The organism is Micromonospora sp. NPDC005087, assembly GCF_042872965.1.
GTDB lineage: Bacteria > Actinomycetota > Actinomycetes > Mycobacteriales > Micromonosporaceae > Micromonospora.
The window spans coordinates 1-46,410 of record NZ_JBIALB010000026.1; the positions used below are offsets into that span (position 1 = coordinate 1).

Genomic DNA, 46,410 nt, shown 5'->3' on the forward strand with positions numbered 1-46,410 from the left:
GCTGCTGGCAAGACGGCGTCGCCTACGACCCCACCCGCCACCGAGCTCTGCAGGCCCTTCTCGCCTCCGCCGCTTGACACAGGGCTACTCATGCCGCCGACCGGGCGCCCTGGGAGGCAGGCTCTCGTCACCCGGCGTAGACATCGGCCCAGGCCCTGTGCACGCCGAAAGTAATGCGGCGGCATGGCTACCTGGAGGGCGAGCCGGAGAGCCACCACGGTTCGCCGACCGGAGTGGCATCCGGCTGCCCCGCCGCGATGAGTGACCGTTGATCGGTCGTTGCCAAGAGCAGCGTGCCGTCGTCCGCGACATGGGCCTCTGCGATCGTGGCGCCGTTGAGGGTGAACCCAGCGGTTAGCCACGTGACCCCGTCGTCAGCGGTGCCCCGAACACGAAAACCTGCCTCGATACACCAGCCGGTGTCCAGGTAAAGGCGGCTTTCGTACGGCGGCGTCGATCGGTTGTCACAGAAGCCGAGGAAAAGCCACGCCTGGCGGAGGCCGATCTCCACGACGAAGCAGCCGGCAAGTTGGTCGGGAGACACGAGTACATGTTGCCTGGCGTCAGACGCTCCGCGCACCCTGATCCGGAGGGCGGCGCCCGGTCGATACCGCCGGGCACCGGCGCCGCCGAGTCGTACGGCTGCCGAGTGAAGACGAAGGTGCCGAGGTCGAGGTGGCTCACCGCGCCTGCTGCGTCGCGCTCGACCCGCAGTCGCTCGCCGGCGAAATTGCCGCAGAGACCCTCCCAACGGCCGTCGTGGTGGGGCTTAGCCGGGTGCCGCGCCCGCCTCCGGACAGCGGGGCCAGCTCCAAGACGCCGTCGGCCAGCGGCCGCAGCACGTAGGAGGCCGGCCCCAACACCGGGGGCCGGCGAGGTTCAGCAGCTCCGGGTCGACCGCGGGCAGCGGCGCCACGGCGCCGGGATCCACGGCTCCCGCTCGGCGACCGTCCGCAGCAGGTCAGCGGCGGTTCGCTGGGCCGCGAACGGCCCGGTCGAAGTCCGCCGTCGTTCGCCACCGCCCGTCGGCGTGCGTCGCGGTTTGTCACTCCGTTGGGCGCGCACCCACGCCCTGTCCCGGCCTGCGGTGGTCTGCGCCACCGTGATGGCCAGCCTCACCGCGTACCAGCCCACCGACGACATCGCCCTGCTGGCGATCCGCGCTGCTGAGGGCAACGCCGCGACCGGGTCCTGATCACGACGCTGACCAGGGCCGTCAGCCGGCCTCGTGGTTCCGCTCCGGCTCAGATCTGTCTCTGCGCGGTGACCCGGACTCGCCGCTCGGTCCCGGTCCGGCCCCGCCGGTCGGGTCCGGCCCACCCTGCTCGCCGGTCAGCTCCGCGTCGGGCTGATAGCGGTACGCCGCCTCCCGTACCGCCGAGTCGGACTCTAGTCCGGCGCCGAGCGCGCCGCCGACCGTCGCCAGCGAGCTGGCCAGCCAGCCTAGCTTGACCTGGTGGGCGACGCCGGCCGGTCGGCCGGTGGATTCAGCGAGCAGGTCCCAGGGGACAAGGGCGATCGCCCCGATGATGGTCAGCGCGGCGAGCGCCACGTACAGCGCGAGGACGCCGATCACCACGGTGAGCACGGTGACCACGTTGAAGAGGACGACCTGCTCCCGGGCGCCCGGGTCGCGTGGAACCCGCTCCCAGAGGCGCGCGCCGAGCACCATGGTCAGCACCACCGCCAGGACGGAGCCGGCCGCGAGCAGGGCGAGCCGCAGGTTGCCCAAGGCCGCCGACAGCTGCCAAATATCGGCGCTCACCAGGGCGAGGACGGCGGTCGCGAAGGCGCCGACCAGCAGCCGGGAGAGCCGGACGGCCAGCCGCCACGGCCGGTTCGCCCGGAGCATGCCGAGCAGCAGCCGCAGGTTGCCGCCGATCACCCCGGCCAGCAGGCCGATGCCGGACGCCTGGTGGTTCACGCGCGCGCCGAGTTCCCGGGCCCGCCGTCCGGTGGCCAGGCGCGGGCGGCGCGGGCCGGCCCGTACCGGGTCGCCGACCGCGTCGGTATCGCCGAGCAGTGCCGCGAGGAGCCGGTCCCCGGCCTCGGCCATCCGCCGGGCCACGGCGACGGGGCCGAGCGCGGGCATGGAAAGGACCGCGACGCCGTGGGTGGTGCTGGCGTGCGCGACGACGGGCCGCCGCGCGGTCTGCAGCGGCAGGTCCGTCACGCAGAGGACCAGACTCCAGCCCTCGGCCAGCATCCGGCGCCGGGCTGCCTCGATGAGCTGGCCGAGGTCGGCCGGCCCTTCGACGAGCCGCGCCACTTGGAGGCGTACCGCCCAGTCGACCTCCGGGACCCGGTTGCGGAGCCGGTCGGCGAGCTCTGTGGCGGCCTCCCGCGCCAGGTCGGCCGCGGCCCCGGGGGCGGCCACGACACCCACGACGACGGACCCGCGCCCGGTCACCACACTCCCGGAGCCGGCTCGGCCCCTCCCCCGGGCGTGGCGCCGGTCCGTGGCGCCGTCGTCAACACTTGAGGTCGTCCTTCAGGATGCTCATCGCCGGCTTCAGCCGCTCGGTGTAGAGCGGCAGCAGGTCCTCCTTGATGAGCGTCCGGGCCGGTTCGTCCACCCGGTTCAGGGCGTACGTCCACTCGATGCTCGTGGTGCCGTCCTCGTGGTCGCTGAAGTACGAGGACCCTTGATGCTGTCGACCATTCCGCGCAGCCGCGGCGAGCTGAAGGTGTCGATCCGGTACGAGAACGAGTTCGGCGGCTCCACCGTGAGCAGTTCTTCCTCGTTGGTCGAGCCGTCGTCCGAGGCGTTCGTCCGGCGCAGGCCTGGGGTGTTCCAGTCGGTGGTGATGCTGCTGGCGCACGATTGCCGGCGAGTGTCCGGTTCTGGGGAAGATGTGGCTCAGGTCGACATCGATGACGTATTCGAAGACCTGACCGGTGGGAGCGTTGACGGTACGGGTGACCCGGACGAAGTCGTCCCCCACCTCGGTGCAGTCCCGGTCGACGCTCATCGCCGCCCCCGTCCCTGTCGCCTGGTCCAGCTAGTCCCCGGTAGGCGCCGACTCATTCATCCGCGCCCGGGCGACCACGCCGGACCCGCTGGTCAGGGCTGGTACTGGCTGCGGGTGCGGGGCAGCCACTGGGGGTGCTGGTCGCGCAGGTAGCGGATCAGTCCCTCGCGCAGGTCGCAGCGCAGGTCCCAGGCGCTGGCGCCGTCCGCGGCCGAGGCCTGCACCTGGATGACCACGGTCTGTGGGGTGGCGTCGACCATCTGGAGCACCCACTGGCCTCGATCCCACAGCGGTGAGGACTCGACCAGTCGGCGTGCCTCCCGGCGCATGTCGTCCAGGTCCGCGGTGTGGTCGACATGGATCTGGATCTTGCCGATCACCCGCGACTCGTCCCGGGTCCAGTTCTGGAACGGCCGCTCGGTGAAGTACGTGGTCGGCAGGATGAGTATCCGCTCGTCCCAGAGCCGGATCACCACGTTGGTCAGCTTCACCTCCTCGACCCGGCCCCATTCGCCGTCCACCACCAGCACGTCGCCGACGTGCAGCCCGTCGGCGAAGGCGACCTGGATGCCGGCGAACGCGTTACCGAGCGCGGTTCGGGCCGAGAGGCCGATCACCGCGCCAACCACCCCGGCTGAGGTCAGAATGGAGATGCCGAAGAGGCGTACCGGCCGGAAGGTGATCAGGATCAGGCCGATCGCGAGGACCGTGACAACGGCCACCGTGAGCCGCCGCACCGGACGGATCTGGGTCCGGGCCCGCCGGACCCGCCGGCTCGTGGCCAAATCACTCGGCAGTCGGCTGAACGCGACCGCTTCGGCGACGTGCAATGCCCTGACCACCAGCCACGCACCGACGGCGATCAGGACCAGCAGGATGGCGTGCCGCAGATAACGCTGCCACCCGGCCAGTCCGGGCGGCAGCGCGTAGTACAGCGCCCCGATCAGCAGGACCGTGGCTGCCGGGCGGCGGCAGGCGAGCCGCAGCGGCTCCAGCAGCCACTTGTAGCGGCCACGGGCAACCCGGCGAACCAGCACGCCGGAGACCAGGTCCACGACCACGGCCGCCGCCAGCGCGGCCAACACGATCAACGCGGTACGCATCAGAAGCCGTTCACCGTGATCCCGATGCCGCCTCTCCCGGGCTCGCGACCGCACCCCCGCGTTCAGGGTGCCATCAGATCCGGTGGCAAGCGGCGGATATCGAGAATGCCAGACGAGACGGTCGGCCTGCCCGCAGGCTTCCTGCGAGCCGACGCAGGATGCGTGATCGGCACCCTATGGCCGGTCGCCGACCTGCCGGGACCGTTCATGCAGCGCTGTCAGCTGCTCTTAGGCGTGCCGGAACGTGCGGCCGGGTGCCGCCCCCCGAGGCGCTGCGCGCCACCCAGCGCTGGCTCGCCGGGAATGCGACGCGGAGCTGGCGGCGTACTTCGCGGGCGAGCCCGCGCCCGCCGAGGCGCCGCCGACGAGGGTTGGCTATTCGCCGACTCGCACTACTGGGGCCCGGTGCTGTCGGGCCGGTGCAGGATGCGGGCAAGGTGAACGCGGTCCACACGCGGGAGGTACATCGGCGCCGGTTGTGTCCGGTCCGCCGGAGCGGTCTCTGCGGCCTCATCCCCGGCCGTGACAGATGCACGGATCTGCCGCGATCCGCTCACCAAGGTCGGCAGTGATGGAGCATCAAGCGGGATCGAGGTGGTATCCGAGGCTGTTACAGCACAACCCGCCTGATGGCGGCGATCTGGCCTAACCAGTTGCTCAGTCGCGAGACCTTGACCACGTCGCCGGTTCTTGGCGCCTCGGTGATCAATCCCTGACCGAGATACATGCCGACGTGGCGGGGGTTGGCCATAGTCCCTTGGCTGCCGGGGATGAAGACGAGGTCGCCGGGTAGCAGGAGCGCCGGGTCGGCCACCGGCTTGCCGGCGTTTACCTGGTCGGTGGTGACGCGCGGGATAAAGATGCCGGCGGCCCGGTACGCGGATTGCATAAGCGAGGAGCAGTCGCATTGGTTGGCGGGGTCACCGGAGTGCGGGTCGGTGCAGGAGCCGCCGAAGTGGTACGGCGTGCCGAGTTGGCTCACGGCCCAGACGATGGCGGTCGCTACGGCGGGTGGGGTGTTGGCGGGTAGCGCGAACCCGGCGGGGAGCGCGTCGAGGGCGTCGGTGGCGCAGTCGACGAGTGTGCTGGTCAGCTGCTCCACGAGGTGCAGGGCGTCGTCGGTCCACCTGGCGTAGGCGTCGGGGAATGCCGACACCTGGACGGCTTGCGCGGCCTGAGTGAGCGGCATCGTCTGCCAGCCAGGCACGGTCTGGAGCCTGTCGAAGAACTTGCCGGCCTGGTAAGCGGGCTCGGACAGTTGCGCGATGGTGCCCCAGCCTTGGCTGGGGCGTTGCTGGAAGACGCCGATGGAGTCGTGGTCGTTGCGGTCGCCGAGGAAGGGCAGGTTGCGCAGGCCGGATTCCTGCATGGCGGTGGCGACGGCGACCGTCCAGCCCCAGCGGGGTACGCCTTTGGTGACCCCGACGTCGACGATCGCGGCGGCGATGTCGAGTTGCTCGGTGTCCCATCGGTCGGGGCCAGGCGGCTGCCCGGAGGGGCGTAGGGCGGACGGGGCGGCGATGGCGCATCCGCCGGGGCCGCCGCCGGTGACGGAGGACAGCAGCAGGAGGGGCAGGCCGAAGCAGGCGATGACGACGACGGTGACGACGCCCATGATGAGCTTTGTCATGGTGATGACCTCTCGGGATAGCCAGAAGGGGTCGGTCTGCGTGCGGGTGTGCGGCTGGAAGCCGCGACGCGCGTTCTAGCGGCGGTAGACAAGGGGGAGTAGATCGGCGTGGGTCTCGCGGAGGAGGTCGGCGATCAGGGTGCTGGCCGGGAACAGCGGGTAGCCCATGTCGACGCGGGTGGGGTAGCGCCAGTCCCAGTGCCCGGGCTGCAAGCTGGGCACGTACCGGAGGGCGTCGGCGAATTCGAGGAACACGGCGCCGTTGATCTGTCCGGCGAGCAGGGGCAGGGGCTGGCTGGCCAGGCGGCCAGGCAGTGGCAGTCGGGGTCGTTGTAGATCGAGCGCGGTTGGCCATGGTGCATCGGGCAGCGGCAGTCGCAGGCGCGCTCGCGGGCATCGCGGTAGGTGCGGTGCATAGATGTCTTCCTTGGTCGTGGAGCACGAAAAGGGTCGTGGGCCGCCCGCTTGGGCGGCCCACGTTGACCGGTCGTTTCAGTCGGTGGACGTGTGGAGGACATTGGCGGCCTGGCGTAGCAGGTGCTCGATGACGAGGCCGGCGTCGTAGACGTCGGCGCGGGTGGCGACCTTTGTGGCGTTGTCCCAGTCCCAGGTGCCGTTGGTCATGGCGGGGACGTGCCAGAGGTCGCCGCCCTGGTCGAGGAAGAGTGCGCGGTCCCGCTGGTTGGGCAGCAGCGTGATGGGTTGGGTGGGCAAGCTGATGGTGCAGGCGCAGCCGGGCTCGTTGTAGGTGGTGCGCGGCAGGCGGTGGTGAATGATGCAGCGGCAGTCGCAGACCCTGCGCCACGGTGGCGTGTACGTCACGGGTTCCTCCGCAAGGGGTGAATGCGCGTACGCCTCGGTCGCCACCGGCGTAGGGGCGGCTTCCGAGGCGTACGCGGTGGGGACGGGTGGTGTCAGGCCGTCATCGGGTCGACGGCGGGGTGCTGGAGATTGCGTCTGGTTCGAGGAGCACGTCGTCCTGAATCTGGCGGGTCTCCTGCACGGTGAGCAGGTGGGCCGGCAGCCGGGGCACGTGTTCGCGCCAGGCGCGGTAGAGACGGTGGGTCCCGTCGATGAGCAGCGGGCCAGGCGGGTGTCCGCTGATGCTGAGCTGACCCACGATCAGCGGGCGGGTCAGGTCGGTGGTCATGGCGTAGGTCCGGTTGAGGGCGGTGCTGGTCGGGCCGATGAGGCCGGTTGCCCACGGGTTGGGGTTGTCGAGATGGGCAAGGCCGTACGCGGCGGCCCACGCCGGCACGTCCACGGGCCGGGTGTCGCGGGGCGACACCGCGATCAGCGCCTGCGCGGCGTCGATCGAGAACACCCACGGCCCGAAGTGGAACCACTGGGGTAGTCGAGAACCGGTCACTGGTGGTCCTTGTTCGCGGTGACGCGGGTGTAGATCGCGATGCAGCGCAGGATCAGCTCGTGTGAGGCCAGGGTCAGCAGCCGTTGCCGCTTGTCGTCGCGGAGCTGGTCCCAGATGAGGACGGTGACGCTGGCCGACCACAGGTCGACGAGGACGCCGTCGATCTTGGCGTGCTGCCGGTGGGCGACGATGCGCCGCAGCGTGTCGATGAGCGTGGCGTCTCCGGGTGGATGGTTGGCGTCGTCGGGTCGTTGCGCTTCGGGCAGCAGGGTGTAGCAGTCCTCGCAGGTGGACTCGACGCGCGGCGGGTCTTCGGTTTCCCACCGCTGAACGTCGGCGGCGGGCAGACCGCACACGGACTGTCGGAGGTCTCGGGGGTGGCGGATGTGGCGGATCATCGGCAGGCCGTTCCGTCTGATCCGCGCCGCCTGGTGCTCGGCGGTGCCATGGGTATGTCCGTTCTCTGCGGGTCGGGGCGGCGGTCGGTGGACCGCCGCCCCGGCGGATTGAGGTGCGGTCAGACCTTCAGCAGGTCGAAGGCGGCCACCTTCAGCTCGCCGACGTTGCCGGTGAGCACCCGGTTCGCGCGGGCGAACTCGTCCTTGGCGGGCTGGTAGTGGTCGAGGTACTCGGTGATGGCCTGGTATCCGGCCCACCGGCTGCCGGTGATGGCCTTCTGGGTGTCGGCCTCGCGGATCAGGTACTTGAGGGTGCCGAGGCGCTGCTTGGCGTTGTTGCGGGTCTGCTCGGAGGCGTTGTCCTTGACCGGCCACACCTGGCCGACGACCTCCTCGAACTCGCGCATGGCCAGCTCGGTCTGAAGCATCCGCTCGGCGGCCTTCTCAAAGGTCTCCATGTACTTCCACATCAGCCCCAGCGCCTCGCGGGCCTGGCTGATCTGAGAGTTGACGTTGGAGGTGTGCCGGAACGTGTAATGACCGACCGAGTGGGCGAAGGCGGCGCGTTGGGTGTTCGCACACACCACTCGGATCGGGCTGGCGTCGACCCGCAGCGCGGCGGTGCCGTCGTGGGAGGTCGTGCCGATCAGGTAGAGGTCGAGGCGGTCCACCCCGGCGATCTCCATCGCTGTAGGCAGCTTCATCGTGACGAACACGCTCTTGCCGCGGCGCAGGCTCCCGGCGGTCTCGAAGTGGGCGCCGCCCACCTGATCGACCAGGCGATCGAGCATCTCGGCGCACTGCTCGTTCTGGACCACGGTGTAGTCAGTGCCGACGATGCCCAGGTACTCGGTATCACCGGTGACCGGGTTGCGGCGCACGGTCATCCGCTTGTCGTCGGCGGGGATCTGCACCTCGACGCCGTTGACGATGTCGATGCCGACGGTGCGGATGGTCCGCACGCCCCAGTCGCCGAGCCGGGCCGCGGCCATGATCTCCTCTGCCTTCATCGTGTCCTGGGTGACGGTGCCCAGCTGGTGCCAGGCCGACAGTCGGGCGCTGGCGAAGGCGGTCATTCCGTCGGCGAACGTCTCAAGTTCGTGCGGCACGGGTTTCTCCTCTTCGATGTGCCACGGGTGCCGAGCACATGCGCTCGGCCCCCGCGACGGGTTCGGGATGGTGCGGGTCAGGACTGTTCGGCGCGACCTTCGCCGGTCGTGATCGCACCGGCGTAGGCGAACGCCATCGGTTCTTCGGTGACCGGGATGAGGTGACCGGTGGCGGCGGCGTGCAGGCAGCACGTGGTGACGGCGCTGGTGCCGATGCGGCGCCCACCGAGGGTGGCGTTGATGAAGCGGGCGATCTCGTGCGGCTTCAACGGATGGCCCGGCCGCTCGGCGAGGTAGTCCAGAACCAGGTCAGACAGTGGCCGGACATCGGGCATGGGGTTTCTCCCGGTGAGCAGGTTCCCGGGGCCGGGCGGTGGCCCGGCTCCCGGGTGACGTCGGCCGTGCCGGGTCAGGACTGCGTGGTGTCGTCGCTTGCCTGCCCGGTGCCGTCCGCGTCGGCTCCGGCGGTGGTGCCGGTGTCGGCCGGCGCGGAGTACGCGAAGGTCAGCGGCGCGTCGGAGACCAGGAGGATCCGGCCGCCGGCGGCGGCCTTGGTGCAGTTGTTGCGCACCGCCCCGGAGCTGACCGCGCGACCGAGCTGTCCGCTGATGGCGGTGGCGATGTCCTGCGGGCTCATCGCCCGGCCCGGGTTCGCGGCCAGGACGGTGAGGGTGAGCCTCTCCAGCTCGCCCCGGCCGAACGGTTGGCTGCCGTCGGCGTTGGCGGTCGCGTCGCTGCGGCGGCCCACGCTCGCGGTGATGCCCGTCGCACGCGACGGCGTGCGACGGGGCAGGGTGACGACGTGGGTCTCGCCGTCCGACGCGACGACGTGCAGCGTGCCGTCCGCCCGGATCAGGGGCAGCACCGCCGCCGTGGCGCTCGGCGCGGTCGCCAGGGCGCGGATGACCTGGTAGCACAGCGGGCAGCGAGGCGGCTCCGGGTTCGGGTCGACCTCGCTGGCCTTGGTCGGGCCGGCGATCCACCGTTGCGGCGGGCCGGGCAGCCGGCGGGCGGCGTCGGCCTGCTCCATCGCGGTGAGCAGCCGGGAGGCGCTCGGGTGACTGATACCGCTCTCGGCGACGATCACGTCGAGGGTCGCGCCGCTGTCGCCGTAGTCGGCCAGGACGCCCTTGATGGCCATGACCTTGCGGTCACCGGGTCGAGTGGGCTGCACGGCGGCGACCGTCGGTGCCTGCTCGTCCTCGCGACCGTCGGCGTCGTCGTCGGGTGTGTCGTCGGGGTCGGTCGCGTCGTCGCTGCCGTCGTCCGGTCGGTCGTTCTCGGCGTCGGCGCCGTGGACCGCATCGGTGGGCTGGTCGGCCATCTCCATGCGCGCCTGGTCGGCCGCGATGTCGGAGTCCGGGCCGCCGATGTCGGCCGCATCGGCGGACAAGAGGGCATCGACGGAGCTCGGCGGGGTGAGGGTCCACCGGGTAAGGGTGCCCTCGGCCGGGTCGGCGCCGGTGTCCACCGCGACGATGACACCGGCGTCGGCCAGGGTCTTGATCGCCTTGTCGGCGGTCGAGCGAGCCTTGCCGGACTTGTCGGCCAACTCGTGGACGTTGCCCTGACCGAGATCGGTCAGAGCATCGAGGACGGCCTGCGTGGCAGGCGTCAGGGACAGGTGTTCCATCAGGGTTTCCCTCCTCGGGAACTGGTGGGGACGCCCGGCACGGTGGTGTGCCGGACGTGGTGCGCCGAGTTGCGGGCAGCGGTCAGCGCGGTAGGCGCGTGACGTAGTGCGCTGGCGAGGGGTGCCGCCTAGGTGCGGCCCGGTAGTCGTGGCGGTGGATGGTGCCGCGCCGGCCGGTCAGTGGCAGGGGAGTGTCTCGCCGGCGGTGGCCTGCAGGATGTAGAGGCGGTCCTCGGTCGGGTCGCGGTAGATCCCGGCGTCGCCGTGGGACAGCCACAGCGGGTTGACGCTGCCGGGCGGGCGGAGCCTGGCGTCGGACGTGCCGACCTTGATGTGGGTGGCGTGTCCGGCGAGGTTCTGTCGGCGGCAGGAGTCGGTGTGTGGCAGGACGACCAGGACCGTGTCACCGGGGTTGACGTAGCGCCGCCGCACCGACCGGCCCGGGTTCGCCTGCGCGTACGCGGCCCGTGCCTCGTCGCCGATGAGGGTGTCGATCCAGTTGCGGGCGTACCGGTACTCGCCGGCCAGCTCCCTGATGGTCTCCACCGGGCCGGCGACCGTGCTGGTGGAACCGTTCAGGTCGTCTTCGTTGATCAGTAGGGTGCGCAGCTGGTCCACCGCGTGCAGCAGTTCGGTGCGCAGGTGCCGCAGGGTGGCGGCGGCTTCGGGCAGGTGCGCGGCGGCGGGGACCGGGTCGGCGGCGTGTTGGTCGAGGGTGCGCTCGGTCGTCGCGGTGATCCAGCGACTGATCGTGTCGAGGTGCGGCATGAGGTTCCCCTCCTTCAGCTGGTCAGGTGGGCGAGTTCGGCGGGGTCGAGTTGGTTCGGGGTGCGGTTGCGCCAGGTGTCGGAGTGGCGCAGGTGCCACCAGCGCAGCAGCGACCGGCAGGCCGAGGCGAGGTCGTCGCACGCGGGCAGCGGGTACGCCATCGTGGGTGGGGTCTGGTGGTGCAGCAGGGTGATGTACGCGGTTGGCGTCCACCCCGGGGCGGTTTCGGTGACCTCGCCGATCACCCGGTCCGGGTAGGGGATGTCGAAGGCGCTGGTGGCCTCGCTGTCGGGCACCACCAGCCAGGTGCGGGCCTCGGTGCGGTGCAGGGTGGCGACGCCGCGCGACGGGTCACCGGGGTACAGCAGGAGGTGCCGCTGGTCGCCGTCGCCGATCGTTCGGTGGTTGCGCCAGGCGCGGTAGGCGCCGACGAGCACGGTGCCGAGCACGATGTGTCGCTCGCGGGCGGCGAGCGCCTCGGTGAGGGCTTGGTGGTAGCCGGCCATGTGCAGGTCGGCGCGGGCGGCCAACCCCTGTCGTGCCCTCTCGGCGAGCGCACCGGTGCGGGCGAGGGCCTCATCGAGCGTGGTGGTGCTGTCGGTGAAGTCGCGGGCGGTCTTGTGCAGGACGCGGGCGAGGTCGCCGAGGGCGTCGAGAGTGGCGGTGTCGTGGCGCCACAGGTGCTCGGGGAGGACGTCGTTGGTGTCGGCGGCGATGCGCCGCAGCGCCGGGTCGGTCAGGAACACGGGGATCTCCTTGGCGAGCGGTCGGGTTGGGGGCATGGCGACGACCGGTCGCAGCGGGGCTGCGACCGGTCCTTTGGTCCGTCAGGCGTTGTGGTTAGGCGATGGCGACGGCGCACAGCCGTGCGGTGGAGCCCAGGCTGCGCAGGTAGCCGCATGCCTCGTTGAGGAAGCGGAACCGGTCGGCCACGGAGTCACTGGCCGGGGTGAGTAGGCGGCCGTCGGTGGTGATCAGCGCGTCGCCGATCAGGGCGATGCGCCAGTGCAGCCCGACGTACGTGGCTTCGCCGGCCTGGTAGACGGACAGCTCGTACGGGTTGAAGGAGAAGGCGAGCATCGCCAGGACTCGGGGTTGCTGCTCGAAGCGGCGGCGGGCCTCGGCCAGGCGGAGCTTGGTCGGGTCGGCCTGGTGCTGGGCGAGGTAGTCCTCCCACGGATGGGCCGCACGGGTTGTCGCGGCGATGTGGGTGTTCCAGGCACGCCAGCGCAGGGCGGCGTCGTTGGCGGCCTTGGCCGCGGTGCCGGTGAGGTCGAGGCGACCCTTGCGGCCTCCGGCGGCCATGGTGAGCGCGCCGAAGCGGCGGGCGGCGTCGAGGAGGTAGTAGCCGAGGAAGCGGGTCAGCCAGCCGATGAGGCGGCGGTGGCGGACGTGGTAGCGGCGGGCCGGGGTGCCGTCGGCGTGCAGGAGGTCGTTGACCTTCTCCGAGGCGGCGAACCAGTCGGCGTCTTCGCCGGGGGCGAAGCAGACGGTGACGACGACCTGGTCGGACGGCGGCATGGGCGTGGGCATGGCAGGGTGCTCCCTTCGGGCAGGGGTGGGCGTGGAGGGTGTGCGTCGTGGTGCCACCGGATCGCGGCGTCTGCGCCGGGAAGCTGCCGTGCAAGGGCGCGGGGCGTGGATCACGAGCCGACCGGGAGGTGGGCTGTGGGTGATCCCGCTGGCGCGGGCAGGTCCAGGGGACAGACGGGCGGCGGTGCGAGCAAAAGAAGAAGCTGCACCGTAGCGTCGCGACCTGACAGCACCAGCTCTGTCAGGATTGCCGAGGACGCCTCTGAGCTGCGCTGACAGGATTTCGTCGCGAGACTGCCAGGGTCTGTCAGAACACGAAGCCGCTCTCGTCGTAGTTCGGGTTGTCCGCGACGGGCTGGCCGTGGTCGCTGGGCAGCTCGGTGAGCCGGACTCGGCCGGTGGCGCCGCCAGCAAGCCAGACCGCGTCGGCGGGGTCGGTGGGTGGGTGGCGGTCGCGAGGGGAACGCTGTCGCGCCGGCCGCGCAGGAGTCGGTGCAGGTGTTCCTCCCGGTGCTCGCTGCCGAGCCAGAACAGCACCGGGTAGCGGGGGCCGCCGCGGCGGATCAGCTGCGCGTACCGGTCGAGCTTGGCCACCACCCGACCGAGGGGTTCGGTGCCGGTGTCGGCCTCCAGGAAGAATCCCACCGTGGTGTGCGCGACGCTGAACAGGCCGTGCCCGTCGGCGGTGATGGTCCGGAACTGCTTGGTGGTCTTCGTCTCGGACCACCACCGGTCCAGCCGCGCCTGCGGGTGCTGGCGGGTGTGCACGGTGAGCCGAACGAAGAACTCGTTGGCGATGCGCAGGTGGGTCAGGTTCGGGTTGGCCGAGAGCCGGTCGACGCCCTGGCGGCTGGCGCGCACGGTGGGCTCGGGCCGGTGGTGAGCGGCGGCCTGGAACCGGTGCCCCTGGTGGCCGAGCGTCCAGTGCCACGGCTGGCTACCACCCCCGGCGCGGGCGAACCGGAAACGGTCCAGCAGGCCCAAAGCGGCGAGCTCGCCGAGGCGGATCTGACAGGTTCGGCGGGCGAGGAACAGCATGCGGTGGATCTGATCGGTGGTGAGGACTTGGTGGTCGTCGAGCAGCTGCAGAAGCCGACGGTCACGGCTGGTGATGTGGGGGTAGATGGCCAGCAGGCTGGCCGAGCGTGATTGCGGCATCGGTGCATACACCCCTGGAGAGAGAGTCCCGGAGGGAGTCTGGATGAGTTGATCTCGATGTCGGTGCTGGCGTCGGGTGAGTTGCGGCAGGTCAGGCACCTGACAGACCAGGTGTAAGGGACGCGTGTGGGGTCTCGTGTCGCGGACACCCCCACACGAGCCCCCGGTGCCGCACCCAGCCGAGCCCCCACACGAGCCGCAGGGCTCAGCGGTCGCGGTCGGTCATGCGCCGCTTCATCGCGGTACGGGCGAGCTGCTGCATCGGCGGCTCACCACCGTTGCGGCTGTGGGCGGCGGCGCACTCCTGCCGGATCGCGGTCGCCTCACCCACCGGCGGCGCCGGCGGGTTGGTCACGAAGGTGAACCCGGGCAGCTCCCGGTTGCCGACCAGCAGCCGGGCGGCGGCGGTGTACACATCGAGATGCGCGAGGTCATGCTCGTCGAGCTCCGGTTTGGTGTGTCGGGACAACTCCCGCGCGTCGGCCGGGTCGACGGTGAAGAACAGCTTCGACCGTGCGTTGGCCGACACCGCCGCGGCGATGTCGTGGGGCAGTTGCGCCAGGTCCTGGTGCGCCAGGACCAGCCCGAGCCGGAACCCGCGCGCCTCGGCCAGCATGTCGCCGACGTTGCCGGGCAGCGTGAGGAAGTTGTGGCACTCATCGATGTAGAGGCTGGCGTCTCTGCGCTGGTCTTCGGCGATGTTGGCGCGGGCGATGGCGGCCTGCCACACCCGGGCGACGATCATCGAGCCGAGGATGCGGCTGGTCTCCTCACCGAGGATGCCCTTGGGTAGCCGGCACAGCAGCACCCCGCCGTCGAGCACCCGGCCCATGTCGAACGACGAGTGGGCGTTACCGATCACCGATTTCACGAAGTCCCGCAGCAGGAAGGCTCGGAGTCGGGCGAGGACGGGTGCGATGACCTGGCCGCGGAACTGCTCGTTGATGCCGTCGTACCAGAGCCAGAACCCGCCGAGGCCGTCCGGGTCGTCCAGGCCGTGGGTGAACCGGGCCCGGAAGTCCCGGTCCTGCAGCAGCGACGGGACCAGGCTCAGGGTTGGTTTCGCGTGGCGCATCAGCGTGAGGCAGGCGACCCGCATGGTGTCGTCCATGCGGGGCCCCCACTGGCCCTGGAAGATTTTGGCGAAGATGCCGACGAGGTTGTCGACGGCCAGGTGCGGGTCGCCGCCGTCATCGAGCGGGTTGAAGCAGCCGGGGTTCTCCTGATCCGGGTCGATGATCACGATCTTCTTGGCCTGCGAGGCGGGCAGTCGGTCGAGGATGTCGGTGATCAGGTCCCCGCGCGGGTCGATGACCACGGTCCCGCGCCCGGACTTGATGTCGCCGAGGATCATGTTCAGCAGCAGCGTGGACTTGCCGACGCCGGTCTTGCCGACGACGTGCACGTGCTGGCGGGCGTCGGCGACAGCGAGGCCGACGCTGTGGTGGCCGATCTGCGAGCGGCCCAGCACCTTCACGCCCCGGCCGCCGGAGGGGACCTGCACGGGCGCCGGCACGGCCTTGGCCCGGGCCCGATCGAGGCCCGGGACGGCGAGGTCCTGCGGCAGGGCGGCGAGGGCCGCGAGTTCCGCGACGGTGGCCAGGAACCCGCGCCGCAGTCGCCGTCCGGCGATCGTGGCCACCGGCTGGGGCATCTTCATCCGCCGCAGCCGATTCGGGCCGGTGTACGCCGCGGCAGCTGAGGCGATGGTGTGCCTGAGCCCGACGAGGCGTGAGCGGACTTGGGCGGCCCGTTGCGGGTCTGGTGGGGACGTGCCGGCGTCGGCCGCGACGGCGAACCGGACTGCGATTTCGTAGTGCGGTACCCGCACGGCCTTGTCCACGATGGTGCGGGCGTCGGCGGCGGCCACCGGGTCCCGCTCGCCCGGACGCACCACGGGGGCATGGGTGTGTGGCCGCGACGAGCCGGGTGTGAACACGTCGAGGAACCACAGCAGGGGCTCGATGGCCACCCGCACCGCCCCGGTGACGGCGCGGGTGGCCAGGTCGGGCCGCCCGTGGCGATGGTTGCTGGTGCTCGCCGCGGCCCGTCGGGCTAGGCGGACGCGGCGGGTGGGTGCCGGGCGGGCGAGGATCTGCACACAGGCGTGTTCGCGGTGGCGTACCTGGGCGCCGGCGGCGAGCAACGCCCGCAGTGGGTCGGTGTCGTGCTCGCTGCGCAGCGGCAGCCCGTCGGTGTGCTGCGGCCAGTGCGCCCCGCCCACCTGCTCGGCGACGGTGGGCGGAATCGGCGGTGCGGCGCCGGAGGTGGTGAGGGTGGCCGCGGGCCAGGCCGCCCGGACGGCGGCCTCGACCGCGCCGTCCGGCACCGTGCCGGGCACCCAGACCCGGATGGTCAGGGACCGGCCGGTCCAGATGTACTCCCAGCCGACGTGCGCGATGCCGAACAGGCGCTGCTGCCACACCGACGGCGTCAGCACGCCGACAAGTGTCATCCAGAACGCCGCGGCTGCCTCGGCGGTGACCTCCGGCGGGGCGGCGATGCTCAGCCACCGTGCGCCGATCGTGAACCGCTTGTGCCGCCAGGCGAGCACCTGATCGTGGCCGAACACTGCGGCGAGGATCGCGGCGGCGGCGATGAAGCCCAGCCACGGCCGGGCGATGATCCAGTGCCCGACGTCGCCGGGCCAGGTCGCAGTGGTCATCATTCGGCTTCCCCGATTCCGGTCACGGCGAGCGTGTGCTCGGCCGCCGATCCGACACTGCGGAACGGGATCCGGCTACGACCAGCAACGAGCAGCCCCTCACCGCGCGGCGCCGACAGCAGCAGCCTCGACTCCCCAGCGGTCAGGCCGAACGCCTCGGACACCGCGTCGATGGACTGCGTGGACTGGCGCATCAGCACCTGCGTGGCGGCGTTGGACACCACCGCCAGGCCGAGGTCACTCGACAGGACGTCGGCCGCGTCCTGGGTGATGACGCACAAACCTGCGGAGCGCTTGCGGGCGGCCTTGGCCATCCGGAACAGGAACCGCGCGCCTTCGCCGTCGCGCATCAGCAGCCACGCCTCGTCCACGACGACGAGCCGTCGACGCCGGCGGGCGCCCGCGGGCGCAGTGTCGATGCCGGCCCAGATCGAGTCGAGGGCGAGCAGAGTTCCCACGGTGCGCAACTCGTCGGGCAGGTGCCGCAGGCTCCACACCACCAGGTGGCCCTCCGGACGGGTGGATGTCGGCCCGTCGAACATGCTGGCGAAGTTGCCGACCGTCCACGGCGCGAGCCGGGCGGCCAGGTGCCCGGCGGCGGGGTCGCCGTCCGCGTCGAGGGTTGCGGCCAGGTCGCGCAGCAGCGGCGCGGGTGTGGTCCAGGTGCCCGGGTCGCCGTTGATCCCGGCCCGGTTGTAGGTGGCGGTGATCGCCCGGTCCAGAGCGGCGCGTTCGGCCGGCGGCGGTGCCGCGCCGAGCATGACCGAGATCAGCGTGTGCAGGTACAGCCCGCGCCGCGTCAGGGTGTCGGGACGGTTGTCGGCGGGCAGGTCGAACGGGTTGACCCTGACGCCGGGCTGACCGAGCTGCACGACGGCGCCGCCGACGTGCTCCGCGAGGGGCGCGTACTCGTCCTCGGGGTCGATGACCGACACCGTCGTGCCCTGGTACAGGTTGCGCAGCACCTCGAGCTTGACGAAGTAGGACTTCCCGGCGCCGCTGCGCGCCAGGACCACACTGTTGTGGTTGTCCTGCGCCCACCGGTTCCAGATCAGCACCCCGTTGGAGGTGGTGTTGACCCCGTACAGCACCCCCTGTGGTGGGGCGACGGTGCCCGGGGCCGGTGCGGCGAGGTCGGCCGAGGCGAGGGGGAACGCCGCCGCGAGGGCGGTGGTGTCGAGGATGCGGCGCATCCGTAGCGGGTCCACGCCGACCGGCAGCGTGGCCACCCAGCCCTGCTGGTGGCGGAACGTCGCCGGCTGCACGTCAAGCAGCACGCTGGCCGCGGCGGACTTCACGCCCGCGGTGACGGTGGCGAGTTCGTCGAGGGTACGGGCGTGGATGGTGACGTAGATGCCGACGTCGAAGAGCTTCGCCGCCCCGCGGGCGACGCGTTCGGCGAGGTCGGCGGCGTCGGCCGCTGCCGCCTCGACCATCGGGTCGCCCAGCCGGCCTTGGCCGGCGTCGAGGCGGCGGGAGGATTCGAGGCGGGCGCGCTGGCGCTTGAGCATCGGCGCGGCCAGTTGCGGCGCCACCGGGTCCAGGTGCACCGCGACGTCGACCCGCCCGGGGTAGGACAGCAGCGCGTCGAGCCAGGCGGGGCCGACCTCGGCCGGGTAGCCGCACACCGCGTAGGTGGCGGCGTACCCGTCGCCGACCTGCACGTGCCACGGCGTGACCGACAACGCGGCCGGGGAGGGCATCCCGTCCCCGGCCGCGACACTCATCTTGCGCTTTTTCAACAGGTTCACGATGTGCTCCGCAGGGTGATCGGGGCGCCGGGTACCGCACGCGGGCCAGGCACCGGTGGGGAGAACGGATCGACCGCGCCGGCCAGCGCGGAGGCGACAGCCGGCCCGTCCAGAGCGGCGGCTTCGACACCGAGCCCGCACAGGGCGCGCACAGCCGTGTCGGCCGCGTACTCGCCGGTGACGACGGCGAGGACCTGGCGGCGCAGCGGATCGCGCTGGCTGTCGAGGTCGAGCAGGAACGAGGCGTAGTCGTCGGCGGCGGCTTGCAACGCCGGGTGCGCCAGGCGTGGCGCGTGGTCGGCAGTTGCCTGCGCGTAGACGCTCAGGTCGTGCCGCTGCGCGGCCACGACGATCTGCGCCGGCCCGGTCAGGCTGTTGAGGAACCGGCCAAACCCCTCCAACAGGGCCCCCTGCTCACCGCCGGTGCGCAGGTGGATGTTTGTCGTGCCGCAGGCGATCAGGACCTTGCCGCTGCCCTCACTGGTTAGGACTCCGGTCGGGCTGACCGCCGTGACCGGAGAGTGCAGCGGCGTCGGAAGGCTCGGCTTGCCGGCCACGTCCGCGACCGAGCTGACCCGAGCCCTACCCGGTGTGAGGGTGCGCGGCCTGCGGCTGAGCGCGAACCCGTGTCGCAGCCACACGTCCAGCGGCAGGCCGTCCCGGCGGCCGAGCGCCACCACGACCGCCACGGCGAACACGACTGCCCCAGCGACGATCCACGCCACCTGCGGCAGCAGATGCCCGAACGTGCGGTAGACACCGAACCCGACCAGGCCGGCACCGCCGACGATGCCCAGCTGCCGGAACGTCAGCCCGAACGCGATGCGGTCGGGCTCGTTGACATTGGCCGGGACAACGGCGCGCGGCACGGTGTCCTCGATCGTCATCGCCCACCTCGCAAGGCCGCACGTCCGAGCCTGCCGAGCGGTAGACGACGGGTGATGCCCTGGATGACCACTGCCCGCAGCAAAACCCCGCCGCTGTTCGGCGACCCCTTGCCCGTCGCGTAGCGACCCATCAGTCCGGGGATCTTGACCGTCATCCACAGAACCACGGCGACCAGCAGCAGATTCAACACGTCCGAGCCCGGCAGACCGATCAGGACCGGAACGCTCGCATCCGGGTCGGTGAGCAGGTGGATGCCGGTGGAGAACGCGATGGCCTGCAGCACGGCCGTGCCGAGGCAGCCCAGCAGGCTGCGCCACCACAGTTCGGCGGTGGGTTGCGTCCAGGGCAGGCAATAGCAGGCCAGCGCGAGCGGGGCGAGCCCGGCCAGGATGACCAGTACCGCAACGCGTACGACCCAACCGGTGACGAGGGTGAACATCAGTCCGACGATCAACAGCCCGATGATCAGTGCGATGAGGGCGTTGGCCGGATCGATGAGGGCGGCGGCCACGTGGGTGCGGGCCAGCGTGACAGCTTGCGTGGTCGGAGCCGTAGTGCCGACCATGGCCACAGTCAACGCGTTGGCGACATCGATGAGCACGGCGCAGAGTGGGACCGCAAAGTTCGACAGGATGAACCCGACGACTAGGCGTGGCACGAGTTCCTTGACGCCGTATCGCATCTCGACCGAACTGCTGGTCATCGTCACGATACCGGCGGTTACCAGCGCGAGGATGTAGCAGGCGTTGACGACCAGCGCGCTCTTCGCGGCGATGGTCTGCACCTGCGGCAACACGGTGACGTCCGGCGACAGGAACATCGACGACGTCAGATAGGCCAGCAGCCCGCCGAGGAGCTCTTGCAGCCGCTCGGCGAGCCATTCCACCAGGCCATTCATCATCCAGTTGACCATGACAGATGTCCTCAGCCGCCGATGATGCCCTGCAGGACCTGCAGGATCACGGGGGAGAGGACCGTCAGCGCGTAGCCGATCAAGGCGGACTTGAGGTTGCCCTTCGCCTGCTCGACCTGGGCCGGGTCACCGCCGGCGGCCATGTAGCGGAGGCCGCCGATGACCAGGAACATTGTCGCGACCAGCGCGATGATGCCCATGATCCACGTGGTGATCGAGGAGATGACCTCGTTGATGGATTTTGGAGCCGCGAGTGGCTGCGGCGCGGCGGCAGCGAGGTCGGACAGGACTGACAGAGTCGTGTGCATTGCGACGCTCCACAGGAGATCGGCGGGCCGCCGCGGTGGGGACCAGGGCGGAGCTTCGACTGGGCCGGTGGGGGCGCTCCTCCCTTGCGCTATGGGATGGGTTGCGGTGTCAGTACGCCGCGCCAGCCGTGCCGGACCAGTGGCCTCGCCGGATGGGAGGTCCCCACCGGGCGGGCATGCCGTGGATGACATGCACTGCCCAGATCTCGGCTGTCAGGCCGATCGAACTCGCCTGGCGCCTGTCACGACCTGACAAGACCGGTCAGCGACTCACGTAGTCCCCCCCGTTACCTTTTTGATCGTCCCCAGCCGGGGACTGCTCGGTCGCCCGGCTCGGTATGACTTACTGCCCCTGTCGTTCGGATGATCCGGGGGGTGTTGTCGCCGGGCCGGGTGGCGCCGATGGACCGCTGATAGGGACACGGCCACCCGCTTTGTTGGGGTAGGTCTCTTCGTAACGTGGCTGCCGGCAGTCGACGCCTGATCGACCGGGTTGACGGGTGACGTCGCGGGGAGGCGATGCGGTGCACGGCGACTACCAGGTGTTTCTCGGTCTCGATGTCGGCAAGGACGGCCACCACGCCGTCGCCTTGACTCGGGACGGCAAACGGCTGCACGACGGGGCGCTGGTCAACACCGAGGCGAAACTGCGGCAGGTGTTCGACAAGCTCGGCCGCCATGGCCGCGTCCTGGTCGTGGTCGACCAGCCCGCGACGATCGGCGCGCTGCCCGTCGCGGTAGCCCGAGCGTGTGGTCATCAAGTGGCCTACCTGCCCGGACTCGCGATGCGACGGATCGCCGACCTGCACCCCGGCAGCGCCAAGACCGACGCCCGCGACGCCTACGTGATCGCCGACGCCGCCCGCACCTTGCCGCACACGCTGCGCCGAGTCGACGTCGGCGACGAGACCCTGGCCGAACTCGAGGTCCTGGTCGGCTTCGACGACGACCTGGCCGGCGAGTCCACCCGGATCGCCAACCGCATCCGCGGGCTGCTCACGCAGATCCACCCTGCTCTGGAACGGGTGCTGGGGCCGAAGGTGCAGCACAAAGCCGTCCTGGAGCTGCTGTCGCGCTGCGGCGGACCGGCCGGGCTGCGCAAGGCCGGCCGCCGCAAACTCACCGCCATCGCCAGCAAGAACGCGCCCCGCATGGGCGAACGCCTCATCGAGCAGGTCATGACCGCGTTGGACGAGCAGACCGTAGTCGTCGCGGGCACGACCGCTGCGGAAACGGTCCTGCCCCGGTTGGCTGACAGCCTGCGCGACGTGCTCAAACAGCGCGACCAGGTCGCCGCCGAGGTGGACAGGATGCTTGATGCGCACCCTCTTACCGAGGTCCTGACCTCGATGCCCGGCATCGGCGTCAGGACCGCAGCCCGGATCCTGCTCGAAGTCGGCGACGGCACCGCGTTCGCCAGCCCAGGCCATCTGGCCGCCTACGCCGGCCTGGCACCTGTCACCCGCCGCTCCGGCAGCAGCATCCGCGGTGAACACCCACCCCGGGGCGGCAACAAGCAGCTGAAACGCGCCTCTTCCTCGCCGCGTTCGCGGCCCTGGCCGACCCGGTCAGCCGCGCCTACTACGACCGGAAACGCGCCGAGGGCAAACGCCACAACGCTGCCCTGATCTGCCTCGCCCGACGCCGCGTCGACGTCCTGTTCGCCATGCTCCGCGACAAGGTCCCCTACCAACAACGCCCGCTGCCCACCGCAACCGTCGCCGCTTGACAAAACCATAGGGACACCCCCCCCGGGACCGCGAACCAGGAAGGTTGGCGCGGACCGGAACGCCAAGAGGCCGTCCCGGGCGTTCGCACGAGACGGCCTTGTGCCGAGACCAGTAAGGGATCGGCGTGCGGCCCAACAACAGAGCCAGGAGAGTGCTCGGAGTGAAACTGGACAGCAGGTAGGCCTTCCTTCAGAGAGCAGCTATCCGACGTCCGCGGGATCTGACGGTCAGCGCGGTCGGTGACCCTGCGTGTCAGATGCCCTGTGCGCGGCTAACCGCTCAACTTCCGGATCTGGCTCCCCTCTGTGTCAAGACACCGCCGCGAGCGGGGTTCTAAGCTGGGTCTCGGCGGGTCCGGGAAGTGACTTCTCCGAAGAACCGGCATGGGGATGCGAGCTGGTCACGCTGGAGTCTGTAGTCGTTTCCCGGTGTCCTCCCGGGCCCGCTGCCGCGGTTGCGGCGTCGTTGAGCATGCGTCGGTAGACGATGTCGGACAGGCGTCGTTTCAGCGCGCGCATGGCTTCCATCGATGTCTTGCCGGATGCCTTTTTCCGGTCGAAGTAGGCGCGTCCTTCGGTGGGATTGCGCAGCTGGACGGTGGCCATGATGTGCAGCACCCGGTTGATCTGTCGGTTGCCGGCGCGGGAAAGTCGGTGTCGGACCTGGTCGCCGGAGGAGGCGTCGATGGGGGCGGTGCCGTTCCAGGAAGCGAAGTGGGCCCGGTTGGGGAAGCGAGCGATGTCGCCGACCTCGACCAGCAGCCGGGCGGCGCCGGAGGGCCCGATGCCATGCAGGTCCATCAGCGTGGTTCCGGTGGAGGCGACCAGCTCCTTTAGTTCTTTGTCGGCGTCCTTGGAACGTTGGTAGATCCGTTCGAGGTCACTGATCAGCTCGGCGGCGACCCGGCGTCGGGCCTTGCCGACCGCGTCACGGGGTCTCACCGTGGCCAGCAGTGCCTTGGCCTGGGCGGCGGACAGACTCTTCTTCGCTCCACCAGGGATCAGCTCCAGCAGCAGTTGGTGCAGTTGAGAGACCATTCGGGTGTGGTCCTCGCCGAGGGAGCGGCGCCGGTCGACCAGGATCCGCGGCAGGGCAAGCTGTTCGTCGTTGACCGGCGGGTGTAGCCCGGCCATCCGGGTGCCGACCAGCGCGATGGAGTGGGCGTCGGTGGCATCGGTCTTGCGGCCCTGGCCGGTGGCGAACACCCGCGCCCGGGCCGACAACTTCGGTGGGACATCCACGACCTGTTCGCCATCGGCCAGCAGCCGGTTGGCGATGTGCCGGCCGATGCCCTGGCAGCCCTCGATCGCCCAGACCCGGTGCGGCCACTGCTTGGCGTAATTCTTCATCGCCGCGTAGTCGTCCCGGCCGGTGTCGAAGCGGCCCGCGCCGATGACGGTCTCGTCGCCGGCCATGACCTCGATCGTGGCTGAACGCTTGTGCGGGTCCATGCCGATGACCACGCGATCCGACGTGACACTCAACAGGTCCTCCCATGCTCGATCCACCTGGTTCATCGAGCCGGGAGGGCAACGCTACTTCGAGCAGAGCAAACCCCTCTTGAGCCTCTCCCCGCCCTTGGGGCGACGCCCGGGCCTGCGCAGGCCAAATGAGAGCCACACAACCAGCGTGGGCAGCCGAAATGAGAGCGACAGCCCGGGCGCCTCGACCGAAGCCTGGCCGGGCCGGGGTCATAGGTCAATGAAACAAGTAGCCGAGATGAGTGCATTTGGACGAGGCCCGATGAGATGGCTCCACATCGTGGAGATCCACGTGCCGCTCGGCGTCGAGCCAGAGAATTTCTCAGTCCCGTCGCGTGGGTGTAGAGCGCCTCGGCGAGCTCTCCACCCCCAGCATCGCCCGCAGCCGCACGAGCACGGAAAGCGCGATCTTCCCGAGTGGGTGGCTGTCAGCCGCGACACGCCGTATGACGTTAGCCCGCAAAACCGGCCAGAACCGTCGCATCGGACCGGTCAGGGTCGCGATTCGGTCGACAGGCCTGGCACGTACTCGAGCACGACCGCCCTCAGGTAGCGCGGGGTGGTGGGGAGATCGACCGCTCCCACCGCGAACATCAGCGGGCTGCCCGGGGTCCCGGCGATCCCGTGCAGGCTCATGCCGACCGCGTCCAGCGGCTGCGGCGCGGGCATGCCGACCCACGCGCCCGTGCTGTACGCGGCGAGCGCCGCGCTCGGCGCTCGGGAGTTCTCGATCAACCACGGCAGTCCGGCCGGGTCGGTCGCCACGTCGGGCAACGCGCCACCCGGCGCGTCCCGGAGCATCTCGAAGGATCCACCGCTGCCGCGCACGGCCAACCCACCGTCGCCGACCGCCCACAGCTCGCCGGACGAGCGACCCGCGAGCGCTTCGAACGAGGACTCCTGTTCGTTGATGCCCACCTGGACCGTACGCCAGCCTGAGCCGCTCCAGTGGAAGAGCAGCGGGCCCTTGAACCCCTTCCACGCGCCGTTGCCGGCGGCCCAGACGTCATCCGAGCCAAAGGCCTTGATCGCGGTGAAGGTGCAGAAGTTCGGCATGCCACCGAAGGACGTGCCGCCGGTGCGGCATTCGGCGGGCGACTGGTGCGACTGCCAGGACCGGCCGTCCCACTGCTCGATGATCACCTCGCTCTGATGATTGCCCACCACCCAGGCGTGTCCACCCACGACGGTGAGTCCGGTGATCAGCGCGTAGCTCTTGCTGTTGCCCCGCGCGAACGGCACCTCGCGCCAGGCGGTCCCGTCGTAGTGCAGGACGTGCGTCACCTGGTCCTCCGGGACGGCGGCGGCCGTGCTGCCGACCGCCCAGACGTTCGAGGGCGAGTCGGCCGCGACGAGGTCGAACCGACCGCGCCACGCGATCGCCGGCAGCGCCGCGCGTGCCCAACGCGTCCCGTCCCACTGGAGGACCAACGGGGTGCCGGTGTCGTTCGGCTGTTCGGGCGAGTAGGCCTCGCTGCCGACGGCCCACGCGTGCGTGGCGTCCACCGACACGACGTCCCACAGCACGCTGGTCGGCCCGGCCAGCTCCGGCAGCGTGGCCAGGCGCCAGGCCGGTGCCGGCGCGTTGGTAACGACGGCTTCGGGCGACCCGCTGGCGGCGGTCGCGGAGGGTCCCGAGGGTGATGCCGAGGTGCTCGTGCCGGCGCACCCCGACGCCAGCAGGACCGCGGCCAACGTCAGGGCAATCTTGCGCATGGCACCGATGCTCGCAGGGCGGCGCCACCGCGGGGTTCCCGTTGATCAACGCGCTATACGGGCGTGGATCACGGCGAAGCCGTACAGGTGCCAACCCGGGACGCGGAAGGGCCCAGACCACCGTCAGGGCGTCGTGCCCGAAGACGTGCCGCATCTGGGCCAGCAGGGACGGGAACCGGGTCGGAGGTCAGCGCCCGCTGGACTTCATGATCGCGCGTCGAACTGGGCGCGCGCCTGAAAGACGCGATCCATGTGTGTCTCTGCCCAGGTCTTGATCGCGACCATCACCGGGAACAGGTCGTGGCCGAGCGGTGTGAGCGCGTAGTCGACGCGGGCCGGCACCGACGCGGTCACGGTGCGGGTGAGCAGACCATCGCGTTCCAGTGTGCGCAGGGTCTGGGTGAGCATCTTCTGGCTGACGCCGGCGATGCGGCGGGCGAGCTCGCTGTGCCGCTGCGGGCCACTGGCGAGCGCCGCGACCACCAGCGCCGCCCATTTGTCGGTGAGCGTGCTCAACAGTTCCCGAGTCGGGCAGCCCGCCAGGAACGCGTCATAGTCGCGTTTGGCCTGCTCTCGTCGTTGCCCGGCGGTCGTCGTCGCCATGTGCCACCCCTTCCGGTGCCCTAGGCACTTCCAGGTACCTACTTCCTCACGGTGCCCAAGGATACCTACCGTAATGACGACCATGACGTTCAGCGGAGGGTACGGCGATGCGCGCAGTCAGCTATGCACAGTTCGGAGGGCCGGAGGTTCTGCACGTGGTGGCGGACATGCCGGTGCCGGAGCCGGGGCCGGGGCAGGTGCGAGTACGGGTCGCCGCGTCCGCCGTGCACCCGGTTGACCTCATGATTCGCGCCGGTCGATTCCCGGCACCACTGCCGGCCGGGCTGCCGTACGTACCCGGTTGGGACGTGGCAGGCACGGTCGACGCGGTGGGTCGTTCCGTCGGAGATTTCACTGTGGATAACGATGTCATCGGCGTCTCACCCTGGCTGCGCACCACCCTCGGTGCCCACGCGGAGTATGTGGTCCTCGATGCCGCATGGCTGACCGCCGCGCCCGTCGGGGTTCCTGCCAGCGAGGCCGCGACCCTGCCGACCAACGGCCTCGCCGCCGCCCAGGCCCTCGACCTGCTCGCGCTCCCGACGGGCTCGTCCGTGCTCGTCACCGGCGCCGCGGGACAGGTCGGCGGGTTCACCCTGGCGCTGGCCCGAGTCGCCGGCCTGCACGCCACAGGAATAGCGGGGGCTGAGGACCGCGAGTTCGTCGAGTCGCAGGGTGCGGCGTTCGTGCCGCGCTCGGACGATCCGATCGCGGCAGCGGCGGACAGGTTCGACGCGGTTGTCGACCTGGCGCTGATCGGCTCGTCACTGATGGAACTCGTCAGGGACGGCGGCGGTTACGTGGCCGCCTCACCCCCGCTGCGCCCGGAGCCGGTGAGGGGAATCCGGACGTTCGCACTGGACGTGCTGCCGGACAGCGCCCGGCTAGGCGAACTGGTGAAATTGGTAGAAGGCGGTGACATCCCGCTACGGGTCGCCGGTGTTTACTCTTTCGCCGACGCGGCAGCGGCCCACAACCGGCTGGCCCAAGGCGGCGTGCGAGGCGGCGTAGTGATCGTTCCCTAATCTGCCGCACTGGATCACCGCCCCAACACGCACTCTCCTGCCGCCGACCGCGCGCTACCGAGTGTCACGGCCAGTGGATCGTGCCGGCATCCGGTCGTGCCGAGAAGCGGACGCGTGGACTGCGCACGAGGGCGTCATGGCGGGTTCGACTCCGGAGCACTACGAGCACTACGTGCGAATGTCGCGCGGTTGAGGGGAGGTTTCACCGCGGTCCGTTACAGCGCCGTCCATCACGGCGAAGCGGAGCACGAGTGGACCACGACGTCCCAGCGCCCACACGGTGAGCGCGAAGCAGCAGAGCGCCGTTCCCGTGATCGTGACCGCTGTCCAGCCGCCCGCGGACCAGAGCGTGGTCGCGGCGGCGGAGCCGATAGCAGCGCCGATGAAGTTGCCGGCGGCTAGCGCCGTGTTGAGCCGGCTGCGGGCCTCGGGGGAGAGGGCGAACAGCCGCGCCCGGTTGAGGAGGGCCTGCGCCTGGAGCGCAACATCGATCATGATGATCGCGATGATGATAAGTACGACGGACCGGCCGGCGAACGCCGCGACGACGAAGGCGCCGATGGCCAGTACCCAGGCCGCGCCGGTGGCCGGAAGCGACCAACCGCGGTCGTGCAGACGACCGCCGTGCAGGCCGGAAAGGACACCGGCGAGGCCAGCCAACCCGAACAACCCGATCACCGCTATCGGGTACCGGAACGGTGGGCCGCTGAGCAGGAACGTCAGCGCCGTCCAGAACAGCGAGAACGCGGCGAACCCGGTGGCGGCCAGGACCAGCGTCCACCGGGCCGCCCGCTCGCGCATGACCACCGCGCCGACCGAGGCGATGAGCTGCGGGTACGGCATGCGCGTCCGCGGTGCCAGCGGTGGAATCGCGCGATAGAGCAGGACCGCGAGCAGGACGGCGACGACCGCGGCGAGGGCGAAGATCGCACGCCACCCGGCGGCGCCGGCGACGAACCCGCTGATCGTGCGGGAGGCCAAGATACCGGTGAGGGTCCCGGACCCGACGACGCCGACGATCCGACCGCGGTGGGCGTCGCCGGCCAGGTCCCCGGCGAGCGGCGTGAGGACCTGCCCGGAGATCGTCGTCACGCCGAGCACGCCCAGTGCGAGGAGGAGTACGCCGATCGACGGCGCCAGCGCGCACAGCAGCAGTGCGGCGGCCGAGGTCAGCAGCATCACCGGGACGAACCGGCGGCGGTCCAGGACGTCGCCGAGAGGCACGAGCAGCAGCACGCCGACGGCGTACCCGACCTGCGTCGCGGTGACGAGCCAGCCGGCCGTCGCGGTCGCGGCGCGTAGATCGCCTGCGATGAAGCTGAGCAGCGGCTGCGCCCAGTACAGGTTGCCGATGGCCGCTCCCGCCGCCAACGCGAACAGGAACGTCAGCCGGCGGCTCATCTCCGACGGCGGTGCCATGCGGGGTGCTGCCACCCTGCCACGCTAAGGCGCGGGATCAAGGCGTGGGGCCCAGCGAGGGCCTGAGCGTGGCAGGGCCGCATCCGCCGGGATGTCCAGTGTTCACCTTCCCGGAAAACGGTACTGATCCTCACGCCCAGGCCAAAGCCATCGCGCACCGGCTCGGCCACGAAGACAAGATCGGGTCAGCGGCGTCGTTGATGAGGTCGGTGGACCGATAGCGGTTTCAGATCTCATTGATCTTGACAGGTTCCGAGCTGAAGCCACAATCATGCGATGGGCGGGCTCATGCATTGGGTGCGGATTGCTGCGGGTGTCACCGGACGTGGCGTGAGTCCTGACCGGCTGCGCGCGGCGGTCGCCGGTCGTACTGTCCTCGTGACCGGCGCGTCTGAGGGGATCGGCGCGGTGACTGCCCGCCGGCTGGCCGCGGCGGGCGCCGTTGTACTTCTTGTGGCACGCACGGCCTCGCGGCTGGAGCAGGTTCGGGACGAGATCGTCGCGGGCGGCGGCGTGGCGTACGTTCACCCCGCTGACCTCTCAGTACCCGCGGAGGCCGCCGCGCTGGCGGAGGAGTTGCTGACGCGGTACCGCCGGATCGATGTGGTGGTCAACAATGCCGGGCGGTCGATCCGCCGTGCGGTGGCCGACACCGCCGACCGGTTCCACGACCTCGAACGCACGATCAACCTGAATTACCTGGGGCCGGCGCAACTGCTGCTGGTGCTGCTGTCCGGCATGCGGACCACCGGCGGTGGGCACGTCGTGAACGTCTCGACGGCCGGACTCGCCATCAACGCCCCGCACTGGTCGGCGTACCACGCCTCGAAGGCGGCGTTCGACACGTGGCTGCGCACTGCCGCCGCGGAGCTGCGGCATGACGACGTCACCGTCAGCACCGTGTACTGCAACCTGGTGCGTACCCGGATGCTTGCACCTACCGCGCACTACCGGCGTGCGCCGGCGATGTCGGCCGACGAGGCGGCGGGCATCGTGTGCCGCGCCGTCGCGCGCCCGCGGATCTGGTGGCCATGGTGGGCTCGGCTCGGCGGCGGCGGCGGCCACGCTGCCCCGCGCGGTGGAGCGGGCGCTCGCCGCGGGGCTACAGGTGGTGGCGGCGACCGAACCGGTACGGGTCATGGTCGGCGCGGGCCTTCTGCGGCCGGGCCGGCTGGTGCGGTTGGCGCGGGCTGGCCGCCGCCACGGGCGTACCCTCGCCACGGCGGTCGCCGCCGGGTCGCCGACGGCGGTCGCCGTGATCGATGAGGACGGACCGGCCACGTACGCGGAACTCGACGCGGCCGCCGGCAGGTGCGCGGCGGCGGCCCAGGCGACCCTCGGCGTACAGCCCGGTGACCGGGTGGGCCTCGCCTGCCGCGACCACCGCGGCTTCGTCGCGGCAGCGGCCGGCCTAGCCCGCGCCGGCGCTGACGTGCTGCTGCTGCCCCCGGACCTGCCCGCCGACCGGCTAACCGACCTGGTGACCCGGGAACGCCTGGTCGCATTGGTACACGAGTCGGGCGCGCCGGCGTGCCCGGTGCCCGCCGTGCCGATATCCGTGCTGTTGGCTGGCGACCCGGCGACGTATCCGCCCCGAGGGCGCGGCAAGGGCCGGATGTCGGTGCTCACGTCCGGCACCACCGGCACCCCTCGCAGCGTGTCCCGACCCCTGCCGGTGCGCATGCTCCTCGGCCCGGCCATCACCCACCTGCGGCTCACCCCGGTCCGCCCTGGGGAACCGATCGCCGTCGCCGCACCGATCCACCACGGCTACGGGCTGACGTACCTCTCGGCCGGCCTGACCCTCGGCAGCCCGGTGGTGCTGGTCAGCGGCCGCGACCCGCAGGACATCCTCGACGCGGTTGAGGAGCACCGCGCCCGGTTGCTCGTCGCACTGCCCATCCAACTGCGGCGCATGTGCGACCTACCCGTGACCGATCGCCCCCCGCTCCGCCACCTGCGGGCGGTGATCAGCGGCGCCGCCCCTCTACCGGCCGAACTCGGCGAGCGGCTGCGCGGACTCTTCGGCGACCGCGTCTTCAACATGTACGCGACGACCGAGGCAGGCTGGGCCGCGATGGCCACGCCTACCGACCTGCGAGCCGCGCCCGGCACCGTCGGCCGGTCACCGCGAGGCGTACGACTGCGGGTCGTCGACGGCGCTGGCGCGCCCCTCCCACCCGGCCACGTCGGTGAGGTACAGGTCAGCGGATGGCAGCCGGGCAGAGTCTGGCTCGCCACTGGTGACCTCGGCCACCTCGACCTGGTGGGCCGGCTCCTGCTGGACGGCCGGATCGACGACATGATCGTCTCCGGTGGACAGAACGTGTACCCCGCCCCCGTCGCCGCCGTGATCACCAGCCACCCCGACGTAGCAGACGCCGTGCTGCGGCCGGTACCCGACGAGGGGTTCGGCCAGCGCCTGCTGGCCACGGTCGAGGTGCATACAGATCGCACGTTGACCGAGGCCAGCCTCCGCGAGTGGCTACGGCACCGGCTCACCCGCGCCGAACTGCCCCGTGACATCGTCATCGTCACGACGTTGCCCCGCTCGGCCACTGGCAAGCCGACCCGGGACCGGTAACCAAGTACCCGCCCGGGTCCGACACCGTGACCATCAACGGCCGGGACGACGACGGCCGCGACCTGCGGCTGGGCCATCCCGAGTGACGCCAGCCGGGCCAGGTCACGCCCCGTGAAGTCCCTGATCGATGACCGTCGGGACCGTCAGTGGTGCAGCAGCGCTGGTAGTGGCTCGAGCCCGGGCTGCCCTGGGTCGGCGGGGGCCCGCCGACCAAGGCCACCGGTCAGCGGCGGCCGGTGGCCAGGGCAACGAGGAACTGTCCGCCGCCTGCGTCGACGCTCGCGGTCACCGGCAGTCCGGGCACCAGCCGGGAGAACCGGTCGACCAGCCAGTCCGCCGCCTCCTGGGCGTCCTTCTTGCTCGGACAGCGGGCGACCAGCTCGCGGCCGCCCTTGCGTTCGAGTCGCTCGGCGACGGTGATCAATGGCGCAGGCTCCACCACGTGCAGACGGTCCGGCCAGGCGATGATCACCTTGACAGCGCCCTTGCGGGTGTTGCACGCACGGTGCGCAAGTCGTTCGGCGACCTTGGCCTTCTTGTCGGCGGTGCGGCTGTCGACGCTGGGACCACGCGGGTCGTTCACCGACATGTCGGCGTCGACCGGCTCGTCGCACACCCAGCATCGCCAACTGTCACGCCTCGCGACGTCATCGAGGAGACTCATCCGAGCAAACTAGCCTGTCAGCCCCCCGGCCAACGACAGCCCCGGCCGCGGCGAGCGCCGCCAGTCCGTAAAGGGGTGCAAGGAATTCGCTCTCCTGCGCCGTCCGCCTTGAATCGCGGTGCGATATCGCACCGCCGATGGCAGCTGTTGACGGTGAGCTGCACCAAGTCTGGATCTCTGGCCTGGTCGCCACCGACGTACTGCCGCTGTTGGTGAACGCATGTTCCGCAGCGTGCGTGGCGGCACTGCCGCAGCCGCACCCCGGCTACCATCCGACGCCGCACACCGGCAGCCCACACATCCTTCAGCCAGCTGCGAGGGGTTGAGGCGACAAGTACACCTGCGCGCACGACTGACGATGAGTGGATGCCCGGCGGTTTGTCCGTCATGCGACCGCAGGCGAGGTCTTCCCGGCAGGGCAGCCGTGTCCGTCTGCGTAGGATCGCCTGCTGACAGAAGAGGACCGAACACTGCCGGCCGTCGTCGAAGAAGCACACGCATCGGGGTTCTTCGAGGACCACGATGGCCACGACTTCCAGCCGGACGCCATGTTCATGGGGTCCGCCGGGACCACCGAGTGGTGGCGTCACTGGACCGGCGACTCAGCCGCCGACGCCCCACCGTTTCGGGTCTTCGGGCGCGACGGGTCCGGCGGGTTGGCTGCCTTCTGGATCCGTGCGCCGGGAGCCGCAATCGAAACACAACCCATCGTGTTCCTCGGTTCGGAGGGCGAACTGCACGTCATCGCCCGAGACCTGGGTGACTACCTCTGGCTGCTGGCGAGCGGCGTTGGACCCTTGGAGACCGTCGACGGCCTTCACCGCGTACCCGAGCCCGTCCCGGAGCTCGTCGCCCTTGCTCAGCGATACACCGACACTGCGCCACGGACCGTTGCGGCACTGATCGCCGCCGCCGATACCGAGCTACCCGCGTTGACAGCGCTCGTCAATTCCGCAACCAAGTAGGCACGGGGGATCCGTACGACTGGCGCACCCTCACCGATCTGCCTCCGCCCGACGTCCGAATCTGCCGCTTAGAGGCGTTGCCGGTGCCGCGACGGTGACACACCGTCTATGTTCGCTGGCATGACTGGCCAGATCACGGCAGGGCAGTTCCACGAGGCCGACGGCGTCGAGGACTGGCGCTCCCTATACCATGTGGTCTCGGCCTACTTCAAGACCGGCTCGCTTGCCAAAGGCATCGCGCTCGTCGATGAAATCGGCCGGCTCGCCGACGAAACTGAACAGCGCTACCTCAACATCGACCTGCGCGACGCCGGCGTCACCGTATCCCTCGGGCAGCGCGACATAGCTCTGGCCCGACGTATCTCGGCCGCCGCCAGGGATCTGGACATCTCGGCTGACCCGGCTGCCGTGCAGCTCATCAACGTCACCCTCGACGCACTCGTCGGAACGGAAGTGCTGCCGTTCTGGCGCGCGGTGCTGGGCTACCGCCAGATCGGCGAGGATTACCTGTTTGACCCGTCGCGCCGTGGCCCGGGCTTTGGGTTGCAGCGAATGGATACCACGCGTCTACAACGCAACCGCATGCATCTCGATGTCGCCGTCCCGCACGATCAGGCGCACGCCCGCATAGCCGCCGCCCTGGCCGCGGGCGGCCGACTGGTCTCCGATGCACACGCGCCCATGTGGTGGGTCCTGGCCGACGCCGAGGGCAACGAGGCGTGCGTCGCCACCTGGCTTGGACGCGGATAACAGGCCGCCCCGCACACTCTCATGCCGCTGACAATGCGCGGCGTTCGTGAGCGCGCCCCCCAAATCGACCGATGCGGCGTCGGGAGCCAGCGCTGGTGCCAGCCGAGGCCCTGGGGTCGGCAGCTCACGATCCATCGGCGGTCGGGGGCCGTGGTGCGAGCCCGGAGGGGCGACCGGGGCGTGCCCGGCGGGTTAACCCGGGAGTACGCGTGTAGTCGCCGGCGGCGCGAGCTGCGGGCGTAGCCGTGGGTGCGTCGGTGGCGGCAGGTGGTCGAGATTCACGGGGAGTTCGGGCGGCGTTGCCGGGCACCATGATCAACGTTCGTGGTCGGGGGGCGTACTGAGCCTGGAGCATCATCGATCTGAGGAGCAACCCCATGCAACAAGGCCCGAGTCGGCGCCGATTCCTTCAGAACGCCGGCCTGGTCGGTGCCGGTCTGGTCGGCGCCGGCACCGTCGGGGCCCAGGCCCCCGCGTCGGCGAGCGCGCACGGCGGCGGCGGTCGGCCCGACCCCGACCTGCCCCATTTCACGCTCGCCGTCATCCCGGACACGCAGTACCTCTTCGACACCGACCGCGGTGACCCGGCGCCGTTGGCGGCGAGTCTGCGCTGGATCATCGACAACCAGGCGCAGCGGAACATCGTCTTCACCGCCCACCTCGGCGACATCGTCGAGAACGCGCGCGCCGACGAACTCGCCGCCGCCGGCAAGGTGTTCGAGACCTTCGACCGTCAACGGATGCCGTACAGCGTGCTCGCCGGCAATCACGACATCAACTCGTCCACGACCGACCAGCGAGGGCCGAGCCCCTACCTCGACGTGTTCGGGCCAGAGCGGTTCCGGAAGCTGCCGACGTACGGCGGAGCGACCAAGGACGGCTACAACACGTACCACGTCTTCACCGCCGCGGGGCGGCAGTGGCTGCTGCTAGCGCTCGACTGGCGTCCGTCGGACGCCGGTCTCGCCTGGGCGAAGTCGGTCCTGGCCGCGCATCCGCACATCCCGGTCATCCTCACCACCCACGACATGGTGTACGCGGACGACACCGCAGCGGCGACGCTCTCCGGGCACGGTCAGCGGCTCTGGGACGAACTCGTCGCGGAGAGCGACCAGATCTTCCTCACCCTCAACGGGCACTACTGGCCGCCCGGCCGGACCGTGCTGCGCAACGCCGCCGGGCACGACGTGCACCTGCACATCACCAACTACCAGGACCGCTACTACGGCGGCAGCGCGATGATCCGGCTCTACCAGTTCGACCTGGCACGCAACACGATCGACGTGGAGACCTTCTCGCCGTGGATCCTCGGGCAGCGGCCCGAGCAGCGCAATGTCCTGGAGCAGCGCGAGATGGAGCTGACCGGCGCAACCAACCGGTTCAGCATCGGGGTCGACTTCGCGGCGCGGTTCGCAGGCTTCGACCCGGTGCCGCCTCGTGCGCCCCGCAACCCGGCCACCATGCTGGTCCCGGGCACGCTCGCCTACTGGCGGTTCGACAAGGGGCGCGGCGACGGCGTCGCAGTGCCGGACGGCGGCCGGATCGAGGATCTCTCCGGGCGCGGGAACCATCTCACCCGGGCCACCCTCGCCGGTAGCGGGCCGGAGGCGCTGCGCTGGTCCGGAGAGCACCACCCCGACCAGCCGGCTCACGCCAGCCTCCGCTTCGACGGTGCCAAGAAGCCGGCGCGCGGCGCGTACCTACGGACCGTCGACGGCGCCCCGCTCAACGCCGAGACCTTCCGCGACGGCTACACCATCGAAGCGTTCGTCAAGCTGCCCGCCGACGTTCGGGCGAGCAACCACGCGTGGATGAGCATCCTGAGCCGCTTCGGCGCCGGCCGGGACGCGGGCAAGACCGGCGGCGACCCGTCGGAGCCGATCGCCACGCTGAGCCTGTCGGACGGCATGGCGTTGCAGTGGGCCGTCTTCCCGCTCAACCAGAACGACATCTCCAGCAACTGGGGCCACGAGATGCCCGCCGACGAGTGGTTCCACGTCGCGGTGGTCAACGACGGGAAGACCACCACCTTGTACGTCGACGGCGCCGAACTGCTGCGCAACCCGTCCACCCCGGCGGTCGGCCTGGCCACGTCGAACGAGCCGTGGCTGGTCGGGGCGTACCACTACGACCGGATCGTGGAGCAGGGCTTCTACGGCTGGATCGGTGACATGCGGGTGGTGAACCGTCCGCTGCCGGTGAGCCGGTTCATGCGGGCCTGACGGTGGAGGTGGCGTGGGGTGGGCCGGGCGGTCCGGCACCGGTCCACGCCACCTCCGTGCGTCTTGGCGCCGACGGCGTAGCACCTGTCGCTGGGCCTGGAACGGGCTCAATCGGAGACGGCGGAGGAGCCTTCCAGCGACGCATCCGTCGGTGCCGGCGGGTTGAACCGGGAGCAGGCGCGCACTTGCCAGCGAGGCGCGCTGGCCTGTTCGATCTCCACGACGTGGTCGATCTCGAATTCGACCATCCGGCCGTGCACCGGGGAACCGGCTCGCTCGCTCCGGGTCCCAGTTGATCCGCCCGGTTCCGTTGAGCTACAGGGTGCGGCCGGTTTCCCAGTCGGGGTGGACGAGCCCGGTTCGGGAATCGAGCTGCATGCCGCCGAGGCTCATGAAGAAGGAGTTGCCGACGTAGTCCGGCCAGCTGATCGTCCCCTCGTCGAGGACGGTGACGAATCGGGCTGTCCGCCGCGGGACCTACCGGCGGAAACGTCGTGCAGAGCACTCTCGGTCGGATCGACGGCCCGCGATCGTTCCCAGGTCGTCGCGCCAGAATTTCGTCCCGGCTGTCGATCTGCCACCCTCCGGGCTCGTCGTAGGGTAGAGGCCACCACAGAGGGGCCGGCACACGATGGGGCTATGAGAAATGGCGAAGTACCTGATTCTCATCTTTGGCGACGCCCAGCAGTGGAACGCGATGACTGATGAGGAGTGGAAGGCGAACCACGCCGCCCACGAAGCGTTCGCCGCCAAAGCAGGCTCACGGATCATCGACGGACAGCAGTTGGAGCCGGTGCCCACGGCGACCTCGCTGCGCTCGGACGCGTCCGGCCAGATCCACACGACGGATGGGCCGTTCCTGGAAACTAAGGAAGCGCTGGGCGGTTACTACCTGCTCGAGGCGGCCGACCTGGACGAGGTTCTGTCGATGGTGACGCTGCTACGCGAGGTGCACCAGACGCACAGCGGTGTGGAGATCCGCCCGGTGGTCGACCGCGGATGACGTGGTGAGGCACGGATGAACGATGACGTCCTCGCGGCGGTGGCGCAGGCGCACCGCCGCGACTGGGCCCAGGTGCTCGCCACCACTGCCCATCTGACCCGTGACCTCGACCTCGCCGAGGAATGCACCCAGGACGCTTTCGCCCAGGCCCTGGAGACCTGGGCAGAGACCGGCATTCCCGAGCGACCGGGCGCCTGGCTCACCACCATCGCGCGCAACCGGGCCCGCGATGTCCTGCGCCGCGAGTCGGTGTTCCGTCGCAAGATGCCGTTACTCGTTCGGGACGAGGCGGTGCCGGGCCCCGAGGACGGTCTGGTCGACGACCGGCTGCGGCTCATCTTCACGTGCTGCCACCCTGCGTTGTCCAGGGAGGCGCAGGCCGCCCTGACCCTGCGCCTGGTGTGCGGGCTGTCCACGCCTGAGGTGGCCCGCGCGTTCCTGGTGCAGCCGGCCACCATGGCCGCGCGTGTCACCCGGGCCAAGAAGAAGATCGCCACGGCACGCATCCCATACCGGGTACCGGGCCCGGACCAACTCGAGGAGCGGGTCAGCGCCGTCCTCGAGGTCGTTCATCTCATCTTCACCACCGGTCACACGGCACCGCTCGGCGCTCACCTGGTCCGCCGGGACCTGGTGGACAGCGCGATCAGGTTGGCCCGCATGTTGCATCTGCTCATGCCGACCGACGCCGAGATCAGCGGCCTGCTCGCGCTGTTAGTGCTCATAGCGTCGCGTCTGGACACCCGCGTGTCCGACGACGGGCGCCTGGTGCTCTTGTCTGAGCAGGACCGCTCACGCTGGGACAGGCAGCTCATCGCCGAAGGCCAGTCGTTGTTGACCGATGCGTTGCGCCGACGGCCACCCACACGGTACGCCCTGGAGGCTGCGATAGCGGCCGTGCACGCCGAGGCGCCGACATGGCAGGACACCGATTGGACAGAAGTTGTCGGCCTCTACGATGCCCTGTTCCGGCTGTGGCCTTCGCCTGTGGTCGATCTCAATCGGGCAGTCGCGATCGGCCTGCGCGACGGACCAAGGGCCGGACTCGACGCGCTGACGCCGTTGCTCGCCGATCCGGCCCTGGCCACGTACGGATATCTCAGTGCCGCCCGCGCCGACTTCCTGCGCCAGTTGGGGCAGTGGCCGCAGGCCGCGACGGCCTACGAAGAGGCGCTGACCCTCACCGACAACAGCGTCGAGCGGGTCTTCCTCACTGAGCGGTTGACCGAACTGCAGCAGTATCTGTGATCGTCAGCATTCCACGGACGGTCTTGGAGTACCCGTCGATGCCATAGTGGCCACGGCGGCTAGGCGTGTCTACCGATCTTGTAGTGGTTGACTTCGATGGCGACGGCATCCTGATCGCGCTCTGTCGAGGTGGACCCGCTCAGGACATCCGCGACTACCCCGCCGGGCCATGGGTCATGAACCGGTGGCTGACCCACGTTGGTCAGTCGCCGCCTACCCTCGCGCGGATCTGGGTAGTCGGAACAATGCGTGGCGGCCGTTGTCGTCCCAGAAGCCGGTCTCGGTGCCGGTGGCGAGCAGGGTGGCGTTGAGTGCCTCGCGTTCGGCTCGGGTGGGGACGGCAGGGTGAGGTGCCGGGTCGGTCACGCTGCGGTCTTTCCGCAGCGCGTTCTCAGTCTGCGGGTGCCGGTTCGGCGGGCCGGGCCGTGAAGAAGCGGATGATGTCTTCCGCTGCGGTTGGGGACAGCATCATCGCCTGGACTCGTGCGGACATTTCGGCGATCGGATGAATCCTGGTGAACATCGCCTCTTCGTACGTCCGGATCGCCGAGTCAGGGTCGGCGGGGTTGGCGGCGAGTCGGCTGGCGAGTTCGGCGGCGTCGAGCATGGCCTGGTTGGCGCCCTCGCCGACCGGCGGCATGAGGTGCGCGGCGTCGCCGATGAGGGTGACGCCCGGCCGGCTGGACCAGCGCGTACTGATGGGCATCGCTTCGATCGGGCGCGGCGTCGGCGCGCTGTCGCCGGCCTCGATGAGTGCGGTGAGGCGTGGGTCCCAGCCAGCGAACATGTCCAGCAGAGCGCGCTTAATACGGTATGTGTCGATGGGGCGATCGTCTGCGCGCAGCGAGATCCCGACACGTAGGCGGCCGTCGCCGAGGCGTTGCGCTGCCAGGATCTGGTTCACGCCGACGCACCACAGGTTCCCGGGGCCAACCAGCTCGGCGAGATCGGGATGGCGCCGGTCGACGTCTTCGATGTTCAGCTCTACGAGTGTGGCCACATAGGACAGTTGGACGTCGGTCAGCAGCGACCGGACGACTGAGCGCGCGCCGTCCGCGCCGATGAGGATGTCGCAGCCGGTTCGGTGGCCGCCATCGAACGTCAGTTCCCAGCCCCCGTCAGGTCGCGGGGGCGCCGCGAGGCTTTGGGCGCCCTCAACGCCTTCATCATCGGAGCGGTCCGCAGAGAGGTCACCGAGCGACGCACCGCCCGTTCCACCGGCACCGATGAGGCCGCCTGGCAGGCCAGCCTCGGCCCCTACCTCACACGCATGTTGAAAACCGGCCGATACCCCACCGTCGCCCGGCTCGTCATCGACGGCGCCCACCTCAATGCCGAGGAAACCTTCAACCACAACCTGACCACCGTCTTGGACGGCATCACCAGCCGACCCCCCACGTGACCTACCGCTCTGAGGCCAGCGGCCGGCTGGAAGCCGATGCACCTTGATCAGATATCCGGATCTGCCGCCGATCGCGCGTCACAGTACGTGACGAGAGAGCGGCAGCGTACGGCGCGCGGTCGTGGCGATGACAGTGCATTGCCAAGTCGTCGACGACAAGTCTTGACGGCTCGACTGGGTTGGTCAGACCCCGCTCGCCTGGATGTCAGGAAGGGCAACGGCGGTGCCGGTCACCGCGATCCCGGTTCCGGGTTGGGCGGGGATCTCGATCGTGAGCAGGCTTGGACGGCCCATGTCCTGGCCCTGGTGCACGGTGACCGTCGCGGGCGGCGCCACCAGGCGCATCTCGCGCAGATAGCCACCCAACGCCGCGGCCGCCGCACCGGTCGCGGCGTCCTCGACAACACCACCGGGTGGGAACGGGTTACGCGCGTGGAATACCAGCGCGGACTCGCGGTAGACCAGGTCGATGGTTGTCCAGTCGCGCTGGGCCATCAGGCTGGCCAACGCCGCTATGTCGTAGTCCAGGCTGGCCAGGCGTTGCCGGCTCGCGGCGGCCACGATGGGATGCCACGCCCCGGCGAAGGCGATCCGCGGCGGCAGCGTCGCGTCGAGGTCGCCCGGCGTCCAGTGCAGCGCTTCGAGCAGCGCCGCAAGGTCGCCGGCGGAGATAGGTTTGCTTTGCGGTTCGACGCTGATCAGCGTGGCGGTGCTAGGCCGTGTTTCATAGCTCGGTTCAGAGCCATTCGTTGATCGCGGCGACGTGGAGTGTGGCCTGGTAGCGCACAGCGAGTTTGTCGAATCTGGTGGCCATGGCTCGGTGGCGTTTGAGCTGGTTGATGCCGCACTCGACGGCGTGACGCTGGCGGTAGGCGATGGGGTCGAAGGTCGGTGGCCGGCCGCCCTTCGCACCTTTCCTGCGCCGGCTGGCGGCCTGGTCGATCTTGATCGGGATGGTGGCCGGGATGCCACGTCGGCGTAGTTCCGCCCGGTTGCCGCGTGAGCTGTATGCCTTGTCCGCCAAGACCCGATCGGGTCGGGTGCGGGGTCGGCCGCCGCCGAGCCGGGGGACCCGGATGCAGGCCAGGACCCGGCTGAACTGCGGGCTGTCGCCGCGCTGCCCGCCGGTCACCAGCATCGCCAGGGGTTTGCGGCCCTGCTCGCAGGCCAGGTGCACCTTCGTGGTCCAGCCGCCCCGCGACCGGCCCAATGCGTGATCAGCGGGCTCGTCCTCGACTCCGCCGGGTGGTTCCTTCTGCCGCTCGGGTTGGGTGCGGGCGCCTGCGGCGTGCTGATGCGCCCGCGCGATGGTCGAGTCGACGCTGACATCCCAGCCGATCAGACCGGCCGCGTCGGCGCGGGTTTGCAGCCCGGCGACGATCCGCTGCCACACCCCGGCGCGTTGCCAGCGACGGAACAGTCCGTAGACCGTCTGCCAAGGTCCGTAGCACTGCGGCACGTCCCGCCATGGCGAGCCCACCCGCACCCGCCACCGGATCCCATCAATGAGCTGCCGTTTACTCCACTTCGGCGGCCGACCCGGCCTCTTACCCCTGGGCAGCAGCGGCACAAGCGCCGCCCACTGAGCGTCGGTCAGGTCGTGCCGCCTCGTCACCGGTATGGTGGCCACGAGGTCTCCGGTTTCAGGTTCTGCTTGGTCGCTGAACCATCTACCGGAGACCTCACTGCGTATCGATCACCGACACGCCACAACCCTGATCAAGGTCGACCGCCAGCCCCCGCTATGAAACACGGCCTAGTGCCGTCCGCCTGCACCTTGGTGGAGACCTCGACCAGGCCGGCGCGGGTGTCCAGATACAGAACTCCCGGACCGTGCCGCTCGGCGTAGGCAACTGCCGACGCGATGGTCGCGTGGCCGCAGAACGGGACCTCTGCCTTCGGGCTGAAATAGCGCACCTTGAAATGCCCATTCCCGCCAGGCACGAGGAACGCCGTTTCGGAGTACCCGACATCGGCCGCCACCCGCTGCATCTCCGCGTCGCCGAGCCCGGTGGCATCCAGCACAACACCAGCCGGGTTGCCGCCGGCTGGATCGGCACTGAACGCGGCGTACCGCAGGATCTCCATGATCACGATCATAGGGTGGCGCCTCACCAAATTCGAGTGCCAATCCACCCGTCACGCCGCAAGAGCAGCCCGTCACCCGGCATCCGCACATGCCGCTGACAGCGCGTCGGAGACGACCGGATCTGCCGAGAACCGGGCTGACGCGCCGCTACCGTCGCGTCCAACGATCATTGGCGCCATCGCCCCGATCGATGACGGCGTGCGTGACGACAGAGACGTGATCATCCACCAGCTGCCGTAGCTCGACGACGGGGAGCAATGATCAGAACCTGTGGATGGTCCTCGCCGCTGACAAGGGTCACGATCGTCGTCTCACAAGACCCGCTTGATTCCTCTCGGCATGACGCATGCTGTTATGGGTATATGATGGTTGCCATGGCACGAGCAGCGACGACGTCGGACGTCTTCAACGCGATCGCTGAGCCGCAGCGCCGAGAGATCCTGGTACTGCTGCGGGCGGGTGAGCGGTCGGTGACCGAGTTGGCGCAGGAGCTGGGGATGACCCAGCCGGGGGCGTCCAAACACCTGCGGGTGCTCCGGGAGGTCGGGCTGGTGCGGGACCGCAAGGCAGGCAAGCAGCGCCTGTACGGCCTTGACGCCCGCGGGCTGCGACCGGTTCACGAGTGGATCCGCGGGTTCGAGCGGTTCTGGAACGAGAGCTTCGACCGGCTGGACGCGTACGTGCAGGACCTCAAGCAGGCAAGGCAGGAGGAGTAGCTGATGAGCGCGACGGGACGAGTAGCGCCGGCGCAGTCCGCGACGGCCGACCGCGAGATCGTGATCTCGCGGGTCATCAATGCCCCACGGGAGCTGGTGTTCGAGGCGTTCACCGAGGTGCGGCACCTGTCGCGGTGGTGGGGACCGGAGGGGTTCACCACCACCACGCGGGCGTTCGAGTTCCGCGTCGGCGGGGAGTGGGACTTCGTGATGCACGGACCGGACGGGACGGACTACCAGGAGTGGATCTCCTGGAACGAGATCGCCCCGCCGGAGCGGATCGCGCTACTGCACGGTGAGTCCCGCGGCGACCCGAACGCCTTCGAGTCGGTCTTGACGTTCGCGCCCGACGGTGTGGCGACCCGGATCGAGATGCGCACGGTTTTCCCCACCAAGGAGCTGCGCGACGAGGCGGTCGAGAAGTACCACGCGATCGAGGGCGGCCAGCAGACCCTGAGCAACCTGGCGGCCTACGTCACCGAGATCGTTCGGAAGGGAGTTGAGGGCTGATGGCCGGGAAGGTGTTCTTCAGCGTGTCGATGTCGCTGGACGGGTTCATCGCGCCCGAGTCCCTCGAGGACTTGATGGGGCAGCAGTGGATGGAACTGCAGCAGTGGATCTTCCCGCAGCGGTTCATCCGGGAGAACCTGAAGCTCGGCGAGGGCGGCGCGGAGGGGCGCGACAACGACATCGTGCGGGAGACGTTCGAGCGCGCCGGCGCGAGCGTGATGGGCAAGCGCATGTTCGACGCCGGCGAGCAGGCGTGGCCGGAGGAGGCACCGTTCCACACGCCGGTCTTCGTCGTGACGCACGAGAAGCGTGACCCCTGGGAGCGGCCGGGCGGGACCACCTTCCACTTCGTCAACGACGGCATCGAGCCCGCGCTCGACCAGGCCCGCGAGGCCGCCGGCGACCGGGACGTCCGCATCGCGGGCGGCGGCGCAACGATCCTGGAGTACGTGAACGCCGGCCTGATCGACGAGTTCTCGATCGCGCTCTCACCCGTGCTGTTCGGCTCCGGAATCCGCCTGTTCGAGGGCGTGGACGCGGGCCGCGTGGCCCTGGAGCCAGTCCGCGCAGAGCCGACGCAACGGGTGACCCACCTGACCTACGCAGTCCGGGAGCGGTAACTGTCTCGACCTCAGCGCTCCCCGCCGAGGTCAGCAGCGCGGTGAGATCCCCGACGCTCTGAGCGTCAGGAAGGGCGAGCGTTCGGGCCGCGATCTCGGCCGCGCGCTCCTCCGGGAGGGACCTCACGGCGTTGTTGTGGAACTTCCTCGCCAGCTCCTCGTCGGACACGGTTTGCCGAGGCCGCCGCGGTTGACCTCGACGCGGGCCTCGAGTTCCTCGGCCGTGCGGGTGGTCACGCGCAGGACGGCGGGGAAGGCGTGCGAGAACGACGCGCTGCAGCGCTCGTCCTCGACGCAGCGCACCAGGGCGGCCACGGCGAGGCGGCGGGGGTCACGGGCGGCGGCGGCGCGGCGACCGTGTAGGGGCCGCTGAACGCCGCGTGGTACCCCGAGGCCGGCCGTGCCTTGGCCTCGGGTGGCTCGGCGATCGTGCGCAGGACGGGCTTGCGCCGCGACCATAACACCGAGAAAGAAGGCGCCAGCTCAGCCGTCAGGGTAGTGCGCAGGTCGCAGAAGCGTCCGCCTCAGCACGACGGCGCATTTCGCCACTCGGCGGACGCCAACGCATCCGGATTTGCCGCCGTCCGTACATGCTGACTGATCAAGAGCGGCCACGGTCGGTAGGTGGCCTGAGTCGAGCGGGCATCCTGAACTGCCGATGAGCGGTCGCCGCGACATGCGCATCCTGCGTGCGTCGGTCGGGCGCACGTGCTGTGCGGGTAGGACCGGGTGGAGGATTAGTGGGCAATCGCACCCGGCGACCTGAGGGACCTCTGAAGAGGTTGCTCGACCTCCGATGAGTTCCAGCACGGTCCCGGGTCTTAGGCACATCCACCCTCCGCGCGTGAATCTGGAGGCACCTTGAAGCTCCTGCTTACGTCAGGCGGCGTCACGAACCCAAGCATCCACTCGGCGCTCGTGCAGCTCCTCGGCAAGCCGATCGCCGAGTGCCACGCCCTCTGCGTCCCGACAGCACAATGGGGTCACCCGATGTGCGGTCCGAAATCGGTGCGGGGCTTCGTAGCCGCCGAGCCCGTGTTTCAGTACCTGTCCGGCCTGGGTTGGGCATCGCTCGGCGTCCTCGAGCTCACCGCACTGCCCACCATCGGCGCGGAGCGATGGGTCCCCTGGGTCCGGGAGGCCAACGTTCTCCTGGTCGACGGCGGCGACGCGACGTACCTGTGCCACTGGATGCGGGAGTCCGGGCTGGCCGATCTGCTGCCATCGCTGCCCGACACGGTCTGGGTGGGAGTGAGTGCCGGAAGCATGGTGATGACGCCCCGGATCGGAACGTACTTCGTCGAGTGGCCGTCCGCACCGGACGACCGCACCCTGGGAGTCGTCGACTTCTCGATCTTCCCGCACCTGGACGCTTTCCCAACAAACACCCTGGCCGACGCAGAGCGGTGGGCCGCCGAAATCGGTGTCCCGGCCTACGCCATCGACGAACAGACGGCCATCAAGGTCGTCGACGGCTCGGTCGAGGTGGTCTCCGAAGGGCAATGGAAGAAGTTCGGGTCATAGCCGCCCGGCATCCGTGACGTCGCGTCGTTGGACGTGACCCATCGACTTGCAGCATTTCCGAGAGCGCCTGCCCATGTCGCAGGTCGCGTGCGCTCTCGGATCTGCCGCCGACTGTGCGCGGATCTGCCGAGAAGAGTGCATCCCACCTCGAGGCGTTGCCACCGTTCCGGTACCCCTGGGGGTCACTCTTCAGCGTTCAGGGACGGACGGGCCGACTGTGCCGAGCGGTATGCGCGTGCGACCGTGGACGAAGTGGCGGCCAGCTGCGGACGGGACGGCAACCAGACGGTCTGAATGCCGAGTTGCTCGTTCATCGCAGCGAGCTGGTACTCATGGCGAAGGTCCGCAGCCGTACGTAGGCCGCGGACGATGACCGTGGCGCCGCGGCGCAGGCAGTAGGCGGTGGTCAGGCCGGTCCAGGTGTCCACCTCGACATTGCCCCAGGCTGCCGGCATGGCGTCGCGCACGCGTACGGCCCTGGTCGTGGCCTCGGCGGTTGGTCGCTTGTCGGCGTTCACCGCCAGCAACACGATGATCTGGTCGAACATCACCCGGGCACGGGCCACCAGGTCGCGGTGCCCCGCGGTGAATGGATCGAACGTACCGGGATAGACCGCCAACGAACCGCGTACCGGCACCACTCCACGATCCGACGTAGCCGTCACCGCGACTCCAACCACATGGCCACGATCATCCCAGCCGTACATCCGCGCCGACCACGCTCAGCGCCACCTCCGTGCTGCTCTTTCTGCGAACCGCCGCGCGCCCTGCCTCAAAGGCGCCCGCAACCATCTATTGGGTCGAGCTCGACGACCGCGTTTGGACCATCCGAACAGCGGCCGGTCAGGTGCATGTCGAGCCCGGCGAACCCAGCAGGGCAGACGCATGCCTCCGCGCTGACCCGGCCGCGCTCGACGCTGCCGTGTCCGACGGGAGCGTCGTCGCCGCAGGCGACCTGTCGGCTCTTCGCCGGCTCTTGCAGGCAGCCACCATCCCGTCTCCCGCCGCCGGGTAGCCACATCAACGACCACCGCACCGCACCCTCATGCCGCGATCCGCGCGCTACCCAGCGTTACGGTGAACCGGCGCGGTCGACGCTCGGACATGCCGATGAGCGGTCATTCGGTTGATCGCCTCGTGCCGCGATGACCTATCGTCGGCCGCCGTCGTCGTCGGCCTGCGAAAGCTCAATGGTGAGGTCGCCGGCGAACGAGCCGACGAGCATCCGCCGGTTGCCGACTGTAAAACGGACCTCGACGAGCTCACCGACCTGGTTGTGGCTGGGTACCACATCTGAGACTGGGCCGGTCATCTGATCGATCACCGATCGCGTCATCGCTTCGGGGGGCCAAAGGTAGTCGGGCATTTCGACTTGGGACCGGAGTTCGGCTACCAGTCGCCAATCGGTCCAGACCGTCAGCGTAAGCGACAGACCGTCGGTGAAGACCAGTTGGATCGCCTGGAGGTACCCGTCGGGCTCACATATCTGAGCGATCTCGATGACAGCGCGTGCTCGAACGTTGAGCGCATCCAGACCCTCGGCGAGTATGGCCATCGCTTTCCTTCCGCCAGACGCTGGTCCCAGGATTCCACGATCGCATGACAGCTCAGCGGTCAGACAGCCGCAGGGCAATGCGCTGATCTGCCGCGAGTCGCGCGGTTGTCGCCTCGCGATCATGTCAAGCGTCGTCCGAGGCCACGACGTCAAGCATCACCCGGCGCAGGACAGCCGGCTGCTGGCGTGTGATCCGACAACTGACTTGCGACACAACTCCGCCAACAGATGTGCGACAGGTTCCAGCGATCTAGGGGGCGGCAGGTTGGCCGCCGACGAAACGTCCTGTCATGCCGATGAGCGCGCAGTTGGTCAACGATCGGGCCGTCCGGGTCCGAGTTGGGCGGACGACCTCATACCTCGGAACTCCCCGGACCTCCTACTCT

General features: G+C 69.9%; 45 protein-coding genes and 4 pseudogenes. 15 read left to right on the forward strand and 34 right to left on the reverse strand.

Annotated features, from left to right (window positions below; translation table 11 throughout):
• Nucleotides 1-187: 187 nt before the first annotated feature.
• Nucleotides 188-544 carry a hypothetical protein gene (locus ACFYPS_RS32945; RefSeq protein WP_354968235.1) on the reverse strand — a complete coding sequence of 119 codons (357 nt, stop codon included), beginning with the start codon at nt 542-544 and terminating at the stop codon, nt 188-190.
• A gap of 498 nt (nt 545-1,042) precedes the next feature.
• Between ACFYPS_RS32945 and ACFYPS_RS32950 the strand changes: the two genes are divergently transcribed.
• Nucleotides 1,043-1,195, forward strand: a complete 153-nt coding sequence (locus ACFYPS_RS32950) for a hypothetical protein (protein WP_387329873.1) — start codon at nt 1,043-1,045, stop codon at nt 1,193-1,195.
• A gap of 21 nt (nt 1,196-1,216) precedes the next feature.
• On the opposite strand, the gene ACFYPS_RS32955 is transcribed toward ACFYPS_RS32950, so the two are convergent.
• From ACFYPS_RS32955 to ACFYPS_RS33050, 20 genes and pseudogenes are all read right to left on the reverse strand, one after another.
• Entirely contained in the window at nt 1,217-2,410 is a 1,194-nt protein-coding gene (locus tag ACFYPS_RS32955; protein WP_387329876.1) for a hypothetical protein, read from the reverse strand.
• A gap of 61 nt (nt 2,411-2,471) precedes the next feature.
• A complete protein-coding gene (locus tag ACFYPS_RS32960) occupies nt 2,472-2,972 on the reverse strand; it encodes a hypothetical protein (protein ID WP_387329879.1) in 501 nt (166 codons plus the stop codon).
• Nucleotides 2,973-3,064: 92 nt separating this feature from the next.
• Nucleotides 3,065-4,075, reverse strand: coding sequence for a mechanosensitive ion channel family protein (locus ACFYPS_RS32965; RefSeq protein ID WP_387329882.1), 1,011 nt, complete (start codon nt 4,073-4,075; stop codon nt 3,065-3,067).
• Between the two features lie 610 nt (nt 4,076-4,685).
• A complete protein-coding gene (locus tag ACFYPS_RS32970; protein ID WP_354968239.1) occupies nt 4,686-5,705 on the reverse strand; it encodes a C40 family peptidase in 1,020 nt (339 codons plus the stop codon).
• A gap of 75 nt (nt 5,706-5,780) precedes the next feature.
• On the reverse strand, nt 5,781-5,960 hold the full coding sequence (locus ACFYPS_RS32975; RefSeq protein WP_387329885.1) for a hypothetical protein: 180 nt from the start codon (nt 5,958-5,960) through the stop codon (nt 5,781-5,783).
• A 237-nt stretch (nt 5,961-6,197) separates the two neighbouring features.
• A complete protein-coding gene (locus ACFYPS_RS32980) occupies nt 6,198-6,527 on the reverse strand; it encodes a hypothetical protein (protein WP_387329888.1) in 330 nt (109 codons plus the stop codon).
• Between the two features lie 100 nt (nt 6,528-6,627).
• Nucleotides 6,628-7,074 (reverse strand): hypothetical protein, encoded by a 447-nt coding sequence (locus ACFYPS_RS32985; protein WP_387329891.1) that lies wholly within the window; start codon nt 7,072-7,074, stop codon nt 6,628-6,630.
• Nucleotides 7,071-7,472: a hypothetical protein gene (locus ACFYPS_RS32990; protein WP_387329894.1), complete on the reverse strand. Its 402-nt coding sequence runs from the start codon at nt 7,470-7,472 to the stop codon at nt 7,071-7,073. The genes ACFYPS_RS32985 and ACFYPS_RS32990 overlap by 4 nt, the downstream gene beginning before the upstream one ends.
• A gap of 119 nt (nt 7,473-7,591) precedes the next feature.
• Nucleotides 7,592-8,581: a DUF932 domain-containing protein gene (locus ACFYPS_RS32995; protein WP_387329896.1), complete on the reverse strand. Its 990-nt coding sequence runs from the start codon at nt 8,579-8,581 to the stop codon at nt 7,592-7,594.
• A 77-nt stretch (nt 8,582-8,658) separates the two neighbouring features.
• Nucleotides 8,659-8,916, reverse strand: coding sequence for a hypothetical protein (locus tag ACFYPS_RS33000; RefSeq protein WP_354968245.1), 258 nt, complete (start codon nt 8,914-8,916; stop codon nt 8,659-8,661).
• A gap of 74 nt (nt 8,917-8,990) precedes the next feature.
• Complete coding sequence (locus ACFYPS_RS33005) at nt 8,991-10,214, reverse strand: helix-turn-helix domain-containing protein (protein ID WP_387329899.1); 1,224 nt, start codon at nt 10,212-10,214, stop codon at nt 8,991-8,993.
• Nucleotides 10,215-10,391: 177 nt separating this feature from the next.
• Nucleotides 10,392-10,982, reverse strand: coding sequence for a hypothetical protein (locus ACFYPS_RS33010; protein ID WP_354968247.1), 591 nt, complete (start codon nt 10,980-10,982; stop codon nt 10,392-10,394).
• 14 nt (nt 10,983-10,996) lie between these two features.
• The gene (locus ACFYPS_RS33015) at nt 10,997-11,764 is read right to left on the reverse strand and encodes a hypothetical protein (protein ID WP_387329902.1); all 768 of its coding nucleotides are present in this window, start codon (nt 11,762-11,764) and stop codon (nt 10,997-10,999) included.
• 58 nt (nt 11,765-11,822) lie between these two features.
• Nucleotides 11,823-12,515 (reverse strand): hypothetical protein, encoded by a 693-nt coding sequence (locus ACFYPS_RS33020; protein ID WP_387329955.1) that lies wholly within the window; start codon nt 12,513-12,515, stop codon nt 11,823-11,825.
• A 597-nt stretch (nt 12,516-13,112) separates the two neighbouring features.
• A pseudogene (locus ACFYPS_RS33025) lies at nt 13,113-13,673 on the reverse strand (replication-relaxation family protein); the annotation flags it as partial.
• Nucleotides 13,674-13,878: 205 nt separating this feature from the next.
• Complete coding sequence (locus tag ACFYPS_RS33030; protein ID WP_387329905.1) at nt 13,879-16,338, reverse strand: type IV secretory system conjugative DNA transfer family protein; 2,460 nt, start codon at nt 16,336-16,338, stop codon at nt 13,879-13,881.
• Complete coding sequence (locus tag ACFYPS_RS33035; RefSeq protein ID WP_387329958.1) at nt 16,338-18,065, reverse strand: VirB4 family type IV secretion system protein; 1,728 nt, start codon at nt 18,063-18,065, stop codon at nt 16,338-16,340. The genes ACFYPS_RS33030 and ACFYPS_RS33035 overlap by 1 nt, the downstream gene beginning before the upstream one ends.
• Before the next feature lie 20 nt (nt 18,066-18,085).
• A complete protein-coding gene (locus ACFYPS_RS33040) occupies nt 18,086-18,976 on the reverse strand; it encodes a PrgI family protein (protein WP_387329908.1) in 891 nt (296 codons plus the stop codon).
• On the reverse strand, nt 18,973-19,890 hold the full coding sequence (locus tag ACFYPS_RS33045) for a hypothetical protein (protein ID WP_387329911.1): 918 nt from the start codon (nt 19,888-19,890) through the stop codon (nt 18,973-18,975). The genes ACFYPS_RS33040 and ACFYPS_RS33045 overlap by 4 nt, the downstream gene beginning before the upstream one ends.
• An 11-nt stretch (nt 19,891-19,901) precedes the next feature.
• Nucleotides 19,902-20,198 (reverse strand): pilin, encoded by a 297-nt coding sequence (locus tag ACFYPS_RS33050; RefSeq protein WP_354968254.1) that lies wholly within the window; start codon nt 20,196-20,198, stop codon nt 19,902-19,904.
• Between the two features lie 524 nt (nt 20,199-20,722).
• Here ACFYPS_RS33050 and ACFYPS_RS33055 point away from each other — a divergent pair.
• A pseudogene (locus tag ACFYPS_RS33055) lies at nt 20,723-21,927 on the forward strand (IS110 family transposase).
• A 309-nt stretch (nt 21,928-22,236) separates the two neighbouring features.
• On the opposite strand, the gene ACFYPS_RS33060 reads toward ACFYPS_RS33055, so the two are convergent.
• From ACFYPS_RS33060 to ACFYPS_RS33070, 3 genes are all read right to left on the reverse strand, one after another.
• Nucleotides 22,237-23,343: an IS110 family transposase gene (locus ACFYPS_RS33060; RefSeq protein ID WP_387329914.1), complete on the reverse strand. Its 1,107-nt coding sequence runs from the start codon at nt 23,341-23,343 to the stop codon at nt 22,237-22,239.
• A 558-nt stretch (nt 23,344-23,901) separates the two neighbouring features.
• Entirely contained in the window at nt 23,902-25,125 is a 1,224-nt protein-coding gene (locus tag ACFYPS_RS33065) for a hypothetical protein (protein WP_387329917.1), read from the reverse strand.
• 204 nt (nt 25,126-25,329) lie between these two features.
• Nucleotides 25,330-25,728, reverse strand: a complete 399-nt coding sequence (locus tag ACFYPS_RS33070) for a winged helix-turn-helix transcriptional regulator (RefSeq protein ID WP_387329920.1) — start codon at nt 25,726-25,728, stop codon at nt 25,330-25,332.
• 107 nt (nt 25,729-25,835) lie between these two features.
• Here ACFYPS_RS33070 and ACFYPS_RS33075 point away from each other — a divergent pair, with 107 nt between their 5' ends.
• Nucleotides 25,836-26,753: an NADP-dependent oxidoreductase gene (locus ACFYPS_RS33075; RefSeq protein WP_387329923.1), complete on the forward strand. Its 918-nt coding sequence runs from the start codon at nt 25,836-25,838 to the stop codon at nt 26,751-26,753.
• A gap of 168 nt (nt 26,754-26,921) precedes the next feature.
• Here the strand turns inward: ACFYPS_RS33075 and ACFYPS_RS33080 are convergent, their stop codons facing one another.
• Nucleotides 26,922-28,187 carry an MFS transporter gene (locus ACFYPS_RS33080; RefSeq protein ID WP_387329926.1) on the reverse strand — a complete coding sequence of 422 codons (1,266 nt, stop codon included), beginning with the start codon at nt 28,185-28,187 and terminating at the stop codon, nt 26,922-26,924.
• A gap of 315 nt (nt 28,188-28,502) precedes the next feature.
• Here ACFYPS_RS33080 and ACFYPS_RS33085 point away from each other — a divergent pair, with 315 nt between their 5' ends.
• Nucleotides 28,503-29,438 (forward strand): SDR family NAD(P)-dependent oxidoreductase, encoded by a 936-nt coding sequence (locus tag ACFYPS_RS33085; protein ID WP_387329929.1) that lies wholly within the window; start codon nt 28,503-28,505, stop codon nt 29,436-29,438.
• Complete coding sequence (locus tag ACFYPS_RS33090; RefSeq protein WP_387329932.1) at nt 29,428-30,756, forward strand: AMP-binding protein; 1,329 nt, start codon at nt 29,428-29,430, stop codon at nt 30,754-30,756. Before ACFYPS_RS33085 ends, ACFYPS_RS33090 begins: the two co-directional genes overlap by 11 nt.
• A 223-nt stretch (nt 30,757-30,979) precedes the next feature.
• Here ACFYPS_RS33090 and ACFYPS_RS33095 read toward each other — a convergent pair whose 3' ends face one another.
• Nucleotides 30,980-31,420: a hypothetical protein gene (locus tag ACFYPS_RS33095; RefSeq protein WP_354968260.1), complete on the reverse strand. Its 441-nt coding sequence runs from the start codon at nt 31,418-31,420 to the stop codon at nt 30,980-30,982.
• A gap of 548 nt (nt 31,421-31,968) precedes the next feature.
• Between ACFYPS_RS33095 and ACFYPS_RS33100 the strand changes: the two genes are divergently transcribed.
• The 3 genes from ACFYPS_RS33100 (at nt 31,969) to ACFYPS_RS33110 (ending at nt 35,357) form a co-directional block, all read left to right on the forward strand.
• Nucleotides 31,969-32,385 (forward strand): SMI1/KNR4 family protein, encoded by a 417-nt coding sequence (locus ACFYPS_RS33100; RefSeq protein WP_387329935.1) that lies wholly within the window; start codon nt 31,969-31,971, stop codon nt 32,383-32,385.
• A gap of 120 nt (nt 32,386-32,505) precedes the next feature.
• A complete protein-coding gene (locus tag ACFYPS_RS33105) occupies nt 32,506-33,135 on the forward strand; it encodes a VOC family protein (protein WP_387329938.1) in 630 nt (209 codons plus the stop codon).
• Nucleotides 33,136-33,512: 377 nt separating this feature from the next.
• A complete protein-coding gene (locus tag ACFYPS_RS33110) occupies nt 33,513-35,357 on the forward strand; it encodes a LamG-like jellyroll fold domain-containing protein (RefSeq protein ID WP_354968263.1) in 1,845 nt (614 codons plus the stop codon).
• A 107-nt stretch (nt 35,358-35,464) separates the two neighbouring features.
• Here ACFYPS_RS33110 and ACFYPS_RS33115 read toward each other — a convergent pair whose 3' ends face one another.
• Nucleotides 35,465-35,605, reverse strand: coding sequence for a hypothetical protein (locus tag ACFYPS_RS33115; protein ID WP_354968264.1), 141 nt, complete (start codon nt 35,603-35,605; stop codon nt 35,465-35,467).
• A 398-nt stretch (nt 35,606-36,003) separates the two neighbouring features.
• On the opposite strand from ACFYPS_RS33115, the gene ACFYPS_RS33120 reads away from it, so the two are divergent.
• Entirely contained in the window at nt 36,004-36,360 is a 357-nt protein-coding gene (locus ACFYPS_RS33120) for a YciI family protein (RefSeq protein WP_354968265.1), read from the forward strand.
• A 15-nt stretch (nt 36,361-36,375) separates the two neighbouring features.
• Nucleotides 36,376-37,608 (forward strand): sigma-70 family RNA polymerase sigma factor, encoded by a 1,233-nt coding sequence (locus ACFYPS_RS33125; protein WP_354968266.1) that lies wholly within the window; start codon nt 36,376-36,378, stop codon nt 37,606-37,608.
• Between the two features lie 391 nt (nt 37,609-37,999).
• Here ACFYPS_RS33125 and ACFYPS_RS33130 read toward each other — a convergent pair whose 3' ends face one another.
• Nucleotides 38,000-38,395, reverse strand: coding sequence for an FAD-dependent monooxygenase (locus ACFYPS_RS33130; RefSeq protein ID WP_354968271.1), 396 nt, complete (start codon nt 38,393-38,395; stop codon nt 38,000-38,002).
• A 297-nt stretch (nt 38,396-38,692) separates the two neighbouring features.
• On the opposite strand from ACFYPS_RS33130, the gene ACFYPS_RS33135 reads away from it, so the two are divergent.
• A complete protein-coding gene (locus ACFYPS_RS33135) occupies nt 38,693-39,010 on the forward strand; it encodes a TetR/AcrR family transcriptional regulator C-terminal domain-containing protein (protein WP_354968267.1) in 318 nt (105 codons plus the stop codon).
• 183 nt (nt 39,011-39,193) lie between these two features.
• Here ACFYPS_RS33135 and ACFYPS_RS33140 read toward each other — a convergent pair.
• From ACFYPS_RS33140 to ACFYPS_RS33150, 3 genes and pseudogenes are all read right to left on the reverse strand, one after another.
• Nucleotides 39,194-39,724, reverse strand: a pseudogene (locus tag ACFYPS_RS33140) (PhzF family phenazine biosynthesis protein); the annotation flags it as partial.
• A gap of 22 nt (nt 39,725-39,746) precedes the next feature.
• The gene (locus ACFYPS_RS33145) at nt 39,747-40,625 is read right to left on the reverse strand and encodes an IS5 family transposase (RefSeq protein ID WP_387329961.1); all 879 of its coding nucleotides are present in this window, start codon (nt 40,623-40,625) and stop codon (nt 39,747-39,749) included.
• A gap of 143 nt (nt 40,626-40,768) precedes the next feature.
• Nucleotides 40,769-41,098 (reverse strand): annotated as a pseudogene (locus ACFYPS_RS33150) (PhzF family phenazine biosynthesis protein); the annotation flags it as partial.
• Nucleotides 41,099-41,473: 375 nt separating this feature from the next.
• On the opposite strand from ACFYPS_RS33150, the gene ACFYPS_RS33155 reads away from it, so the two are divergent.
• The 3 genes from ACFYPS_RS33155 to ACFYPS_RS33165 are packed head-to-tail and all read left to right on the forward strand — an operon-like array spanning nt 41,474 to nt 42,945.
• The gene (locus tag ACFYPS_RS33155; protein ID WP_387329944.1) at nt 41,474-41,815 is read left to right on the forward strand and encodes an ArsR/SmtB family transcription factor; all 342 of its coding nucleotides are present in this window, start codon (nt 41,474-41,476) and stop codon (nt 41,813-41,815) included.
• A 3-nt stretch (nt 41,816-41,818) separates the two neighbouring features.
• Complete coding sequence (locus ACFYPS_RS33160) at nt 41,819-42,325, forward strand: SRPBCC family protein (protein ID WP_354968812.1); 507 nt, start codon at nt 41,819-41,821, stop codon at nt 42,323-42,325.
• A complete protein-coding gene (locus tag ACFYPS_RS33165) occupies nt 42,325-42,945 on the forward strand; it encodes a dihydrofolate reductase family protein (protein WP_354968813.1) in 621 nt (206 codons plus the stop codon). Before ACFYPS_RS33160 ends, ACFYPS_RS33165 begins: the two co-directional genes overlap by 1 nt.
• A 123-nt stretch (nt 42,946-43,068) precedes the next feature.
• On the opposite strand, the gene ACFYPS_RS33170 is transcribed toward ACFYPS_RS33165, so the two are convergent.
• The gene (locus ACFYPS_RS33170) at nt 43,069-43,260 is read right to left on the reverse strand and encodes a hypothetical protein (RefSeq protein WP_387329948.1); all 192 of its coding nucleotides are present in this window, start codon (nt 43,258-43,260) and stop codon (nt 43,069-43,071) included.
• A 546-nt stretch (nt 43,261-43,806) separates the two neighbouring features.
• Between ACFYPS_RS33170 and ACFYPS_RS33175 the strand changes: the two genes are divergently transcribed.
• Nucleotides 43,807-44,469, forward strand: a complete 663-nt coding sequence (locus ACFYPS_RS33175; protein WP_354968815.1) for a Type 1 glutamine amidotransferase-like domain-containing protein — start codon at nt 43,807-43,809, stop codon at nt 44,467-44,469.
• 182 nt (nt 44,470-44,651) lie between these two features.
• Here ACFYPS_RS33175 and coaD read toward each other — a convergent pair whose 3' ends face one another.
• Nucleotides 44,652-45,176: a pantetheine-phosphate adenylyltransferase gene (gene coaD / locus ACFYPS_RS33180; RefSeq protein ID WP_387329952.1), complete on the reverse strand. Its 525-nt coding sequence runs from the start codon at nt 45,174-45,176 to the stop codon at nt 44,652-44,654.
• A gap of 443 nt (nt 45,177-45,619) precedes the next feature.
• Nucleotides 45,620-46,024, reverse strand: a complete 405-nt coding sequence (locus ACFYPS_RS33185) for a hypothetical protein (RefSeq protein WP_354968817.1) — start codon at nt 46,022-46,024, stop codon at nt 45,620-45,622.
• Between the last annotated feature and the right edge of the window lie 386 nt (nt 46,025-46,410).

What these genes read in the sequence shown, in the direction of transcription:
- ACFYPS_RS33040 (WP_387329908.1), bottom strand. Translation starts at nt 18,976, where the DNA reads ATGACGATCGAGGACACCGTGCCGCGCGCCGTTGTCCCGGCCAATGTC.
- ACFYPS_RS33000 (WP_354968245.1), bottom strand. Translation starts at nt 8,916, where the DNA reads ATGCCCGATGTCCGGCCACTGTCTGACCTGGTTCTGGACTACCTCGCC.
- ACFYPS_RS33050 (WP_354968254.1), bottom strand. Translation starts at nt 20,198, where the DNA reads ATGCACACGACTCTGTCAGTCCTGTCCGACCTCGCTGCCGCCGCGCCG.
- ACFYPS_RS33160 (WP_354968812.1), top strand. Translation starts at nt 41,819, where the DNA reads ATGAGCGCGACGGGACGAGTAGCGCCGGCGCAGTCCGCGACGGCCGAC.
- ACFYPS_RS33130 (WP_354968271.1), bottom strand. Translation starts at nt 38,395, where the DNA reads ATGTTCGCTGGCTGGGACCCACGCCTCACCGCACTCATCGAGGCCGGC.
- ACFYPS_RS33015 (WP_387329902.1), bottom strand. Translation starts at nt 11,764, where the DNA reads ATGCCCCCAACCCGACCGCTCGCCAAGGAGATCCCCGTGTTCCTGACC.
- ACFYPS_RS32960 (WP_387329879.1), bottom strand. Translation starts at nt 2,972, where the DNA reads ATGAGCGTCGACCGGGACTGCACCGAGGTGGGGGACGACTTCGTCCGG.
- ACFYPS_RS33110 (WP_354968263.1), top strand. Translation starts at nt 33,513, where the DNA reads ATGCAACAAGGCCCGAGTCGGCGCCGATTCCTTCAGAACGCCGGCCTG.
- ACFYPS_RS33165 (WP_354968813.1), top strand. Translation starts at nt 42,325, where the DNA reads ATGGCCGGGAAGGTGTTCTTCAGCGTGTCGATGTCGCTGGACGGGTTC.
- ACFYPS_RS33070 (WP_387329920.1), bottom strand. Translation starts at nt 25,728, where the DNA reads ATGGCGACGACGACCGCCGGGCAACGACGAGAGCAGGCCAAACGCGAC.
- ACFYPS_RS33155 (WP_387329944.1), top strand. Translation starts at nt 41,474, where the DNA reads ATGGCACGAGCAGCGACGACGTCGGACGTCTTCAACGCGATCGCTGAG.
- ACFYPS_RS33095 (WP_354968260.1), bottom strand. Translation starts at nt 31,420, where the DNA reads ATGAGTCTCCTCGATGACGTCGCGAGGCGTGACAGTTGGCGATGCTGG.
- coaD (WP_387329952.1), bottom strand. Translation starts at nt 45,176, where the DNA reads ATGTACGGCTGGGATGATCGTGGCCATGTGGTTGGAGTCGCGGTGACG.
- ACFYPS_RS33185 (WP_354968817.1), bottom strand. Translation starts at nt 46,024, where the DNA reads ATGGCCATACTCGCCGAGGGTCTGGATGCGCTCAACGTTCGAGCACGC.
- ACFYPS_RS33075 (WP_387329923.1), top strand. Translation starts at nt 25,836, where the DNA reads ATGCGCGCAGTCAGCTATGCACAGTTCGGAGGGCCGGAGGTTCTGCAC.
- ACFYPS_RS33125 (WP_354968266.1), top strand. Translation starts at nt 36,376, where the DNA reads ATGAACGATGACGTCCTCGCGGCGGTGGCGCAGGCGCACCGCCGCGAC.
- ACFYPS_RS33010 (WP_354968247.1), bottom strand. Translation starts at nt 10,982, where the DNA reads ATGCCGCACCTCGACACGATCAGTCGCTGGATCACCGCGACGACCGAG.
- ACFYPS_RS33060 (WP_387329914.1), bottom strand. Translation starts at nt 23,343, where the DNA reads ATGGCCGGCGACGAGACCGTCATCGGCGCGGGCCGCTTCGACACCGGC.
- ACFYPS_RS33105 (WP_387329938.1), top strand. Translation starts at nt 32,506, where the DNA reads ATGACTGGCCAGATCACGGCAGGGCAGTTCCACGAGGCCGACGGCGTC.
- ACFYPS_RS33115 (WP_354968264.1), bottom strand. Translation starts at nt 35,605, where the DNA reads ATGGTCGAATTCGAGATCGACCACGTCGTGGAGATCGAACAGGCCAGC.
- ACFYPS_RS32970 (WP_354968239.1), bottom strand. Translation starts at nt 5,705, where the DNA reads ATGACAAAGCTCATCATGGGCGTCGTCACCGTCGTCGTCATCGCCTGC.
- ACFYPS_RS33045 (WP_387329911.1), bottom strand. Translation starts at nt 19,890, where the DNA reads ATGGTCAACTGGATGATGAATGGCCTGGTGGAATGGCTCGCCGAGCGG.
- ACFYPS_RS33005 (WP_387329899.1), bottom strand. Translation starts at nt 10,214, where the DNA reads ATGGAACACCTGTCCCTGACGCCTGCCACGCAGGCCGTCCTCGATGCT.
- ACFYPS_RS33030 (WP_387329905.1), bottom strand. Translation starts at nt 16,338, where the DNA reads ATGACCACTGCGACCTGGCCCGGCGACGTCGGGCACTGGATCATCGCC.
- ACFYPS_RS33120 (WP_354968265.1), top strand. Translation starts at nt 36,004, where the DNA reads ATGGCGAAGTACCTGATTCTCATCTTTGGCGACGCCCAGCAGTGGAAC.
- ACFYPS_RS33100 (WP_387329935.1), top strand. Translation starts at nt 31,969, where the DNA reads ATGTTCATGGGGTCCGCCGGGACCACCGAGTGGTGGCGTCACTGGACC.
- ACFYPS_RS33020 (WP_387329955.1), bottom strand. Translation starts at nt 12,515, where the DNA reads ATGCCCACGCCCATGCCGCCGTCCGACCAGGTCGTCGTCACCGTCTGC.
- ACFYPS_RS33035 (WP_387329958.1), bottom strand. Translation starts at nt 18,065, where the DNA reads ATGAGTGTCGCGGCCGGGGACGGGATGCCCTCCCCGGCCGCGTTGTCG.
- ACFYPS_RS33065 (WP_387329917.1), bottom strand. Translation starts at nt 25,125, where the DNA reads ATGCGCAAGATTGCCCTGACGTTGGCCGCGGTCCTGCTGGCGTCGGGG.
- ACFYPS_RS32990 (WP_387329894.1), bottom strand. Translation starts at nt 7,472, where the DNA reads ATGATCCGCCACATCCGCCACCCCCGAGACCTCCGACAGTCCGTGTGC.
- ACFYPS_RS32965 (WP_387329882.1), bottom strand. Translation starts at nt 4,075, where the DNA reads ATGCGTACCGCGTTGATCGTGTTGGCCGCGCTGGCGGCGGCCGTGGTC.